16 protein-coding genes (1 of these 16 running past the window's edge) are annotated in these 57671 nt (G+C 72.5%); 7 read left to right on the top strand and 9 right to left on the bottom strand.

Annotated elements, in window-relative coordinates; translation table 11 throughout:
* From E1300_RS10935 to E1300_RS10915, 5 genes are all read left to right on the top strand, one after another.
* Positions 1-2945, top strand: partial view of a non-ribosomal peptide synthetase gene (locus E1300_RS10935; protein WP_131756778.1) — the end only. The gene continues 10084 nt to the left of window position 1, outside the view; the window shows 2945 of its 13029 coding nt (coding positions 10085-13029); the start codon falls outside the window, past its left edge; its stop codon occupies positions 2943-2945.
* Positions 2942-19147, top strand: a complete 16206-nt coding sequence (locus E1300_RS10930; RefSeq protein WP_131756777.1) for a non-ribosomal peptide synthetase — start codon at positions 2942-2944, stop codon at positions 19145-19147. Before E1300_RS10935 ends, E1300_RS10930 begins: the two co-directional genes overlap by 4 nt.
* Positions 19144-36252, top strand: coding sequence for a non-ribosomal peptide synthetase (locus E1300_RS10925; RefSeq protein WP_131756776.1), 17109 nt, complete (start codon positions 19144-19146; stop codon positions 36250-36252). Before E1300_RS10930 ends, E1300_RS10925 begins: the two co-directional genes overlap by 4 nt.
* A 328-nt stretch (positions 36253-36580) precedes the next feature.
* Positions 36581-38164: an MBL fold metallo-hydrolase gene (locus tag E1300_RS10920; RefSeq protein ID WP_165502791.1), complete on the top strand. Its 1584-nt coding sequence runs from the start codon at positions 36581-36583 to the stop codon at positions 38162-38164.
* Positions 38165-38291: 127 nt separating this feature from the next.
* Positions 38292-43319, top strand: coding sequence for a non-ribosomal peptide synthetase (locus E1300_RS10915; protein ID WP_165502790.1), 5028 nt, complete (start codon positions 38292-38294; stop codon positions 43317-43319).
* Between the two features lie 211 nt (positions 43320-43530).
* Here E1300_RS10915 and E1300_RS10910 read toward each other — a convergent pair whose 3' ends face one another.
* From E1300_RS10910 to E1300_RS49950, 9 genes are all read right to left on the bottom strand, one after another.
* Complete coding sequence (locus E1300_RS10910) at positions 43531-44895, bottom strand: sulfotransferase family protein (protein WP_165502789.1); 1365 nt, start codon at positions 44893-44895, stop codon at positions 43531-43533.
* Between the two features lie 166 nt (positions 44896-45061).
* Positions 45062-45472 (bottom strand): hypothetical protein, encoded by a 411-nt coding sequence (locus E1300_RS10905; RefSeq protein ID WP_131756773.1) that lies wholly within the window; start codon positions 45470-45472, stop codon positions 45062-45064.
* A gap of 79 nt (positions 45473-45551) precedes the next feature.
* Complete coding sequence (locus tag E1300_RS10900; RefSeq protein WP_131756790.1) at positions 45552-47471, bottom strand: ABC transporter ATP-binding protein; 1920 nt, start codon at positions 47469-47471, stop codon at positions 45552-45554.
* A gap of 7 nt (positions 47472-47478) precedes the next feature.
* On the bottom strand, positions 47479-48354 hold the full coding sequence (locus tag E1300_RS10895) for an alpha/beta fold hydrolase (protein ID WP_131756772.1): 876 nt from the start codon (positions 48352-48354) through the stop codon (positions 47479-47481).
* A 266-nt stretch (positions 48355-48620) separates the two neighbouring features.
* A complete protein-coding gene (locus E1300_RS10890) occupies positions 48621-49310 on the bottom strand; it encodes a DUF6182 family protein (RefSeq protein WP_131756771.1) in 690 nt (229 codons plus the stop codon).
* Between the two features lie 6 nt (positions 49311-49316).
* Positions 49317-50144 carry a dTMP kinase gene (locus E1300_RS10885; protein ID WP_131756770.1) on the bottom strand — a complete coding sequence of 276 codons (828 nt, stop codon included), beginning with the start codon at positions 50142-50144 and terminating at the stop codon, positions 49317-49319.
* Positions 50141-52570 carry a hydroxymethylglutaryl-coenzyme A reductase family protein gene (locus E1300_RS51470; protein ID WP_207399637.1) on the bottom strand — a complete coding sequence of 810 codons (2430 nt, stop codon included), beginning with the start codon at positions 52568-52570 and terminating at the stop codon, positions 50141-50143. The genes E1300_RS10885 and E1300_RS51470 overlap by 4 nt, the downstream gene beginning before the upstream one ends.
* Positions 52563-54260, bottom strand: a complete 1698-nt coding sequence (locus E1300_RS10875) for a GH3 family acyl-acid amido synthetase (protein WP_165502788.1) — start codon at positions 54258-54260, stop codon at positions 52563-52565. The genes E1300_RS51470 and E1300_RS10875 overlap by 8 nt, the downstream gene beginning before the upstream one ends.
* 20 nt (positions 54261-54280) lie before the next feature.
* The gene (locus E1300_RS49950) at positions 54281-55300 is read right to left on the bottom strand and encodes a hypothetical protein (RefSeq protein ID WP_165502787.1); all 1020 of its coding nucleotides are present in this window, start codon (positions 55298-55300) and stop codon (positions 54281-54283) included.
* A gap of 352 nt (positions 55301-55652) precedes the next feature.
* Here E1300_RS49950 and E1300_RS10870 point away from each other — a divergent pair, with 352 nt between their 5' ends.
* Together E1300_RS10870 and E1300_RS10865 are read left to right on the top strand one after the other, a co-directional pair.
* Positions 55653-56774: a prephenate dehydrogenase gene (locus E1300_RS10870; RefSeq protein WP_131756789.1), complete on the top strand. Its 1122-nt coding sequence runs from the start codon at positions 55653-55655 to the stop codon at positions 56772-56774.
* A 277-nt stretch (positions 56775-57051) separates the two neighbouring features.
* A partial coding sequence (locus E1300_RS10865; protein ID WP_207399636.1) for an alpha-hydroxy-acid oxidizing protein occupies positions 57052-57671 on the top strand: 620 nt, incomplete at its 3' end.

Genomic DNA, 57671 nt, shown 5'->3' with positions numbered 1-57671 from the left:
AAGTTCTGGACGTCTCCGATGGCGGGCACCTGGTCGCGGAGGCGATCGCCGCAGCGGCGTCCTATGCGTTCGACCTTTCCGGCGAGCTGCCGGTTCGCGCGTGGTTGCTCGCGGCGGGGCCGGACGAACAGGTGCTGGTGCTGGTGGTGCACCACATCGCCGGTGACGGCTGGTCGATGGGGCCGCTGGCGCGGGATCTGTCCGAGGCGTATGCCGCGCGATGTGAGGACCGGGCGCCGGCCTGGGCGGAGCTGCCGGTCCAGTACGCCGACTACGCACTATGGCAGCGCGAACTGCTCGGCGACGAGAACGACCCCGACAGCGCGCTCTCCCAGCAACTCGGCTACTGGCGGCAGGCCCTCGCCGGGATACCGGAGGAGCTGACACTGCCGGCGGATCGGCCGCGCCCGGCGGTGGCCAGCCATCGCGGCCATGGCACCAAGCTGAACCTGTCGGCGGATCTGCACGCTGAACTGCTGAGTCTCGCCAGAAGTGAAGGCGTGACGTTGTACATGGTGTTGCAGGCCTCCCTCGCGACGCTGTTGTACCGCCTGGGCGCGGGCACGGACATCCCGATCGGGTCGGGAACGGCGGGCCGTGCCGATGAGGCGCTGGACGATCTGGTCGGCTCTTTCGTCAACACGCGGGTGCTGCGTACGGACCTATCGGGTGATCCGTCGTTCAGCGAGCTGCTGGGGCGGGTCCGGGAGACGAGCCTGGATGCCTACCAGCATCAGGACGTGCCGTTCGAGCGGCTGGTGGAGGAGCTCGACCCGCATCGCAGCCTGGCCCGCCACCCCCTCTTCCAGGTGATGCTCCGCTTGCAGAACACGGCGCGCGGCATCGTGAGCATGGCGGACGTGGACGTTGAGGGATTGTCGTCCAGGGCGTCACGGGAACTGGACACGGCGGAATTCGACCTCGACGCGGAGATCAGGGAGTTCTTCGATTCCGCGGGAACTCCGTCCGGCATTCGCGGCGCGGTGACCGGGGCGGCGGACCTCTTCGACGCGCCGACAGTCGAGCAGATCACGGCGCGCTGGGTCAGGGTGCTGGAGCAGGTCGTCCAGGAGCCGGACACCCGTCTGAGCCGGATCGAGGTGCTGGCGGCGGGTGAGCGCGAGCAGGTGCTGGCCGCTGGGGTCGGCGAGGCCGTGCCCGTGCCGGACGTGTCGGTGGTGGAGCTGTTTGAGGAGTGGGTGCGGCGGTCGCCGGATGCGGTGGCGGTGGTGTCGGCTGGTGAGTCGGTGTCGTATCGGGAGTTGGACAGGCGGGCGAATCGGCTGGCTCAGTTCCTGGTGGCGCAGGGTGTGGGTGCTGAGTCGGTGGTGGCTTTGTGTTTGCCGCGTGGGGTGGATTTGGTGGTGGCGTTGTTGGCGGTGTGGAAGGCCGGTGGTGCGTATTTGCCGGTTGATCCGGCGTTGCCGGCGAGCCGGGTGGCGTTCATGCTGGCCGACGCCGGTGCGGTGCTGGTGTTGGGGACGCAGGAAGTGGTCGAGGATCTGCCCGCAGGTCGCGTCCGGACGGTCGTCCTGGACGACCCAGCCGTCATGACGACGGTCGACGCCCTTACCGATGAGCCTGTCAGTCGGCCAGGGTCCCAGGACGCTTTGGCGTATGTGATTTATACGTCGGGGTCGACGGGGCGTGCGAAGGGTGTGGGGGTGACCCATGCGGGTGCGGTGAACCTGGTCCGGGCCCAGATGGAGCGCTTCCGCGTCGAACCCGGAGCTCGTGTGTTGCAGTTCGCGTCGATCGGTTTTGATGCGGCGACGTCGGAGTGGTTGATGGCGTTGTGTGCGGGGGCGGGTCTGGTGGTGGCTCCGGCGGCCGAGCTGGTGCCGGGTGCGGGCCTGGCCGAGGTGGTCGAGCGGCATGGGGTGTCGCATGTGACGTTGCCGCCGGCGGTGCTGTCGGTCCTGGACGTGGCGGATCTGGCGTCGGTGCGGACGTTGGTGTCGGCGGGTGAGGCGATGGGGCCGGGGCTGGTGCAGCGGTGGGCTGCGGGGCGGCGGTTGATCAATGCGTATGGTCCGACGGAGACCACGGTGTGCGCGACGATGAGCCTGCCGTTGATGCCGGGGGAACAGGCGCCGATCGGCGCTCCGATCGCCAACACCCGCGTCTACGTTCTGGACGGGGAACTGGGGATAGTTCCGCCGGGGGTGACCGGTGAGTTGTATGTGTCGGGCGTCCAGGTGGCGCGCGGGTATGTGGGCCGGGCGGGGCTGACGGCGGAGCGGTTTGTGGCCTCCCCGTTCGAGCCGGGTGAGCGGATGTACCGAACCGGAGACCGGGTCCGGTGGAGTTCCGGTGGTGAGTTGGAGTTCGTCGGCCGGGCCGACGACCAGGTGAAGATCCGCGGGTTCCGGATCGAGCCGGGCGAGGTCGAGGCGGTTCTGTCCGGGCATCCCGCCATCGCTCAAGCGGCGGTGATCGTTCGTGAGGACACCTCCGGTGACCAGCGCCTGATCGCCTACATCGTTTCCGCCGACCGTGCAGCAGAGGACTTGGCGGGCCTTGCCAGGAAGGTCTGTGCGGATCGGTTGCCGGAGTACATGGTCCCCTCGGCGGTGGTGGTGCTGGACGCGCTGCCGCTCACCACCAACGGCAAGCTGGACCGCCGCACCCTCCCCGCTCCGGAGTACCGGAGGAAGGAGGGGCGGCCACCGTCCAACGAACGCGAGCGGCTGTTGTGTCAAGTCTTCGCGGAGGTCCTGAAGCTGGACCACGTCGGAGTGGATGACGACTTCTTCGAGCTGGGCGGCCATTCGTTGCTGGCGACCCGGCTGGTGAGCCGGATCCGTACGGTGCTGGGCGCCGAATTGGAGATCCGGGCAGTGTTCCAGACTCCCACGGTGGCGGAGCTGGCACGGCAGGTCGGTGATCGGAAGTCGACCCGGCCTGCGTTGCGGCCGATGCGTGAGCAGGAGGAGTCCCGATGATCCCGTTGTCGTTCGCGCAGCGACGGCTGTGGTTCCTGGCCCAGCTCGAAGGACCCGACGCCACCCAGAACATCTCGACGGCGATGAAGCTGTCCGGGCCGCTGGATCTGGACGCGCTGGCCCGGGCGTTCCGGGACGTCATCGCCAGGCACGAGATCCTGCGGACGGTGTACCCGGCGCTGGACGGTGAGCCGTACCAGCGCGTATTGAACATGGACGAGCTGGATTGGTCCCTCCAGATCGTGGACGCGACGAGCGGCGGTTCGTTGACGTCGCAGATGGCCGATGCGGTGTCGTACGCGTTCGATCTGTCGGTGGAGGTGCCGATCCGGGCACAAGTACTGGTGCTGGGGCCGGGGGAGCATGTCCTGGTGCTGGTGGTGCATCACATCGCCGGTGACGGCTGGTCGATGGGCCCCTTGGCGCGGGATCTCTCGCGGGCGTACGCGGCCCGGAGCGAAGGGCGGGCGCCGGGGTGGGCGGCTCTGCCGGTGCAGTACGCCGACTACGCGTTATGGCAGCGCGAACTGCTCGGCGACGAGGACGACCCGGACAGTGTGTTGTCCCGCCAGGTCGGGTACTGGCGGGAGGCCTTGGCCGGGATACCAGAGGAGCTGGTGCTGCCGGTCGATCGGCCGCGTCCGGCGATGGGCGGTCGGCGCGGGCATAGCGTCGACTTCCGCGTCCGGGCGGATTTGCACGCTCGACTACTGGAACTCGCCAAGGCCGAAGGCGCCACACTCTTCATGGTGGTGCAGGCGTCGCTGGCGATGCTGCTGTCGCGGCTGGGGGCGGGCACCGACATCCCGATCGGTTCGGCGATCGCGGGCCGTACCGATGAGGCGCTGGACGATCTGGTCGGCTTCTTCGTCAACACCCTCGTCCTTCGCACCGACTTATCGGGCGACCCGACTTTCGCCGAGCTGCTGGAGCGCGTCCGGGAAGCAAGCCTGGACGCCTACCAGCACCAAGACGTCCCGTTCGAGCGGCTCGTGGAGGAGCTGGACCCGCACCGCAGCCTCGCTCGGCACCCCCTCTTCCAGGTGATGCTCAGGCTCGGGAACACCTCGCGGGCAGTGGTCGAGCTGGCGGGCATCGAGGCACAGGACATGTCGGCCCGCCGATGGGCGGGTGACCTGGCGGCCAAGTTCGACCTCGATCTGGGCATGACGGAGTCTTCCGATACCGACGGTGTCCCGGCGGGCCTGCGGGGCGTGCTGACGGGTGCGGCGGATCTGTTCGAGGTCGGGACGGTGGAGCGGATCGCGGCGCGGCTGGTCCGGGTGTTGGAGCAGGTGGCCGGGGAGCCGAAGGTCCGTCTGAGTGCTGTCGAGGTGCTGACGGACGACGAGCGTGAGCGGGTGTTGGCGGCCGGGGAGGGCGCCGTGTTGCCGGTCCCGGGTGCGTCGGTGGTGGAGCTGTTTGAGGAGCAGGTGCGGCGGTCGCCGGATGCGGTGGCGGTGGTCTCGCAGGACGAGTCCGTCTCGTATCGGCAGTTGGACGAGCGGGCGACCCGGCTGGCGCGCCACCTGGCAGCACAGGGTGTGGGCACGGACTCCGTCGTGGGTGTGGTGATGGAGCGGAGTGTCGAGCTGATCGTGTCGCTGCTGGCGGTATGGAAGGCGGGGGGCGCGTACCTGCCGGTCGATTCGGCGCTGCCGGCGGAGCGCGTGGCGTTCATGCTCCGGGACGCGGGGGTGCGGTGTGGGCTGACCTCGGCGGAGTCGCTCAGGGAGCTGACTGAGGATGTGCGAGGGGCGGTGCCGTGGGTGGTTGTAGACGACCCGGCGGTGATGGCCCAGGTCGAGAGTCTCCCGACGGAGCCCTTGGACGTGAAGGCTCCGGGCGGTGGCCTGGCGTATGTCATGTACACCTCCGGATCGACAGGAGTGCCTAAGGGCGTGGGGGTGTCGCATCGGGATGTGGCGGCGCTGGTCTCGGACACTTTCTGGGGGCTGTCGACCGACTCCCGGGTGCTGTTCCATGCGCCGCACGCCTTCGATGCGTCGGTGTTCGAGGTGTGGGGTCCGCTGGCCGTAGGGGCTCGCGTGGTCGTGGCTGACGTCCGGAAGGTGGATGCGGCGTGGCTGCGAGAGCTGATCACCGAGTTCGCGTTGACGCATGTGCATGTCACGGCGGGCTTGGGGCGGGTGCTGGCGCAGGAGGATCCGGGGTGCTTCTCGGGTCTGCGGGAGGTGCTGACCGGCGGAGATGTGGTGCCGACCAGCATGGTGTCGCGGATCTTGGAGGCGTGTCCGGGGGTGTTGGTCCGGCAGTTGTATGGGCCGACCGAGGTGACGTTGTGTGCGACGCAGTTCCACACAACGGGTCCGGTGGCGGGTGTGCTGCCGATCGGTCGGGCAGTGGCCAACACGCGGGTGTTCGTGCTGGACGAGACCCTGAGTCTGGTGCCGCCGGGAGTGGCGGGCGAGCTGTATGTGGCTGGGGCAGGGGTGGCGCGCGGGTATGTGGAGCGCGCCGGTTTGACGGCGGAGCGGTTCGTGGCCGACCCGTTCGAGCCCGGTGAGCGGATGTATCGGACGGGTGATCGCGTCCGCTGGAATGCCGCCGGTGAGTTGGAGTTCGTGGGCCGGGTGGACGACCAGGTCAAGATTCGGGGTTTCCGGATCGAGCCGGCCGAGGTGGAGGCGGTCTTGGCCGGGCACCCCGCGGTCGCCCAGGCCGCGGTGATCGCCCGCGAGGACATCCCAGGCGATCAGCGCCTGGTCGCCTACGTCGTTCCCTCGGACGGCACTACCGGCCAGGATCGCGAGCACTTGGCGTCCTCGGTAGAAGAGCTGGCCGGGGACAAGCTGCCCGCCTACATGGTTCCGTCCGCGGTAGTGGTGTTGGACGCGCTGCCGCTGACCGTGAACGGCAAGCTAGACCGCCGCGCGCTCCCGGCGCCGGAGTACCGGGTGACCGCGGGCCGTGCCCCGTCCAATGCGCGCGAGGAACTGCTGTGCCAGGTGTTCGCCGACGTCCTGGGTCTGGACCGGGTGGGCGTAGACGACGACTTCTTCGCTCTGGGCGGTCACTCGTTGCTGGCGACGAGGCTGGTCAGCCGGATCCGCAAGGTCCTGGGCGCCGAGGTGGAGATCCGGACGGTCTTCCAGGCACCCACCGTGGCCGGGCTCGCGGCGGGTCTTGTCACGAACTCGGAGGGAGCGGCGGCGCGCCCGGTCCTCGCGGTGCGGGAGCGATCCGAACGGCCGCCGTTGTCGTTCGCGCAGCGGCGGTTGTGGTTCCTGGCCCAGTTGGAAGGCCCGAGCACCACCTACAACATCCCGGTCGCGCTGCGACTGACCGGCGCCCTGGACCGCGAGGCGCTGGCCCACGCCCTTCGTGACGTGATCGCCAGGCACGAGGTGCTCCGCACGGTGTATCCGGCCGTGGACGGTGAGCCGTACCAGCGGGTCCTGGGCATGGACGAGCTGGACTGGCGCCTGGAGGTCACGGAGGCGTGGGACCCTGGCACCTCACTGCCGGCGCTCGTCGCGGACAGCGTCTCTTGTGCGTTCGATCTGTCGGCTGAGGTGCCGGTCCGGGCACGGCTGCTGGTGCTGGGGCCGGATGAGCACGTGCTGGTACTGGTGGTGCATCACATCGCCGGTGATGGCTGGTCGATGGGGCCTTTGGCGCGGGACGTGTCCGAGGCCTATTCGGCACGCTGCCACGACCGGACCCCGGGGTGGGCGGCTCTGCCGGTGCAGTACGCCGACTACGCGTTATGGCAGAGCGAACTGCTCGGCGATGAGAACGACCCCGACAGCGTCCTGTCCCGGCAGGTCGGGTACTGGCGAAAAGCGCTGACGGAGATACCCGAGGAGCTGGCCCTACCGGTGGACCGACCGCGCCCGGCGGCGGCCAGTCACCGAGGCCACAGCATCGACCTTCGAGTTCCGGCGGACGTCCACGCCCGGTTGGTGAAACTGGCCCGGGCCGAGGGCGTGACGCTGTTCATGGTGCTGCAAGCCTCCCTAGCGGCCCTTCTCTCGCGTTTGGGAGCAGGCGCCGACATCCCGATCGGTTCGACGATCGCAGGCCGTACCGATGAGGCGCTGGACGATCTGGTCGGCTTCTTCGTCAACACCCTCGTCCTTCGCACCGACTTATCGGGCGACCCGACTTTCGCCGAATTGCTGGAGCGCGTCCGGGAAACGAGTCTGGACGCCTACCAGAATCAGGATGTGCCGTTCGAGCGGCTGGTGGAGGAGCTCGACCCGCACCGCAGCCTCGCCCGCCACCCCCTCTTCCAAGTGATGCTCAACCTCCAGAACAACGTGCGCGAAGGGCTGAACCTGGAGGCGGTCGAGGCTGGCGGGCTGTCGGCGGATGCCGCTGTCCCGCTCTCGGCCGGACTGTCGGCGGCGAAGTTCGACCTCGATCTGGCGATGGAGGAGCGCTTCGATCACCAGGGCGTCCCGGCGGGCCTGCGGGGCGTGCTGACGGGTGCGGCGGATCTGTTCGAGGTCGGCACGGTGGAGCGGATCGCGGCGCGGCTGGTCCGGGTGTTGGAGCAGGTGGCCGGGGAGCCGAAGGTCCGTCTGAGTGCTGTCGAGGTGCTGACGGACGACGAGCGTGAGCGGGTGTTGGCGGCCGGGGAGGGCGCCGTGTTGCCCGTTCCGGGTGCGTCGGTGGTGGAGCTGTTTGAGGAGCAGGTGCGGCGGTCGCCGGATGCGGTGGCGGTGGTCTCGCAGGACGAGTCCGTCTCGTATCGGCAGTTGGACGAGCGGGCGACCCGGCTGGCGCGCCACTTGGCAGCACAGGGTGTGGGTGCGGAGTCGGTTGTTGGTGTGTGCCTGCCGCGCGGTGTGGAGTTGATCGTGGCGTTGCTGGCGGTGTGGAAGGCCGGTGGCGCCTACCTTCCGATCGATTCGGCGCTGCCGGCGGAGCGCGTGGCGTTCATGCTCCGGGACGCGGGTGTGCGATGCGGCCTGACCACGGCGGAGTCGCTCACGGAGCTGGCCGAGGAGGCGCGTGGGACGGTCCCGTGGGTGGTAGCAGACGACCCGGCGGTGATGGCCCAGGTCGGAGGTCTCCCGGCAGAACCTCTGGACGTGATGGCGCCGGGCGGTGGTCTGGCGTATGTCATGTACACCTCGGGGTCGACAGGAGTGCCCAAGGGCGTGGGGGTGTCGCATCGGGATGTGGCGGCGCTGGTCTCGGACACCTTCTGGGGCCTGTCGTCCGACTCGCGGGTGCTGTTCCACGCTCCGCACGCTTTTGATGCGTCGGTGTATGAGGTGTGGGGTCCGCTGGCGGCGGGGGCGTCGGTGGTCGTGGCGCCGGCGCGTGAGGTGGATGCGGCGTGGCTGCGTGAGCTGATCGCCGCGTTCGGGTTGACGCACGTGCATGTCACGGCGGGGCTGGGGCGGGTGCTGGCCCAAGAGGATCCGGGCTGCTTCGCGGGCTTGCGGGAGGTGCTGACCGGCGGAGATGTGGTGCCGGCGGGCATGGTGGCGCGGATTTTGGCAGCCTGCCCTGGGATCTCGTTGCGGCAGTTGTATGGCCCGACCGAGGTGACGTTGTGCGCGACGCAGTTCCGCACAACGGGTCCGGTGGCGGATGTGCTGCCGATCGGCCGGGCGGTCGCCAACACGCGGGTGTTCGTGCTGGACGAGACCTTCAGTCTGGTGCCGCCGGGTGTGGCAGGCGAACTGTATGTGGCTGGTGCCGGGGTGGCGCGCGGCTATGTGGGGCGCGCCGGTCTGACGGCCGAGCGGTTCGTGGCCGATCCCTTCCAGCCCGGCGAGCGGATGTACCGGACCGGAGACCGCGTCCGCTGGAACGCCACCGGTGAGCTGGAGTTCGTGGGCCGGGTGGACGACCAGGTCAAGATCCGGGGGTTCCGGATCGAGCCGGCCGAGGTGGAGGCGGTCTTGGCCGGGCATCCCGCGGTCGCCCAGGCCGCGGTGGTGGCTCGCGAGGACACCCCCGGCGACCAGCGCCTGGTCGCCTACGTCGTCTCCGTAGAAGGCGCCACCGATCAAGGCCGTGGGCACTTGGCGTCCTCGGTACAGAAGCTGGCCGGGGACAAGCTGCCCGCCTACATGGTGCCGTCCGCGGTCGTGGTCCTGGACGCCCTCCCGCTCACCGCCAACGGCAAGTTGGACCGCCGTGCGCTACCCGCACCGGACTACCAGGTGCAACAGGGCCGCGAGCCTTCCAATGAACGCGAAGAGCTGCTGTGCCAGGTGTTCGCCGACGTCCTGGGTCTGGATCGGCTGGGCGTGGACGACGACTTCTTCGCCCTGGGCGGTCATTCGTTGCTGGCGACGAGGCTGGTCAGCCGGATCCGCAAGGTGCTGGGCGCCGAGGTGGAGATCCGGACGGTCTTCCAGACACCCACCGTGGCCGGGCTCGCGGCGAGTCTGGCGGCTGGGCCAGAGGACGCGGAAACGCGACCGGCCTTGGTGGTGCAGGCGCGTCCCGCACGGGTGCCGTTGTCGTTCGCGCAGCGCCGGTTATGGTTCCTGAGCCAGATCGAAGGCCCGGGCGCCGCGCGCAACCTCTCGACGACCATGAGGCTGTCCGGGCCGCTGGACCGGGACGCGCTGGTCCAGGCGTTCAGCGACGTCGCTGCCCGGCACGAGGTGCTGCGGACCCTGTGTCCGGCCGTGGACGGTGAGCCGTATCAGTGGGTCCTCCCGGCTGACGAGCCGGGCTGGAGCCTTCAGATTACGGACCTTCAGGACGACGGGCCGGTCTCGCCGGAGCGGGTGGCCGAGCGGATCGCCGAGACCGTGTCGTACACGTTCGATCTCACGACAGAGGTACCGGTCCGCGCGTCGTTGCTGGTGGTGGCGCCGGACGAGCACGTCCTCGTGCTGGTGGTGCACCACATCGCCGCTGACGGCTGGTCGATGGGACCGCTGGCGCGGGACGTCTCCGAGGCTTATGCCGCGCGGTGCGAGCGCCGGGCGCCGGTGTGGGCGGAGCTGCCGGTGCAGTACGCCGACTACGCGCTGTGGCAGCGCGAACTGCTCGGCGACGAGGATGACCCCGACAGCGTCCTGTCCCGGCAGCTCGCGTACTGGCGGGAGGCCCTCGCCGGTATCCCCGAGGAGCTCGCGTTGCCAGCGGACCGGCCGCGGCCGGCGGTGGCCGGTCACCAGGGGCACAGCACCGACCTGGCGGTCCCGGCGAGACTGCACGCCCGGCTGAGGAGGCTCGCCCAGGCCGAGGGCGTGACGCTGTTCATGGTGATGCAGGCGTCGCTGACGACGCTGCTGTCCCGGCTGGGCGCGGGCACGGACATCCCGATCGGCTCGGGAACCGCGGGCCGTACCGATGAGGCGCTGGACGAGCTCGTCGGCTGCTTCGTCAACACGCGGGTGCTGCGTACCGACCTGTCGGGCGATCCGTCGTTCAGTGAGCTGCTGAAGCGGATTCGGGAGACGAGCCTGGACGCCTACCAGCACCAGGACGTCCCGTTCGAGCGGCTGGTGGAGGAGCTCGACCCGCACCGCAGCCTCGCCCGCCACCCCCTCTTCCAAGTGCTGCTCACTCTGCAGAACAACGTACGGGGCACTGTGGACCTGCCCGGCGTCCAGGCCGTGGGCATGGGTTCGCGGACGGCGACGGTGACGTCCGATCTCGATCTGGGGCTGGAGGAGCGCTTCGATCCGGCGGGTGCACCCGCCGGAATGGGGGGCGTGCTGACCGGTGCGGTGGACCTGTTCGACAAGCCGACGGTCGAGCGGATCGCGGCGCGGTTGATGCTCGTCCTGGAGCAGGTCGTCGAGGAGCCGGGTACTCGTCTGAGCCGGATCGAGGTGCTGGCGGCGGGTGAGCGTGAGCGGGTGCTCGCCGCCGGGGTCGGCGAGGCCGTGCCCGTGCCGGACGTCTCGGCGGTGGGGCTGTTCGAGGAGTGGGTGCGGTGGTCGCCGGATGCGGTGGCGGTGGTGTCGCAGGAGGAGTCCGTCTCGTACCGGGAGCTGGATGCGCGGGCGAATCGGTTGGCTCGATTCCTGGTGGCGCAGGGTGTGGGTGCGGAATCGGTGGTGGGGTTGTGCATGCCGCGCGGCGTGGAGCTGATCGTGTCGCTGCTGGCGGTGGGCAAGGCCGGTGGTGCGTATCTGCCGATCGATCCGGCCTTACCGGCGAGCCGGGTGGCGTTCATGCTGGCCGATGCCGGTGCGGTGCTGGTTCTGGGCATGCAGGAGGTGGCCGAGGATCTGCCCGCCGGTCGGGTGCGGATCGTCGCGCTGGACGACCCGGCGGTGTCGGCGCTGGTCGACAGCTTGCCTGATGAACCGCTCAGGCTGCGGACGTCCCGGGACGGGCTGGCGTATGTGATCTACACGTCGGGGTCGACGGGGCGTGCGAAGGGCGTGGGGCTGTCGCATGCGGGTGCGGTGAACCTGGCGACCGCTCAGATGGAGCACTTCTGCGTTGAGCCGGACGCGCGGGTGTTGCAGTTCGCCTCGATCGGTTTCGACGCCGCGACCTGGGAGTGGTTGATGGCGTTGTGTGCGGGGGCGGGTCTGGTGGTGGCTCCGGCGACCGAACTGGTGCCGGGTGCGGGATTGGCGGACGTGGTCGAGCGGCATGGCGTGTCGCATGTGACGTTGCCGCCGGCGGTGCTGTCGGTCCTGGACGGCGGGGACTTGGCGTCGGTGCGGACGTTGGTGTCGGCGGGTGAGGCGATGGGTCCGGGGCTGGTGCAGCGGTGGGCTCCGGGACGGCGGCTGGTGAACGCCTACGGGCCGACCGAGACCACGGTGTGCGCGACGATGAGCATGCCGCTGGCACCTGGCGAGCACGCCCACATCGGCGGGCCGATCGCCAACACGCGCGTGTACGTGCTGGACGAGGCCCTGGGTGTGGTGCCGCCGGGAGTGGCAGGGGAGCTGTATGTGTCGGGTGCCCAGCTCGCGCGCGGGTACATGGGCCGGGCTGCGCTGACGGCGGAGCGTTTCGTGGCCGACCCCTTCCGGTCGGGCGAGCGGATGTACCGGACCGGAGACCGCGTCCGCTGGAACGCCGCCGGTGAGCTGGAGTTCGTCGGCCGGGTGGACGACCAGGTGAAGATCCGCGGATTCCGGATCGAGCCGGGCGAGGTGCAGGCGGTCCTGTCCGAGCACCCCGCCATCGCCCAAGCGGCGGTGATCGCCCGCGAGGACACCCCGGGTGAGCCCCGTCTGGTCGCCTACATCGTCCCCGGCGACGGCGCAGCGGAGCGGGAGAACGAGGACCTCGCGCACCTCGCTGCGAAGCTCTGCGCCGACAAGCTGCCGGAGTACATGGTGCCGTCGGCGGTGGTGGTGCTGGAGGCCCTGCCTCTCACGGTGAGGGGGAAGCTGGACCGCCGCGCGCTCCCGGCGCCGGAGTACCGCACGAGGCGAGGGCGGGGCCCGGGCGACGCGCGGGAAGAGCTGCTGTGCCAGGTGTTCGCCGACGTCCTGGGGCTCGATCGAGTGGGTGTGGACGACGACTTCTTCGAGCTGGGCGGGCATTCCCTGCTGGCTACGCGGCTGGTGAGCCGGATCCGTAGCGCGCTGGGGGCGGAGGTGGCGATCCGGACGGTGTTCCAGAGCCCCACCGTGGCCGGACTCGCGGTGGCGATCGTGTCGGAGCACGCTCCTGCGGTGGCCGGACGGTCGGCACTGGTGGCACGGGAGCGTCCCGAGCGGGTGCCGTTGTCGTTCGCGCAGCGCCGCCTGTGGTTCCTGGCGCAGTTGGAGGGGCCGAGCGCGACGTACAACAGCCCGGTGGTGCTGCGGCTGACCGGCGACCTCGACCGGGACGCGCTGGCCGCGGGCCTGCGGGACGTGCTGGAACGCCATGAGGTGCTGCGGACGGTGTATCCGGCGCTGGACGGTGAGCCGTACCAGCGGGTCCTGGGGATGGACGAGCTGGACTGGTCCCTGCGGATCGTGGACCTGGCCAGTGACGGACGGGAAGGGCGATCCGGCGACCGGCCGATCGACCTGACGGTGGTGGCCGAGGCATCCGGTGGTGATGATCGGTCTGCGCACCGGCCGCCGACGGTGGTGCCGGTCCAGGTGGCCGAGCAGGTCGCCGCGGCGGTGTCGTACAGGTTCGATCTGTCGGCTGAGGTGCCGGTCCAGGCGTGGCTGCTGGAGTCCGGCCCGGACGAGCACGTGCTGGTGCTGGTGGTGCATCACATCGCCGGTGACGGCTGGTCGATGCGTCCGCTGGCGCGGGACGTCTCGCAGGCGTACGCGGCGCGGTGCGAGGGCCGCGCGCCGGGGTGGGGGGACCTGCCGGTGCAGTACGCCGACTACGCGATGTGGCAGCGCGAGCTGCTCGGCGACGAGAACGACCCCGGTAGCGCGCTGTCCCGGCAGATCGGCTACTGGCGGCAGGCGCTGGCCGGGATACCAGAGGAGCTCGCGCTGCCGGCGGACCGATCGCGCCCGGCCGTGGCCGGCCATCGCGGCCACAACGTCCGGCTGGAGATCCCGGCACCCTTGCACGCCCGGTTGACGGAGTTGGCGCGGGCCGAGGGCGTGACGCTGTTCATGGTGGTGCAGGCCTCCCTCGCGGCGCTGCTGTCCCGGCTGGGTGCGGGGTCGGACATCCCGATCGGGGCGGCGATCGCGGGCCGTACCGATGAGGCGCTGGACGATCTGGTCGGCTTCTTCGTCAACACGCTCGTGATGCGCACCGACCTGTCGGGGAATCCGTCGTTCGCCGAGCTGCTGGGGCGGGTCCGAGAGACCAGCCTGGACGCCTACCAGCATCAGGACGTCCCGTTCGAGCGCCTCGTGGAGGAGCTGGACCCGCATCGCAGCCTGGCCCGTCACCCGCTGTTCCAGGTGATGATCACCCTCCAGAACACCGCGCGGGCGGGATTGGACCTGGCGGCGGTCCGGGCAGGCGGGCTGCCGGCCGAAGCGATCGCGCAGTCGTCGGCCGGACTGGCGACGGCGAAGTTCGACCTCGACCTGAGTCTGGCCGAGTCCTTTGAAGCCACGGGTGCGCCCGCGGGACTGCGGGGTGTGCTGACGGGCACCGCCGATCTGTTCGACGCGGGGACGGTCGAGCGGACCGCTGCGCGGTTCGTCCAGGTGCTGGAGCAGGTGGCCCGGGAACCGCGGACGCGCCTGAACGCGGTCGAGGTGCTGTCGCCGGGCGAGCGGGAGCGGCTGCTGTTCGCCGGCGAGGGCGCCGTATTGCCGGTCCCGGGTGCGTCGGTGGTGGAGCTGTTCGAGGAGCGGGTGCGGCGGTCGCCGGATGCGGTGGCGGTGGTGTCGGATCAGCAGGAAGTGACCTACGGGGAGCTGGACGGGCGGGCGACCCGGCTCGCTCGGTATCTGATCGCCCAGGGTGTGGGCGTCGAGTCGGTTGTTGGTGTGTGCCTGCCGCGCGGCGTGGAGTTGATCGTGTCGCTGCTGGCGGTGTGGAAGGCGGGTGGCGCGTACCTGCCGATCGATTCGGCGCTGCCGGCGGAGCGCGTGACGTTCATGCTCCGGGACGCGGGTGTGCGATGCGGGCTGACCTCGGTGAAGTCGCTCACGGAGCTGTCCGAGGAGGCGCGAGGGTCAGTGCCGTGGGTGGCTGTGAACGACCCGGCGGTGACGGCCCAGGTCGGAAGTCTCCCGACGGAGCCCCTGGACGTGATGGCACCGGGCGGTGGTCTGGCGTACGTCATGTACACCTCCGGATCGACAGGGGTGCCCAAGGGCGTCGGTTTGTCGCATCAGGACGTGGCGGCACTGGCCTCCGACGACTTCTGGGGGCTGTCGTCCGACTCCCGGGTGCTGTTCCACGCCCCGCACGCCTTCGACGCGTCGGTATATGAGGTGTGGGGTTCGCTGGCAGCAGGGGCGTCGGTGGTCGTGGCACCCGCGCGTGAGGTGGACGCGGCGTGGCTGCGTGAGCTGATCACCGAGTTCGCGTTGACGCACGTGCATGTCACGGCGGGGTTGGGGCGGGTGCTGGCCCAGGAGGATCCGGAGTGCTTCGCGGGTCTGCGCGAGGTGCTGACCGGCGGAGACGTGGTGCCGGCGGGCATGGTGACGCGGATCTTGGCAGCCTGCCCCGGAATCTCGGTGCGGCAGTTGTATGGCCCGACTGAGGTGACGTTGTGCGCGACGCAGTTCCAGACGGCTGGTCCGGTGGCGGATGTGCTGCCGATCGGCCGGGCGGTCGCCAACACGCGGGTGTTCGTGCTGGACGAGACCCTGAGTCTGGTGCCGCCGGGAGTGGCAGGCGAACTGTATGTGGCCGGGGCCGGGGTGGCGCGTGGGTATGTGGGACGCGCCGGTCTGACGGCGGAGCGGTTCGTCGCCGACCCCTTCCACCCCGGCGAGCGGATGTACCGGACCGGAGACCGCGTCCGCTGGAACGCCGCCGGTGACCTGGAGTTCGTCGGCCGGGTGGACGACCAGGTCAAAATCCGGGGATTCCGGATCGAGCCGGCCGAGGTTGAGGCGGTCTTGGCCGGGCACCCCGCCGTCGCCCAGGCCGCGGTGATCGCCCGCGAGGAAACCCCAGGCGACCAGCGCCTGGTCGCCTACATCGTCCCCGCCGACGGCGCGACGGACCGGGACGGCCACGAGCTGGCGACGTCGGTCCGTGCCGCCGCCGCGGAGCGGCTGCCGGAGTACATGGTGCCGTCGGCAGTGGTGCTGCTGGACGCCCTGCCTCTCACCACCAATGGCAAGCTCGACCGCCGCGTCCTCCCGGCGCCGGAGTACCGTGCGGGGCGGAGCCGCGGCCCGTCCGATGAACGCGAAGAGCTGCTGTGCCAGGTGTTCGCCGACGTCCTGGGTCTGGATCGGGTGGGCGTGGACGACGACTTCTTCGCTCTGGGCGGTCACTCGTTGCTGGCGACAAAACTGGTCAGCCGGATCCGCAAGGTCTTGGGCGCCGAGGTGGAGATCCGGACGGTCTTCCAGGCACCCACCGTGGCCGGGCTCGCGGCGGATCTGGCGGCCGCGGACGAGGGCGCTGGAACACGTCCCGTCCTGGCCGCGCGAGAGCATCCCGAGCGGGTGCCGTTGTCGTTCGCGCAGCGCCGCCTGTGGTTCCTGGCGCAGTTGGAGGGGCCGAGCGCGACCTACAACAGTCCGGTGGTGCTGCGGCTGACCGGCGACCTCGACCGGGATGCGCTGGCCGCGGGGCTGCGGGACGTGCTGGAGCGGCACGAGGTGCTGCGGACGATCTACCCGGCGGTGGACGGCGAGCCGTACCAGCGCGTCCTGAGCATGGACGAGCTCGACTGGGACCTGCGGATCGTGGACGCGCCGGACACCGCATCGATGACCGCGCACATGGCGGACGCGGCATCGTCCGTCTTCGATCTGGCGACGGACCTGCCGATCCGGGCATGGTTGCTGGCACTGGGGCCGGACGAGCACGTCCTGGTGCTGGTGATGCACCACATCGCCGGTGACGGATGGTCGACGAGTCCCCTCGCCCGGGACGTCTCGCAGGCTTATGCGGCACGCTGCCTGGATCGGACCCCGGCGTGGACGCACCTTCCGGTGCAGTACGCCGACTACGCCTTATGGCAGCGGGAACTGCTCGGTGAGGAGAACGACCCGGACAGTGTGCTGTCGCGGCAGATCGCGTACTGGCGCCGGACGCTGGCCGGGATACCCGAAGAACTCGCGTTGCTGGCGGATCGGCCGCGCCCGGCGGTGGCTGGCCACCGCGGCCACGCTGCCGAACTCCAGGTTCCCGCGGGCCTGCACGCCCGGTTGACGGAGTTGGCGCGGGCCGAGGGCGTGACGCTGTTCATGGTGGTGCAGGCGTCTCTGGCGGTCCTGCTGTCGCGGTTGGGCGCGGGGTCGGACATTCCGATCGGGGCGGCGATCGCGGGCCGTACCGATGAGGCGTTGGACGATCTGGTCGGCTTCTTTGTCAACACCCTGGTCCTGCGCACCGACCTGTCGGGCGATCCGTCGTTCGCCGAACTGCTGGGGCGGGTCCGGGAGACGAGCCTGGACGCCTACCAGCACCAGGACGTGCCGTTCGAGCGGCTGGTGGAGGAGCTCGACCCGCATCGCAGCCTGGCCCGCCACCCCCTGTTCCAGGTGATGATCACTCTCCAGAACAACGCGCGGGCCGCGCTGGATCTGGCGGCGGTCGAGATCGGAGGACTCTCGGCGGAAGCGGTCGCCGAGATGTCGGCCGGGCTCTCCGCTGCGCGAGTCGACCTCGACCTGAAGGTGGAGGAGCGCTTCGACTCCATGGGCGCGCCCGCGGGGCTGCGAGGTGCGCTGGCAGGTACGGCGGATCTGTTCGACGAGTCGACGGTGGCCGGGCTGGTCGAGCGTTGGGTGCGGGTGCTGGAGCAGATCGCCGAGCGGCCGCGGACGCCGCTGAGCAGTGTCGAGGTGGTGACGCCGGACGAGCGGGAGCGGGTGCTGACCGCCGGAACCGGCGACGTGGTGCCGGGACCGGGCGTGCCGGTGCTCGAACTGTTCGAGGAGCAGGTCCGGCGGTCGCCGGATGCGGCGGCGGTGGTGTCGGGTGCCGAGAGCGTCACGTATCGGGAGGTGGACGAGCGGGCGAACCGGCTCGCTCGGTATCTGATCGCCCAGGGGGTGGGCGCGGAGTCGGTCGTGGGCCTGTGCCTGCCGCGCGGCGTGGAGATGATCGTGGCGTTGCTGGCGGTGTGGAAGGCCGGCGGCGCGTATGTACCGGTCGACCCGGCATCACCGGCGAACCGGGTGGCGTTCATGCTCGCCGACGCGGGCGCGGTCCTTCTCCTGGGGACGCGGGAGGTCCTGGACGATCTGCCTGCGGGCCGGGTTCGGACGGTGGCCCTGGACGACCCGGCGGTGGCGGTGATGGCGGGCGGCCTCCCGGACGCGCGGATCGAGGCCGGGACGTCCGGGAGCGGTCTGGCGTACGTGATGTTCACCTCGGGCTCGACGGGTCGTCCGAAGGGCGTGGGGGTGACGCATGAGGGGTTGGCCAACTATGTGAGGTGGGCGGCGGCGGCCTACGGGATGGCGGACGGCGGGAGTGGGGCTCCGCTGCATTCGTCGTTGGCTTTCGATCTGACGGTGACGAGCGTGCTGGTGCCGTTGGTGTCGGGGTCGGCGGTCGTGGTGAGTGCGGAGGGCGGCGCTGAGGGGTTGGCGCGGCTGGTGGCCGATGGCGGTGGGTTCGGTCTGGTGAAGGTGGTGCCGGGGCATCTGCCGTTGCTGGCGGAGCTGCTCTCCGACGATCAGGCAGTGAACGCGGCGCGGTGTCTGGTGGTCGGTGGGGAGGCGTTGCCGGGGGCGGTGGCGCGCTCGTGGTTGGAGCGGGTGCCGGACGCCGTGATCGTCAATGAGTACGGGCCGACCGAGACGGTGGTGGGGTGCTGTGTCTTCGAGGTGAGGGCCGGTGTCGAGGTCGGCGACGCGGTGCCGATCGGCCGCCCGGTGGCCAACACCCGGTTGTACGTCCTGGACGAGTCTCTGAGTGTGGTCTCGCCCGGTGTAGCGGGTGAACTGTACGTCGCCGGCGCCGGGGTGGCCCGCGGATACGTCAACCGCGCGGGTCTGACCGCCGAGCGGTTCCTCGCCGACCCCCTGCGTCCGGGCGAGCGCATGTACCGGACGGGTGACCGGGTCCGCTGGAACACCGCCGGTGAGCTGGAGTTCCTGGGCCGGGCGGACGACCAGGTCAAGATCCGGGGCTTCCGGATCGAGCCGGGCGAGGTGGAGGCGGTCCTGACCGGGCACCCCGCCGTCGCCCAGGCCGCCGTGATCGCCCGCGAGGACACGCCGGGCGACCGGCGCCTGGTCGGCTACATCGTCCCCGCCGGCGGCGCGGTGGACGGGGACGGTGAGGCGTTGGCGTCCGCGGTCAGGCAGCGGTGCTCCGGCAGGTTGCCGGAGTACATGGTCCCCTCGGCGGTGGTGGTGCTGGACGCGCTGCCCCTCACCACCAACGGCAAGCTGGACCGCCGCGCCCTCCCGGCGCCGGAGTACCGGGCGGGAAGAAGCCGTCCTCCGGCCAATGAACGCGAAGAGCTGCTGTGCCAGGTGTTCGCCGAGGTCCTGAGGCTTGACCAGGTGGGCGTGGACGACGACTTCTTCGTCCTGGGCGGCCATTCGCTGCTGGCCACCCGGTTGGTGAGCCGGATCCGCACGGTGCTGGGCGCCGAGGTGGAGATCCGGACGGTGTTCCAGAGCCCCACGGTGGCGGAGCTGGCGCGGCAGGTCGGTGATCGGAAGTCGAGCCGGCCTGCGTTGCGGCCGATGCGTGAGCAGGAGGAGTCCCGATGATCCCGTTGTCGTTCGCCCAGCGCCGGCTGTGGTTCCTGGCCCGGTTCGAAGAGACGGGTGCGGTCTACAACGTCCCGTTCGTGTTGCGGCTGCGAGGGGAACTGGACCGGAAGGCGCTGGCGGCGGGCCTGCGGGACGTGCTGGAACGCCACGAGGTGCTCCGGACGGTCTATCCGATGGCGGACGGTGAGCCGTACCAGCACGTCCTGGACATGGACGAGCTGGACTGGGACCTGCGGATCGAAGAGGTCCAGGACCCGGACGCCGCGACGTCGGCACTGGTCGCGGACGCCGTCTCGTATGCGTTCGACCTGTCGGCCGAGGTGCCGGTCCGGGCGCGGCTGCTGGTGCTCGGGCCGGACGAGCACGTGCTGGTGCTCGTGCTGCACCACATCGCCAGCGACGGCTGGTCGATGGGGCCTCTGGCGCGCGATGTCTCCCGGGCCTACGTGGCACGGTGCGAAGGCCGCGCCCCTGGATGGACGGCCCTCCCGGTGCAGTACGCCGACTACGCCTTATGGCAACGCGAACTGCTCGGCGACGAGGACGACCCCGAGAGCATGCTGTCCCGGCAGGTCGGCTACTGGCGGGAGGCGCTGGCCGGGATCCCCGAGGAGCTCGCCCTTCCCGCCGATCGACCGCGCCCGGCGTCGCCAGGTCACCAAGGCCACATCGCCGCCCTGGAGATCCCGGCGGATCTGCACGCTCGGCTGATGGCGGTCGCCCAGGCCGAGGGCGCGACGCTGTTCATGGTGTTACAGGCGTCCCTGGCGATGCTGCTGTCGAGGTTGGGCGCGGGCACCGACATCCCGATCGGTTCGGCGATCGCGGGCCGTACCGATGAGGCGCTGGACGATCTGGTCGGATGCTTCGTCAACACGCTCGTGCTGCGCACCGACCTGTCGGGCGACCCGTCCTTCACCGAGCTGCTGGGCCGGGTCCGGGAGACGAGCCTGAACGCCTACCAGCATCAGGACGTGCCGTTCGAGCGGCTGGTGGAGGAGCTCGACCCGCATCGCAGCCTCGCCCGCCACCCTCTCTTCCAAGTGATGCTCAACGTGCAGAACAACGCGCGGGCAGCACTGGACCTGCCGGCGTCCGGCACCGGGAAGCTGGCCGTGGAAGCGATCGCGCACGCCTCGGGCGAGCTGTCGACGGCCAAGTTCGACCTCGACCTGACCGTGGAGGAACGCTTCGATCCGCAGGGCGCTCCCGGGGGGCTGCGGGGGGCCCTGATGGGCGCCGCCGACCTGTTCGACGTGGCGACGGTCGAGCGGATCGCGGCACGGCTGGTGCGCGTGCTGGAGCAGGTGGGCCGGGAGCCGGGGACCCGTCTGAGCGACGTCCGGGTGCTGTCGGCGGACGAGCGGGATCACGTCCTGTCCGCCGGGACCGGCGCCGCGCTGCCGCTGCCGCGGGCATCGGCGGCGGAGCTGTTCGAGGAGCGTGCGCGGCGGTCGCCGGAAGCGCCGGCGGTGGTGTCGGGGGACACGCGCTTCTCCTACCGGGACCTGGACGAGCGCTCGAACCGGCTGGCCCGCTACCTCGCGGCGCAGGGCGTGGGCGCGGGGTCGGTCGTGGGCGTGGTGATGGAGCGGGGCGTCGACCTGGTGGTGGCGCTGCTCGCGGTGTGGAAGGCCGGCGGCGCGTACCTGCCCGTCGATCCGGACCTGCCGTCCGGCCGCGCCGCGTTCATGCTGGCCGATGCGGGCGCGATCGGCGTACTGACCACCGAAGATCTGGCCGGGGAACTGCCCGGAGTGGTCACGTGGACCGTGGACGCCCCGGCGGTGGCGGCGTCGGTCAACGCGCTCTCGAACTCCCCTCTCCGGCTGGGGGCCTCGGGTGGTGACGCGGCATATGTGATGTACACGTCCGGCTCGACGGGCGAGCCGAAGGGCGTCGTGGTGTCGCATGAGGGAGTCCTGAACCGGCTCCTGTGGATGGGTTCGCGTTTCGCGGTCGCGGAGGACGAGCGAGTCCTGCACAAGACCCCCTTCGGCTTCGACGTCTCGGTGTGGGAGCTGTTCTGGCCGCTGCTCGAAGGCGCGGTGCTGGTGATGGCCCGGCCGGGCGGCCACCGGGATCCCGCCTATATCGCATCGGTGATCACTGAGCGGCGGGTGACGACGGTGCACTTCGTGCCGTCATTGCTGGAGATGTTCCTCAGGGAACCGGCGGCGGGGCAGTGCGCGAGCCTGCGGCGGGTCGTCTCGTCCGGTGAGGCGCTGCCGCCGGGCGTCGTCGAGCGCTTCGCCGAGGTGTTCGGCGGCGATGTGGAACTGCACAACCTGTACGGCCCCGCCGAGGCGCCGACCGGAGCGGCCGCGTCCGGGATCGAAGCGCGCGGATCCTCGGGTGAGCGAGCGCCCGGTCAGGTGCCGATCGGCACGCCGATCACCAACACGCGGGCGTTCGTGCTGGACGAGGGCCTCACCCTCGTGCCTCCGGGCGTGGTGGGAGAACTGTACTTGTCGGGCGTCCAGCTCGCGCGAGGCTACCTGGGCCGGACGAGCCTGACAGCGCAGCGGTTCGTGGCCTCCCCGTTCGGGTCGGGCGAGCGGATGTACCGGACGGGCGACCGGGTCCGGTGGAACGCCGCCGGTGAGCTGGAGTTCGTCGGCCGGGTGGACGACCAGGTGAAGATCCGGGGATTCCGGGTCGAGCCGGGCGAGGTGGAAGCCGTCCTCGACGGGCACCCCGCGGTCGCGCAGGCGAAGGTGATCGCTCGTGAGGACACCCCGGGCGACCAGCGCCTGGTCGCCTACATCGTTCCCGTCGACGGCGCAACGGATCAGGACGGCGAGGAACTGGCGTCGGCCGTCAGGCAGCGGTGTGCGGACCGGCTGCCGGAGTACATGGTGCCGTCGGCGGTGGTGGTGCTGGACGCGTTGCCCCTCACCACTAACGGCAAGCTGGACCGCAGCGCCCTCCCCGCTCCGGAGTACCGCACTCGGCTGGGCCGGGGTCCGGCCGATGCCCACGAAGAGTTGTTATGCCAGGTGTTCGCCGAGGTCCTGGGGCTCGACCAGGTGGGCGTGGATGACGACTTCTTCGCGTTGGGTGGTCATTCACTGCTGGCGGTGTCGTTGGTGGAGCGGTTGCGGGTCCGTGGAGTGTCGATCTCGGTGCGGGCGTTGTTCCAGACGCCGACGGTGGCGGGCCTGGCAGCGGTGGCAGGACCTGAACCCGTCGTCGTCCCGCCCAACCTGATTCCCGAGGACGCCGAGCAGATCACCCCGGAGATGTTGCCGCTGGTGGAGCTCACCGAGGCCGAGGTAGAGCGTGTGGTGGCGGCGGTGGAGGGTGGTGCGTCCAACATCGCCGACGTCTACCCCCTGGCGCCACTCCAGGAGGGCATCTTCTTCCACCACCTTATGGAAGCGGGCGAGGGTAACGACACGTACGTGCTTCCGCTGGTGCTGGAGTTCGACGGCCGTGAGCGTCTGGACGCGTTCGTGGACGCGTTGCAGCAGGTGGTGAACCGTCACGACGTGTTCCGCACTGGTGTGGTGTGGGAGGGGTTGCGCGAGCCGGTGCAGGTGGTCTGGCGTGAAGCCGAGCTGCCCGTGCGCGAGGTCGTCCTCGATCCGGGAACCGAGGACCCGGTAGCGGAGCTAGTCTCCGCCGGTGGCCTGGTCATGGACCTGCGCCGCGCACCCCTGATGGACGTGCACATCGCTCGGTTCCCAACTTCCGATCGCTGGCTGGCTCTGATCCGGCACCACCACCTGATCCAGGACCACACGGCAATGGACGTCCTGGTGGATGAGGTGCGGGCGCTCATGGCGGGCCGGGGCGATGAGCTGGCTGAGCCGCCGTCGTATCGGGAGTTCGTGGCGCAGGCCAGGGGCGGGATCTCGATCGCTGAGCATGAGCGGTTCTTCGCGGAGATGCTGGCGGAGGTGAGCGAGCCGACGCTTCCGTTCGGGGTGGCGGAGATCCGTGGCGACGGTTCTGACGTGGTCCGCGCCGCACAGCTTCTGGATCAGGAGCTGGCGGGGCGGTTGCGTGAGGTGGCGCGGCGGCTGGGCGTGAGCCCGGCGACGGTGATGCATGTGGCGTACGCGCGGATGCTGGCGGTGGTATCCGGGCGTGACGACGTGGTGTTCGGGACGGTGCTGTTCGGCCGGATGCAGGCCGGCGCCGGAGCCGACCGCGCGGCCGGACTGTTCATCAACACCCTGCCCGCCCGCGTCCAGGTCGGCGGCGCCGGGATCCTGCAAGCCATCACGGCCACGCGGAAGCTACTCGCCGGGCTGCTGGAGCACGAGCACGCCCCGCTCGCCGTCGCCCAGCGCGCCAGCTCGGTACCGGCCGACACCCCCCTGTTCGCCTCGATCTTCAACTACCGCTACAACCAGGTCGCCTCCGCGTCCGATGCCGGTGCCTCGTCCGAAACCGTGCCCGAAGGCATGACCGGCGGCGGCATGAAGAGGATCTTCAGCCGGGAGCGCAGCAACTACCCGCTCGCGGTCGCGGTCGGTGACCGCGGTGACGGCTTCGACCTGGTGGTCGATGCGGTCGCTCCGGTGGACGCCGAGTTGGTGTGCGGGTTGCTGCACACCACGATCGCCCATCTCGTGGACGCCCTCGACACGCTGCTCGACACCGATGGCGACACGTTGCTCAGCCAGGTCGAGGTGCTGCCGGCGAGCGAGCGGGAACGCGCGCTCCGAGCGGGGGACGGCGCCGCGTTGCCGGTGCCCGGCGCGTCGATGGTGGAGCTGTTCCAGCGGCGGGTCCGGCGCTCACCGGACGCGGTGGCGGTGGTGGCGCAGGACGGGCGTCTCTCGTACCGGGACCTGGACGAGCGGACGAACCGGCTGGCCCGCTACCTGGTCAGGCGGGGTGTGGGCGCGGAGTCGGTCGTGGGCGTGGTGATGGAGCGGAGCGCCGATCTGGTGGTGGCGCTGCTGGCGGTCTGGAAGGCCGGCGGCGCCTACGTGCCGATCGATGCGGGGCTCCCGCCGGGCCGGATGGCGTTCATGCTGGCCGACGCGGGCGCGGTGTGCGCGCTGACCTCGACGGACCTCGCCGTGGACCTGCGGAGCCGGGTGTCCGAGGACCTGGACGGGGCGATCTCATGGCTCGTCGTCGACGATCCGGCGATGGCCGGCGAGGTGGCGTGCCTGCCAGATGAACCGCTGGACGTGGACGTGCCGGGCGGCGGCCTGGCCTATGTGATGTACACCTCGGGGTCCACCGGGCAGCCGAAGGGCGTCGCGGTGTCGCACCGGGACGTGGCGGCACTGGCCTCCGACGACTTCTGGGGTCTGGCGGACGACTCGCGGGTGCTGTTCCACGCCCCGCACGCCTTCGACGCGTCGGTGTACGAGATGTGGGCTCCGCTCGCCACGGGAGCGTCCGTGGTCGTGGCGCCCGCCCAGGAGATGGACGCGGCGACGCTCCGGACCCTGGTGGCCGGGGCCGGGCTGACGCATGTGCATGTCACGGCGGGACTGTGCCGCGTGCTGGCGCAGGAGGATCCGGCCTGCTTCACCGGAGTGGAGGAGGTACTGACGGGCGGGGACGTGGTGCCCGCCGAAACGGTCGCGCGCGTACTGGACGCGTGCCCTGGCGTCCGCGTGCGGCACTTGTACGGGCCGACCGAGGTCACGTTGTGCGCCACCCAGTTCGAGACGTCGGCCCCGGTGGATGGGGTACTGCCGATCGGCCGCGCGGTGGCGAACGCCCATGTTCTCGTGCTGGACGAGGACCTGAGGTTGGTGCCGTCCGGTGTGGCGGGGGAGCTGTACGTGGCCGGTGCCGGCGTGGCGCGCGGGTACATGGGACGGACGGCTCTGACGGCTGAGCGGTTCGTGGCCGACCCGTTCCGTCCGGGCGAGCGGATGTACCGGACGGGCGACCGCGTCCGCTGGAACCCCGCCGGTGACCTGGAGTTCGTCGGCCGGGCCGACGACCAGGTCAAGATCCGGGGTTTCCGCGTCGAGCCGGGCGAGGTGGAAGCGGTCCTTGCCGATCACCCCGCCGTGGCCCAGGCCGCGGTGGTCGTGCGTGACGAGAGCCCCGGCGACCGGCGCCTGGTCGGCTATATCGTTCCCATCGCCGACGATGGTGATCAGGGCGCGCTGGCCGACCTCGTTCGTGCCGCTACCGCGGAGCGGTTACCGGAGTACATGGTGCCCTCGGCCGTGATGGTCCTGGACGCGCTGCCGCTGACGGCCAACGGGAAGCTGGACCGTCGCGCCCTTCCGACCCCGGAGTACCGCACCAAGCAGGGGCGGGGGCCAGCGGATGCGCACGAAGAGCTGCTGTGTGAGGTTTTCGCCGAGGTCCTTGGTTTGGACCGAGTGGGTGTGGACGACGACTTCTTCGCCTTGGGGGGTCACTCCTTATTGGCGGTGTCGTTGGTGGAGCGGTTGCGGGTGCGCGGGGTGTCGGTCTCGGTGCGGGCGTTGTTCCAGACGCCGACGGTGGCGGGCCTGGCGGCGGTGGCCGGTCCCGAGCCGGTCGTGGTCCCGCCCAACCTGATCCCCGAGGGCGCCGAGCGGATCACCCCGGAGATGTTGCCGCTGGTGGAGCTTACCGAGGCTGAGGTGGGGCGTGTGGTGGCGGCGGTGGAGGGTGGTGCGTCCAACGTCGCCGACGTCTATCCTCTGGCGCCACTCCAGGAGGGCATCTTCTTCCACCACCTCATGGAAGCGGGCGAGGGCAACGACACGTACGTGCTTCCACTGGTGCTGGAGTTCGACGGCCGTGAGCGCCTGGACGCGTTCGTGGACGCGTTGCAGCAGGTAGTGAACCGTCACGACGTGTTCCGCACCGGTGTGGTGTGGGAGGGGCTGCACGAGCCGGTGCAGGTGGTCTGGCGTGCAGCCGAGCTGCCCGTACGCGAAATCGTCCTCGATCCGGGAACCGAGGACCCGGTAGCGGCGCTGGTGTCCGCCGGTGGCCTGGTCATGGACCTGCGCCGCGCACCCCTCACGGACATGCACATCGCCCAACGTCCCGACTCAGACCAGTGGCTGGCCCTGATCCGGCAGCACCACCTGGTTCAAGACCACACCGCGAAGGACGTCCTGCTGGACGAGATCCGAGCCTTCTTGACCGGACGAGGTGGAGAACTGCCCGAGCCGCCGCCCTACCGGGACTTCGTCGCCCAGGCCAGGGGCGGGATCTCGGCCGCTGAGCATGAGCGGTTCTTCGCGGAGATGCTCGCGGAGGTGAGCGAGCCGACGCTGCCGTTCGGAGTGTCGGACGTACGTGGCGACGGCTCTGGCGCGATACGGGCGGAACGCGCTCTGGAGCAGGAATCGTCCGAGCGGTTGCGTGAGGTGGCGCGGCGGCTGGGCGTGAGCCCGGCGACGGTGATGCATGTGGCATACGCGCGCACGCTGGCGGCGATCTCGGGCCGGGACGACGTGGTGTTCGGGACGGTGCTGTTCGGCCGGATGCAGGCCGGCGCCGGAGCCGACCGCGCGGCCGGACTGTTCATCAACACGCTGCCCGCCCGCGTCCAGGTCGGCGGAACCGGCGTCCTCCAAGCCATCACCGCCACCCGCCGACTGCTCGCCGGACTGCTGGAGCACGAGCACGCCCCGCTCGCCGTCGCCCAGCGCGCCAGCTCGGTACCGGCCGACACGCCCCTCTTCACGTCCATCTTCAACTACACCTACGCCCGCACCGCCGCCGCCACTCCCGCCCCTGCGTCGCGTGCCGGCGGTGGCGGTGGCGGTGCCATCCGGCCGGTGTTCAGCCAAGACCGCCATAACTACCCGCTCGCGGTCGCGGTGCGCGACCGCGGCACCGGATTCGACCTGCTCGTCGACGCTGTCGCGCCAGTGGACGCGGACATGGTGTGCGATCTGCTGCACACCACGGTCGCCAACCTGCTCGACACCCTGGCCGCGCTGCTGGACGGCGGCATCGAAGGCGACGCCTCCTTGAGCGGAATCCAGGTGATGCCGCAGAGCGAGCGGCAGCGGGTGCTGGCCGCCGGGACCGGTCCGATCGTCCCGGAGATCGATGCGTCGGTGGTGGAGCTGTTTGAGGAGTGGGTGCGGCGGTCGCCGGATGCGGTGGCGGTGGTGTCGGCTGATGAGTCGGTGTCGTACCGGGAGTTGGACGGGCGGGTGAATCGGCTGGCTCAGTTCCTGGTGGCGCAGGGTGTGGGTGCCGAATCGGTGGTGGCTTTGTGTTTGCCGCGTGGGGTGGATTTGGTGGTGGCGTTGTTGGCGGTGTGGAAGGCCGGTGGTGCGTATTTGCCGGTCGATCCGGCGTTGCCGGCGAGCCGGGTGGCGTTCATGCTCGCTGACGCCGGTGCGGTGCTGGTGTTGGGGACACAGGAAGTGGCCGAGGAACTGCCCGCCGGTCGCGTCCGGATCGTGGCACTGGATGATCCGGCGGTCGCGGCTCTGGTGGATGGCCTCCCGGAAGACCGCCCCGGTGTGGAGGTGGCCGCTGGCGCCTTGGCGTATGTGATTTATACGTCGGGGTCGACGGGGCGTGCGAAGGGTGTGGGGGTGACGCATGCGGGTGCGGTGAATCTGGTGCGGGCTCAGGTGGAGCGGTTCGGGGTGGAGCCCGGAGCGCGGGTGTTGCAGTTCGCCTCGATTGGTTTTGATGCGGCGACGTCGGAGTGGTTGATGGCGTTGTGTGCGGGTGCGGGTCTGGTGGTGGCTCCGGCGACCGAACTGGTGCCGGGTGCGGGCCTGGCTGAGGTGGTTGGGCGGTATGGGGTGTCGCATGTGACGTTGCCGCCGGCGGTGCTGTCGGTCCTGGACGTCAACGATCTGGGGTCGGTGCGGACGTTGGTGTCGGCGGGTGAGGCGATGGGTCCGGGGCTGGTGGAGCGGTGGGCTGCGGGGCGGCGGTTGATCAATGCGTATGGTCCGACGGAGACGACGGTGTGCGCGACGATGAGCCTGCCGTTGGTGCCGGGGGAGCAGGCGCCGATCGGTGCTCCGATCGCCAACACTCGCGTCTATGTCCTGGACGGGGAACTGGGGATAGTTCCGCCGGGGGTGACCGGTGAGTTGTATGTGTCGGGCGTCCAGCTCGCGCGCGGGTATGTGGGCCGGGCCGGGTTGACGGCCGAGCGGTTCGTGGCCGACCCCTTCCAGCCCGGTGAGCGGATGTACCGGACCGGTGACCGCGTCCGCTGGAATGCCTCCGGTGAGTTGGAGTTTGTGGGCCGGGCGGACGACCAGGTGAAGATCCGCGGGTTCCGGATCGAGCCGGGCGAGGTGGAGGCGGTTCTGTCCGGGCATCCGGCCGTCGCTCAGGCGGCGGTGATCGTCCGTGAGGACACCCCCGGTGACCAGCGCCTGATCGCCTACATCGTCCCTGCCGACAGTGCGGCAGAGGACTTGGCGGGCCTTGCCAGGAAGGTCTGCGCGGATCGGTTGCCGGAGTACATGGTCCCCTCGGCGGTGGTGGTGCTGGACGCGCTGCCGCTCACCACCAACGGCAAGCTGGACCGCCGCGCCCTCCCCGCTCCGGAGTATCGCACCAGGCAGGGCCGGGGTCCGGCCGATGCACGCGAGGAACTGCTCTGCCAAGTCTTCGCCGAGGTCCTGGGGCTCGACCAGGTGGGCGTCGATGACGACTTCTTCGCCTTGGGCGGTCACTCCTTATTGGCGGTGTCGTTGGTGGAGCGGTTGCGGGTGCGTGGGGTGTCGGTGTCGGTGCGGGCGTTGTTCCAGACGCCGACGGTGGCGGGCCTGGCAGCGGTGGCCGGTCCCAAGCCGGTCGTGGTCCCGCCCAACCTGATCCCCGAGGGCGCCGAGCGGATCACTCCGGAGATGTTGCCGCTGGTGGAGCTCACCGAGGCCGAGGTGGAGCGTGTGGTGGCGGCGGTGGAGGGTGGTGCGTCCAACGTCGCCGACGTCTACCCCCTGGCGCCACTCCAGGAAGGGATCTTCTTCCACCACCTTCTGGAGACCCAAGGCGGTGATGACGTCTACGTCCAGCCGACCGTTGCGGAGTTCGAGGGACGGGAGGCCCTCGACGGTTTCGTGGGCGCGTTGCAGCAGGTCGTGGACCGTTATGACGTGTTCCGCACCGGTGTGGTGTGGGAGGGGCTGCGCGAGCCGGTGCAGGTGGTCTGGCGCTCGGCCCGGATGCCGGTCCACGAGCTGATCCTTGAACCGGGGACCGAGGATCCCGTGGCGGACCTGGTGGCCGCGGGCGGCCTGAGGATGGATCTGGGACGGGCTCCGCTGCTCGATGTGCACATCGCCCGGCGTCCGGGCACGGACACGTGGCTGGCTCTGATCCGGCAGCATCACCTGGTCCAGGACCACACCGCGAAGGACGTCCTGCTGGACGAGGTCCGGGCGTTCATGGCCGGGCGGGGCGCGGACCTGCCGGAGCCGTCCTCCTACCGGGAGTTCGTGGCGCAGGCCCGGGGCGGTGTCCCGGTGGCCGAGCATGAGCGGTTCTTCGCGGACATGCTGGCGGAAGTGAGCGAGCCGACGCTGCCGTTCGGGGTGGCGGACGTGCGTGGCGACGGCTCCGGTGCGGTGCGCACGGTCCGGCACCTGGACGAGCGGCTGGCGAGCCGGTTGCGGGAGGTCGCGCGGCGGCTCGGTGTGAGCCCGGCGACGCTGATGCATGTGGCGTACGCGCGGATGCTGGCGGCGATCTCGGGCCGGGACGACGTGGTGTTCGGGACGGTCTTGTTCGGCCGGATGCAGGCCGGTGCCGGAGCCGACCGCGCGGCCGGGCTGTTCATCAACACGCTGCCCGTCCGCATCCGGGTCGGTGGCGCCGGGGTGCTGGAGGCCGTGACGGCGACGCGGGAGGTGCTGGCCGGGTTGCTGGAGCACGAGCACGCCCCGCTCGCCGTCGCCCAGCGCGCCAGCTCGGTACCGGCCGACAGGCCCCTCTTCGCCTCGCTCTTCAACTACACCTACGCCTACAGGGCGGACGGGATCGCCTCCGGCGGCGAGCCTCGTCGCCGCGGCGGCATCAGGAGGGTCTTCTCGCAGACGCGCAACAACTACCCGCTGACCGTCGGGATCGAAGACCTCCGTGACGGGTTCGGCCTGGTGGTCGACGCGGTCGCGCCGATGGACGCGGACGCGGTGGCCGGGCTGTTGCAGACCGCGATCGACTCCATGGTCGGCGCCCTCGACGTCCTGCTGGACGGCGGCACCGCGAACGATCTCCCGCTGAGCGCGGTCGCCGTCCTGCCCGAGGACGAGGAGCGGCGGATCCTGGCGGCGGGAACCGGTGACGCCGCGGCGAAGCCGGACGCGCCGGTGGTCGCTCTGTTCGAGGAGCAGGTGCTGCGGTCGCCGGACGCGGTGGCGGTGGTCTCGCAGGACGAGTCCGTCACGTACCGGGAGGTGGACGAGCGGGCGAACCGGCTCGCTCGGTATCTGATCGCCCAGGGGGTGGGCGCGGAGTCCGTCGTGGGCCTGTGCCTGCCGCGCGGCGCCGAGATGATCGTGGCGTTGCTGGCGGTGTGGAAGGCCGGTGGCGCGTACCTGCCCATCGACCCGGCGCTGCCGGCGGGGCGGGTCGCGTTCATGCTCGCCGACGCGGGCGCGGTGCTGGTGCTGGGCACGCAGGAGGTCGTGGAAGACCTGCCCGCGGGCCGGGTTCGGGTGGTGGCCCTGGACGATCCGGTGGTCTCCGTTCTCGTGAACGGCCTTCCGGACGGCCCGCTCGGAGTCGGGATACCGGGCGGCGCTCTGGCGTACGTGATGTACACCTCGGGGTCGACGGGCCGTCCCAAGGGGGTGGGAGTCACTCAGGAAGGGCTGGCCACCTATGTGACATCGGTACCGCCGGTCGTGGGTTTCGGAGCCGATGGCGGATCGGGCCGGTACGGGCTGTTGCAGGCGCCGTTCACGGATCTGGGGAACACGGTGGTGTTCTCCAGCCTGGTGAGCGGTGGTGAACTGCATGTGCTGCCGACGGAGATGGTCACCGATGCGAGCGCGGTAGCGGAGTACCTGGACCGGAACGGGATCGATTTCGTGAAGGCAGTCCCGTCGCACTGGGCGGCACTGTCGGCCGGGGCGACCGGCCCGGCCGGGCGTGACGGACGGGCCGGGACGCTGCCCGCGCGGTCGCTGGTCCTCGGTGGCGAGGCGGCCGCGGCGGGCTGGCTGGAGGACCTCCTCGCGGCGGCCGGGGACGCGGGCTGCGCGGTGTTCAACCACTACGGGCCGACGGAGACCACGATCGGCGTGGCGACCACGCGCCTGGCTCGGGGCGGTCTCGCCGGCGGGGCGGCGCCGATCGGCGGCGCGGTCGCCGGCACACGGCTGTACGTGCTGGATGACGCCCTGGGCGTGGTGCCGTCGGGTGTGGCCGGTGAACTGTACGTTTCGGGTGCGCAGCTCGCGCGCGGATACCTGGGCCGGGCCGCTCTGACGGCGGAGCGGTTCGTGGCCGATCCGTTCGCGGCGGGCGAGCGCATGTACCGGACGGGCGACCGGGTCCGCTGGAACGCCGCCGGTGAGCTGGAGTTCGTGGGCCGGGTCGACGACCAGGTGAAGGTGCGCGGATTCCGGATCGAGCCGGGCGAGGTGGAGGCGGTCCTGGCCGGCCATCCCGCGGTCGCGCGGGCCGCGGTCATCGCGCGCGAGGACACCCCTGGTGACCGGCGTCTGATCGGCTACGTCGTTCCGGCGGACGGTACGGCGGGCCAGGACGGCGAGGAGCTGGCGTCCGCGGTCAGGCGGATGTGCGCGGAGCGGTTGCCGGAGTACATGGTGCCGTCGGCGGTGGTGGTGCTGGACGCGCTGCCTCTGACCGGCAACGGCAAGCTGGACCGCCGTGCACTCCCAGCGCCGGAGTACCGGATGAAGGAGAGCCGCGGCCCGGCCGGTGCGCGCGAGGAGCTGCTGTGCCAGGTGTTCGCCGAGGTCCTGGGCCTGGATCGGGTCGGGGTGGAGGACGACTTCTTCGCTTTGGGCGGCCACTCGTTGCTGGCGACGCGGCTGGTGAGCCGTATCCGCACGGTTCTGGGTGCCGAGGTGGAGATCCGGACGGTGTTCCAGACGCCCACGGTCGCGGGTCTGGCGGCCGGGTTGGCGTCCGGGACGGACGACGGGGTGGTGCGTCCGGCGCTGACGGCGCGGGAGCGTCCCGAGCGGGTGCCGTTGTCGTTCGCGCAGCGCCGCCTGTGGTTCCTGGCGCAGTTGGAGGGGCCGAGCGCGACCTACAACAGCCCGGTGGTGCTGCGGCTGACCGGTGACCTCGACCGGGATGCGCTGGCCGCGGGGCTGCGGGACGTGCTGGAGCGGCACGAGGTGCTGCGGACGATCTACCCGGCGGTGGACGGCGAGCCGTACCAGCGCGTCCTGGACATGGACGAGCTCGACTGGTCTCTGCGCATCCTCGACGTGCACGACTCCGGCGCGACGGCGACGGCGACGGCACCGGCGGAACCTGCGGGGGCACCGATACCGGCCGCGGTGGCCGGGCAGGTGGAGGCGGCGGTGTCGTCCGCGTTCGATCTGTCGGCGGAGGTGCCGGTCCGGGCGTGGCTGCTGAGGGCCGGCCCCGATGAGCACGTGCTGGTGCTGGTGGTGCATCACATCGCCGGTGATGGCTGGTCGATGCGTCCGCTCGCGCGGGACGTGTCCGAGGCGTACCGGGCCCGGACCGAGGGGCGTGTGCCGAAGTGGGCGGCTCTCCCGGTGCAGTACGCCGACTACGCGCTGTGGCAGCGCGAGCTGCTCGGCGATGAGAACGACCCGGACAGCGTGTCGTCCCGGCAGATCGGCTACTGGCGGCAGGCGCTGGCCGGGATCCCGGAAGAGCTCGCGCTGCCGGCGGACCGGCCGCGTCCGGCGGCGCCCGGTTACCGCGGGCACCGGGCGGGGCTGGAGATCCCGGCGGGCGTGCACGCCGAGCTGACGCGGCTGGCCAGGGCCGAGGGCGTGACGCTGTTCATGGTGTTGCAGGCGTCCCTGGCGGTCCTGCTGTCGCGGCTGGGCGCGGGGCGGGACATCCCGATCGGGTCGGCGGTCGCGGGCCGCGCGGACGAGGCGCTGGACGATCTGGTCGGCTTCTTCGTCAACACCCTGGTCCTGCGCACCGACCTGTCGGCCGACCCCGCCTTCACGGAGGTCCTGGCCCGCGTCCGGGAGACGAGCCTGGACGCCTACCAGCACCAGGACGTGCCGTTCGAGCGGCTCGTCGAGGAGCTCGACCCGCATCGCAGCCTGGCCCGCCACCCCCTGTTCCAGGTGATGTTCACGCTCCAGAACAACGCGCGGGCCGTCCTGGACCTGGGGACGGTCACCGCCGGGAGGCTCCCGGGCGAGACGGGCGGCAAGGACGAGACGGACGAGACGGGCGACCGGACGCCGGGCGGGCCGGCGACGGCGAAGTTCGACCTGGACGTCGTGGTCAGCGAAGCGTTCGACCGGGACGGGGCGCCCGCGGGCATCAGGGGGTCGCTCGTCGGGACGGCGGACCTGTTCGAACGCGGAACCGTCGAGGATCTGGCGGACCGCTGGATCCGTGTCCTCGGGCTGGTGGCCGCCGAACCGGCGACGCGGGTCAGCCAGGTCGAGGTGCTCAGCGAGCAGGAGCGCCGGTGGATCCTGGCGGACGTGAACGGCACGTCAGTCGAGCCGGCGGGGGAGTCGGTCGTGGAGTTGCTCGCGGCGCACGCCGCGCGGACTCCCGGCGCGCCCGCCCTGATCTCCGATGACGCCTGCGTCTCGTACGGGGAGCTGGAGCGCCGGACGAACCGGCTGGCGCACTACCTGACGAGCCGGGGAGCGGGCCCCGAGGTTCCCGTGGCCGTCGCCATGGACCGCGGTGTCGACCTGATCGTGGCGCTGCTCGCCGTGGTGAAGGCGGGGAGCGCGTACCTGCCGATCGACCCCGCCGTCCCGGCCGAGCGGATCGCCTACATGCTGGCCGACAGCGGGACGCGCCTCGTGGTGAGCCGCCGGGACGTGCCGGGGAACGTGGCCGGCGCCGTCGAGGACGGGCACGTCGTCTGGCTCGACGACCCGGACGTCGCGGAGCGGGTCGCTTCGTCGCCGGAGACCGGCCCCGGCGCGGCCATGCCCGGTGACGGGCTGGCCTACGTGATCTACACCTCCGGGTCGACCGGGCGGCCGAAGGGAGTGGCCGTCACGCACGCGGGCGCGGTGAACCTGGCGACGGCGCAGCTGGAGCGCCTCGCGGCCGGACCGGGCGCCCGGGTCCTCCAGTTCGCCTCGCCGGGCTTCGACGCCGCGACCTGGGAATGGCTGATGGCGCTGTGCGCGGGTGCGGGGCTGGTCGTGGCGCCGGCGGCGGAGCTCCTGCCGGGAGCGGGCCTGGCGGAGGTGGTCCGGCGGCACGGGGTGACGCACGCGACGCTGCCGCCGGCGGTGCTGTCGGTGCTCGGGGTCGAGGATCTGGCGCCGGTGCGCACCCTCGTGTCCGCCGGTGAGGCGATCGGGCCGGACCAGGTGCGCCGGTGGGCGCCGGACCGGGACCTCGTCAACGCCTACGGGCCGACGGAGACCACCGTGTGCGCGACGATGACCGCGCCGTTGGCGCCGGAGGAGCGCCCGCACATCGGCGCACCGGTGGCCAACGCGCAGGTGTACGTGCTCGACGAGCGGCTCGGCGCGGTCCCGCGGGGCGTCGCCGGGGAGCTGTACGTGGCCGGCGCGGGTGTGGCGCGCGGGTACGTGAACCACGCCGCCCTGACCGCCGAGCGGTTCGTCGCCCATCCGTTCCGGCCGGGCGAGCGGATGTACCGCACCGGCGACCGGGCGCGCTGGAACGCCCGGGGCGAGTTGGAGTTCCTCGGCCGGGCGGACGACCAGGTCAAGATCCGCGGGTTCCGGATCGAGCCGGGCGAGGTGGAGGCGGTCCTCGCCGGGCATCCCGCCGTCGCGCAGGCCGCCGTGATCGTCCGCGAGGACGTCCCCGGTGAGCGGCGGCTGACCGCCTACCTCGTCCCCGCGGACGGCGCGGCGGACCGGGACCGCGAGGACCTGGCGCGCTCGGCCGGGCGGCGGTGCGCGGACAGGCTGCCGGAGTACATGGTGCCATCGGCGGTGGTGGTGCTGGACGCGCTGCCCCTGTCGGTGAACGGGAAGGTGGACCGCCGGGCGCTGCCGGCGCCCGCGGCCGCCGCTCCGCGCGCGGCGAGCCGGGGACGGGTCACCGCGCTGGAGGACGTCCTGTGCGCCGCGTTCGCCGAGGTCCTGGGGCTGGACGCGGTGGGCGTGGACGACGACTTCTTCGCCTCGGGCGGCCATTCCCTGCTCGCGGCGAAGCTGGCCGCGCGCCTGGCGGAGCGGGGGGTGGCGGTCTCGGTGCGGGACCTCCTCATGGGACGGACGGTCGGCGGCCTGATGGCCCGGATGGACCTCGCGTCCGTCCACGACGCCCTCGACGTCCTGCTGCCCATCCGGACGAGCGGGGACGGGACGCCGATCTTCTGCGTCCACCCGGGGAGCGGGATGAGCTGGTGCTACATGCCGATGGCCCGGCACGTCCCGGACGGGTTCCGGATCTACGGGCTCCAGGCCCGCGGGCTCGACGGGACCACCGGGCTCTCCGGGTCCGTCCGCGAGATGGCGGCGGACTACGCGGCGCAGATCCGGTCGGTGCAGGAGACCGGTCCCTACCACCTCCTGGGATGGTCCTTCGGGGGCGTCCCGGCGCACGAGATCGCCGTCCAGTTGCAGGCCGCCGGGGAGGAGGTCGCGGCCCTGGTCATCATGGACACCTATCCGCCGGCCCCGGGCGGCCGCCCGGACTCCGCGGCCGGAGGGCGGCGGGACGAGCCGGTGAGGGACGGCGCCGCCGGCGACGAAGAAGGTGTTCTGGAGCACCTGATGGAGCGGATGCGCAGGGAGGCCGGCCACATCCTCGGGGCCATCTCGGACGACGAGTACCGGACCCTCGCGCGCGTCTTCCGCACCAACATGACCATCCGGGGCGCCCACGAGTTCGGCCGCTTCGACGGGAACGCGCTGCTGCTCGTGGCGGACGAGGGGCGGGACGAGGGTGAGGCCATGGCCGGCCGGTGGGCTCCGTACATCTCCGGGGAGATCTCCGAGGTCCGCCTTCCCTGCAAGCACTCGGACATGATCCGTCCGGACATGCTCGCCCGGGCCTGGGCCGCGATGGAGGCATGGCTCGGCACGACCCGGCGGTGAGGGAAACGGAATTGCGGTGCGGTCACGGCCAATAAGCCATTGAGCCATTCGGCGGCGACAGGGGCGGCGACAGGACGGTGACAGGGCGGCGACAGGGCCGGCGCCGTCCGGCCGCGCGGTGGCCAACTGCGGCATGCGGACAGTTGAACAGCACTGTGTTTTCCGGGCCCGCCGAGTACGATGCGAATGCACTCGGCGGAGATATTTCCCGCCCGGGCTCCGGTCCCTGAGATCTCCGTCGCCGGACACGCCGCCCTCCCATTCGGCGCGGCCGGACGAGAAAACGGACCGCCGCCATTCTTATTTGCGCTCCGGAGGTATGCCGCAGATGGCCGAAGAACAGCTCTTCCTCAAATCGAAGGTCATCGTCGAGCCGCTGGTGGACCGGTTCTTCGCCTGGCCGCACACGATCGCGCCCGTGCAGTCGGCGATGAACCTCGCCTTCCTCCAGGTCCCGCTGCTGGAGTCCTACCTCCAGTCGCCGCAGGTGCACGTCACGGCGAGCGGCAACCCGGAGCTGCGCGGCGGCTACTTCATCAACATCCCCGAGGAGCGCGCCGGCGAGGTCCGCGACCTGCTGGCCGAGATCAAGCGGGAGCGGGCGCACATCCTGCGGTTCGCCGAGGCGATCGCGGAAGGGCAGGAACTGCTCCGGACCAGCGCGACCGGATTCGACCTGACCCCCCTCTACCCGAAGCTGCCCGCCGAGCTCGGAGGCCTGGTCGAGGTCGCCTACGACACCGACAACAACGCGCAGATGCGCTTCATCGAGCCGCTCGTCTACACCAGCGACTACTACCAGGCGTCGCGCCAGTCGGTGCAATTGTCGTTCGAGACGGGAATCGAGCGGCCGTTCATCATGAGCACCCCCCGGCTGCCCTCCCTGGACGTCCTGGAACTCGGCATACCGTTCAATCACCCGGGCCTGGAGGAGCTCTTCAAGGCCCGGGTGCGGCCCACGACCCTGGCCCGCCTGCGTGAGGCGCTGGAGCTGGACGACGCCCAGGCCGCGATGCTCGCCGGCATGCTCAGCGCCGAACCGGCCCTCGCACCGGACCGGCACATCGACGCCGGCGGCCGGATCCGCTACTTCGGGCACGCCTGCCTGGTGCTGCAGAGCCCGGAGGCGGCCATCGTCGTCGACCCGTTCATCAGCGCCGACAGCACCGCCGGCGACCGCTACACCCTGGACGACCTGCCCGACTTCATCGACCTGGTCCTCATCACCCACGGGCACCAGGACCACATCGTGCTGGAGACGCTGCTCCAGCTGCGCGGCCGGGTCGGCAGCGTCGTGGTGCCGCGCGCCTCCCGCGGCAACCTCCCCGACCCCTCGCTGGCGCTGATGCTCCGGCACCAGGGCTTCCCCGTCACCGAGGTCGACGACTTCGACGAGCTCGACGTCCCCGGCGGGAAGGTCACCGCCACGCCGTTCCTCGGCGAGCACTGCGACCTCGACATCCGCGCCAAGTCGACCTACTGGGCGGAACTGGCCGGCAAGAAGATCTTCATCGGCGCCGACTCGTCCGGGATCGACCCCGCGCTCTACCGCTACGTCAAACGGCACCTCGGCACCGCCGACATGGCGTTCCTCGGCATGGAGTGCGACGGCGCGCCGCTGACCTGGCTCTACCAGGCGCTGCTGACCGTCCCGGTCACCAAGAAGATGAGCGACTCGCGCAAGCTGTCGGGCTCCAACGCCGAGCAGGCCGCCGCCATCATGACCGAGCTCGGCGCCGGCGAGGCGTACGTGTACGCCATGGGCGAGGAGCCCTGGCTCGGCCACGTCATGGCGACCACGTACAACGAGGACACCTACCAGATCAAGCAGATCGAGGAGTTCATGGCCTGGTGCAAGGAGCGGCACGTCCCCGCCGAGCACCTGTACGGCCGGCGGGAGTGGCGCTGGTAGCCGGCGCTCCCGTCAGCGGCGGCCGCGCCGCCCGGCGTCCGCCCCGCCGGGCGGCGCGGCGTCCGTATCGGCGATGCCCGCGAACGGCAGGTTCGCTCGCATGGACACCTTCGAGGATGGGGCGGGAATGACTGCTCACGGTGAACTCCACGACCTGATGGCCGGCCAGCTCGGTATCTGGCAGGCCCAGCAGTTCGCGCCGGACAATCCGGTCTACAACATCGCCGAGTACCTGGAGATCCGCGGCGGCTTCGACACCGGGATCTTCGTGCGGGCGCTGCGGCGGGCCCTGGACGAGGCCGACACCTACCGGCTGCGCTTCCAGGTCGTGGACGGAGTCCCCAAGCAGTACGTCGTCCCGCCGTACGACTACGAGATCCACGTGCTCGACCTCAGCGGCGGGCCCGATCCGCGGGCCGCGGCCGAGGCGTGGATGCGGGCGGACGTGCGGACACCGGCCGAACTGATCCGCGGGCAGGGGTTCACCCAGGCCGTCTTCACGCTCGGCCCGGACCACCACCTCTGGTACAACCGCGCCCACCACCTCCTCATGGACGGTTTCTCCGCGCTGACCTTCGTCAGCCGCATCGCCGACGTCTACGCCGAGCTCCTCGCCGGCCGGCCCGGCGCGGACGGGGCGCTGGAGCCGCTGTCCGCGCTGCTGGAGGCGGAGAGCGCCTACCGGTGCTCGCCCGACTTCGGCCGGGACCGGGCGTACTGGCGGGACGCCCTCGCGGGGGTCTCCCCGGCGGCCGTTCCGCGCGCCGGCGACCCGCGGCCGCTGCCGTCCGCGCTGGCGCGGCACACCGAGGAACTCGGCACCGCGGCGACCGCGGCGCTGAAGGCGACCGCGCGCGGGCTGAAGACCCACCTGGCCGGGCTGATGATCACCGCCGCCGCCGTCCTGCGGTACCGCACCGCCGGCGAGCGGGACGTCGTCATCGGCCTGCCGGTGAACGGCCTGCCGGAGCGCGGGCGGGTGTTCGGCCCCGGCATGACCGCCAACATCCTGCCGATCCGGGTCCGGATCGACCGCGGCACCACCGTCGGCGAGCTGGTGGGGCAGGTGAACGCCGCCGTCCGGGAGGCGCTCCGGCACCGGCGCTACCGCTACGAGGACATGCTCCGGGACCTGCGGCTCGTCCGGGGCACGCCGCTGTGCGGCCTGTACGTCAACGTGATGTCGTTCGGCTACCCGGAGATGTTCGGCGGCTGCGCCGTCACCGGCGGGAACCTGTCCACCGGCGCGATCGACTCCGCGCGCGTCGACGTCCACGACCGGCCCGGCGAGGCGCGGATCCGGCTGGACGTCGACGTCAACGTGGACGTCCACGAGCCCGCCGACGGCCGGGAGATCGCCCGGCACCTGCGGCGGATCGTGGACCGGCTCGCGGCGGCCGCGCCCGGCGACCCGGCCGGCGGCGTGGACCTCCTGGACGGCGACGAACGGCGCCGGGTCCTCGGGACGTTCGCCGACGGCGGGGCCCGGGCCGTGGAGCCGGCGACGCTCCCGGCGCTGTTCGAGGCGCAGGTGAAGCGGCGACCGGACGCCCCCGCGGTGGTGTTCGAGGGGCGGACGCTCAGCTACGCGGAGGTGAACGCGGCGGCCAACCGGCTGGCGCGGCGCCTGGTCGAGCAGGGCGGCGGACCCGAGCAGCGGGTGGCGCTGATGATGCCGCGGTCGCCGGAGCTGGTGATCGCGGTGCTGGCGGTCGTCAAGGCCGGGGCGGCGTACGTGCCGATCGACGCGAGCCATCCCGACGACCGGATCGCCCGGATGCTGGAGGACGCCGACCCGGCGCTGCTCATCACGGCCGAGGACGTCCCGGCCCCCGGATACGGCGACACCGACCTCGGCGTGCCGGTCTCGCCCGCCCACCCCGCCTACGTGATCTACACGTCCGGGTCGACGGGCCGCCCCAAGGGCGTGATCGTGTCGCACGCCTCGATCGTGAACCGCCTGCTGTGGATGCAGGACCGCTACCGGCTCGACGCGTCCGACCGCGTGCTGCAGAAGACCCCGGCCGGGTTCGACGTGTCGGTGTGGGAGTTCTTCTGGCCGCTGATCACCGGCGCCGTCCTGGTGGTGGCGCGTCCCGGCGGCCACCGCGATCCCGCCTACCTGGTCGAGACGATCGAGCGCGAGCGCGTCACGACGGCGCACTTCGTCCCGTCGATGCTCGGCGCGTTCCTGCCCGAGGCGGCGCCGGGGCGCTGCCGGTCCCTGCGGCGCGTCGTGTGCAGCGGCGAGGCGCTGACCGGCGACCTGGTCGCGGAGTTCCACCGGCGCCTGCCCGGCGGGCTGCACAACCTGTACGGGCCGACCGAGACCGCGGTGGACGTGACGTACCGGCCCTGCCCCGCCGGCGAGGACGGCGCCGTGGTCCCGATCGGCCGCCCCGTCTGGAACACCCGGGCCTACGTCCTGGACGAGGACCTGCGGCCCGTCCCCGCCGGGACGGCGGGCGAGCTGTACGTCGCCGGCGTCCAGCTCGCGCGGGGGTACCTCGGCCGGTCCGACCTGACGGCGCAGCGCTTCGTGGCGTGCCCCTTCGAACCGGGCGAGCGGATGTACCGGACCGGCGACCTGGTCCGCTGGACGCCCGGCGGCGAGCTGGTCTTCCTCGGCCGGAGCGACGACCAGGTCAAGGTCCGGGGCGTCCGGATCGAGCCCGGGGAGATCGAGACCGTGCTCGCCGCGCACGAGTCCGTCGGCCGGGTCGCGGTGACCGTGCGCGACGACCGCCTGGTCGCCTACGTCGTCCCCGCCGACCCGGCCGCCGCGTCCGAGGCCGCCGCGTCCGCGTCCGAGGCCGCCGGGTCCGCGGGACTCGGCGCCGCGGTCCGGGAGCTGGCGGCGCGGCGGCTGCCCGAGTACATGGTGCCCGCCGCGGTCGTCGTCCTGGACGCGCTGCCGCTCACGGTGAACGGGAAGCTCGACCGCGCCGCGCTGCCCGCCCCCGAGTACACCGCGGGCGCCGGGCGCGCACCCGCGACGGTGCGGGAGGCCACCCTGTGCGCCGCGTTCGCCGAGGTTCTCGGAGTGCCGGGGGTCGGGGTCGGCGACGACTTCTTCGAGCTGGGCGGCCACTCCCTCCAGGCGACCCGCCTGGTCGGCAGGGTGCGCGCCCTGCTGGGCGCCGAGCTGCGCATCACCGACGTGTTCGAGGCCCCCACCGTCGCCGCGCTCGCCGCCCGGATCGGGAACGGCGGGCCCGCCCGCCCCCCGCTCCGCGTCCGGGAGCGCCCGGACCGCGTCCCGCTGTCGGCCGCCCAGCGGGGGCTGTGGCTGATCGGCCAGATCGAGGGTCCCAGCCCGACCTACAACGCGCCGATCGTCCTCGGCCTCTCCGGCGACCTTGACCGGGAGGCCCTCAGGGAGGCGCTGAGAGACGTCCTCGAACGGCACGAGGCGCTGCGGACGGTGTTCCCGGCCGAGGACGGCGAGCCCTGGCAGCGGATCCTGGGCATGGACGAGCTCTCCTGGGACCTGCCCGTCGTCGACGTCGTCAAGAGGCCCGGCTGGCGCGCCCGGCTGCGGCGGCCGGACGACCCGCCCGCGTCCGCGCCGCGGCCGGACGGCGGCCCGCCCGACCTCGCCGCCGCGGTAGCGGAGACGGCGCGGCACACCTTCGACCTGTCCGCCGAGGCGCCGGTCCTGGCCCGGCTGCTCAGGGCGGGACCCCGCGAGCATGTCCTGGTCGTCGTCGTGCACCACATCGCCGGCGACGGCTGGTCGATGGGCCCGCTGGCCCGCGACGTGTCGCTGGCGTACGCGGCGCGGTGCGCGGGCCGCGTGCCCGGGTGGACGCCGCTGCCGGTGCAGTACGCCGACTACGCGCTCTGGCAGCGGGAGCTGCTCGGCGACGACGGCGACCCGCGGAGCCTGGTGGCACGGCAGGTCGCGTACTGGCGCGCGGCGCTCGCCGGAGCGCCCGAGGAGCTGGCGCTGCCGTTCGACCGGCGCCGTCCGGAGGCGTCCAGCCACCGCGGCTTCACGGCCGAGTTCACGGTGCCGGGCGCGGTGCACGAGCGGCTGCGGGACGTCGCGCGCACCGCCGGCGTCACCGTCTTCATGGTGCTCCAGGCGGGCCTCGCGGTGACGCTGTCGCGGCTCGGCGCGGGCACCGACGTCCCGATCGGCTCGGCGGTGGCGGGCCGGACCGACGAGGCGCTCGACGGCCTGGTCGGCTGCTTCGTCAACACGCTCGTGATCCGCGGCGACCTCGCCGGGGACCCGACGTTCGCCGAGCTGCTGGGCCGGGTCCGGGAGGCGGGCCTGGGCGCGTACGCGCACCAGGACGTCCCGTTCGAGCGTCTCGTGGAGGAGCTCGCGCCGGCCCGCTCCCTGGCGCGGCATCCGCTGTTCCAGGTGGTCCTCACCAAGCTGAACACCGATTCCTCGGCGGGCGAGGAGGCGTCCTCGGCGCCGGTCCCCGAGCTGCCCGGACTGGCCGTGGAACTGCTGCCGACGGCCCGTCCGGCGGCCAAGTTCGACCTGGACGTGATAGTCGAGGAGGCCTTCGGCGACGGAGGCGCGCCCCGCGGCGTCCACGGGACGGTGACGGTGGCCGCCGACCTCTTCGACGAGCCGGCGGCCGAGCGGATCGCCCGGTACTGGGCCCGTGTCCTCGCGGCGGTCTCGGCGGACCCGTCGCTGCGCGTCGGCGCGGTCGAGCTGCTGGACGAGGCCGAGCGCCGCACCATCCTGGCCGAGTGGAACGGCGTCCCCGCCGCGCCGCCGCGGCCGTCCGCGCCGGAGCTGTTCGCCGACCGGGCCGCGCGCACCCCGGACGCCGTCGCGGCCGAGGGACTCACCTACCGGGAGCTGGACGCGCGGGCGGACCGGCTGGCGCGGTGGCTGCGCGGCCGGGGCGTGGGCACGGGATCGGTCGTGGACGTGCGCCTGCCGCGCGGCGCCGGGCTGATCGCGGCGGTCGTGGGGACGTGGCGGACCGGCGCGGCCTACGCGTGGAGCGACCCGGCACGGTCCGCGGACACGATTCCCTCCACCGCGCCGGAGGGCGAGCCGGTCGCCACGCTGACCATCGGGGACTCGCTCCGCGTCAGGTCGGCCACCGGGCTCCACCGGACGGTGATCGACACCGAGCCGGCGACCGCGCCCCCCGAGACCCCGCTGACCAACACCCCCTGACCCACCGCCGCCCACCGGCCCCGCGCCCGCCGCTGCCCCACGCCACCAGCTCCCGACCGTCTGGGTCGCGCGGTCCGGACCGCGACGTCTGGGCCGCGACGTCTGGGCCGCGCCGTCTGGGCCGCCTCCGTTCGGAGTTCGTCCGTCGCGCGCGTCAAGGCGCCGCACGATCCCGTCCAAGCGGGCGTGCGGCGCCTTGTCCTCGCGGTTCTCAGTTCTTCGCGGCGGTGTCCTTGGCTCGTTCCCGGCCTGCGGGGACGGGCGCCAAGCCCAGCAGGGCGGACACGGCGTGGATCTCGTCCCAGCGGGTGACGGCGGCTCCGCGGGCCGGTATCCGCTGGAAGTGGCGGAGGCGGCCGGCCTTGCGCTCGACGTCCACGTTCGCCGTGCCGGACATCAGCGCGTCCCAGGTCGCCGGGTCCGCGGCGAGCGTGATCGGGTCGGCGCGCCGGTCCGCCGGCGCGGGCGCCGCGGGCAGGCGCTGTAGCGCGGCCTCCGTCCCGGCGGGGGAGAACCTCCAGGCGAGCGACTGCGACCGGCCGGCCGGGTCGTCGACGACGATCCGCACGACCTGCCCGGCGAGGAAGGGCCACCGCTCCCGGATCGCGTGCAGGTCGCCCGGGGACAGGGCGCCCAGCCTGCCGTCGATCTCGCGGACGGGCGAGGACGGATCGTCGCCGCCGCCGCCGTCCGCGCCGGGACGGCTCGGGGCGGCCCGGTCCGCCCGCGGGTCCGTGCGGCCGACCGCCTCGTTCCACGCCCGGTCCACCGGCCGGTAGCCGAGCATCTCCAGCAGCCGGTTGACGTCCCGGCGCATCGGCGCGGGCAGGAAGGACGCAGGGATGCGGACGCCGCGGCCGAGCGAGTCCGCCGACACCCGGTCGGTGAGCCAGATCTTCTTGTCGCCGGGGCCCTGCCGTGCGTGCTCGACGCGGAAGCACTCCTCGGTGATGCCGGGGACCTGCTTGACGCCGAGGAACGAGAAAATTCTGGCGGCGGTCGGCTCCGGCGCGGTAGCCAGGTCCTCGTACCGGATCCGGAGGCAGCGGTCCGGATGCATCGCCTCGAAGGCCAGCATCCGCTCGACGTGCGCCTGCCAGTACGCGCCGGCCGTCGCCACCATGTTGCCGGGGTACTGCGCGGCGAGGTGCTGGTGCCGGGCGGCGAGCCCGTCGCCCAGGCCGAACGGGTGGCTCTCGACCAGCGACGCGATGACGTCCATCGGATGGCGGTACAGGCTGATGAAGCGCGCCCGGGGGTAGAGCTCGGGGAGGATCTCCGCGTCCCAGACGGAGTCCGGTGACTTGTCGCACCACCGCTTCTTGCCGACGCTCCGCAGGTACTCGGCGAAAGCCTCGTCGACGGGTCGCCGCACCGCCGCGGCGATGTGCTCCGGAAGGCCGGCCGAGGGTCCCTGCCCTCCGGTGCCGGTCCTCGCCTCCTCCAGGATCGTCCGCATCCGCAGGAGATGCCGGAAGGCCAGCGCGACATCGCTCTCCGGCGGGCAGGCCAGCACGGGATGGCTGTCCAGGATGAACCTGAGGAGGGTCGAACCCGACCGGGCCGTTGACAGCACGAATACAGGGGACTCGCATAAGGTGTCGTCGCCGTTGGCGGCAGGATGCATGGCCGGATCCTCTTCAGGTGCTGGGTGGCGGTTCCAGATAGGGCGTGACGCGCCGAGGGTGCCGCCGGCGGCCGCGACGCGGCCCCCGGCCGGCACCCTCGGCCCCGGTTCGGCGTCAGTACCAGGAGCGTCCGAGGGTGGCCCTCGTCAGCGGGTACTGGGGCTTCAGCACCTCGTCGACCTGGAGCTTCGTCTTGTGGTCGAAATGCGGGCAGACCGAGATGGAGTGCGTCTCGTACTGCGTCGCCGAGAAGTAGTCCCACTCGACGCAGGCGCCGTCCGGTCCGGTGAACGCGCCGTCCCCGGGTAACAGGTCCTCGATCCAGCCGGTGGCGCGGTAGGTGCCGCCGCCGTTGGGGCAGACGGTGACCTCGCCGCGGCCGAAGTCGCGGGTCTCCGCGGCGCTGAAACAGCCTCCGGCGGCCGGGGGAGCGGCGTTGGAGGCCGCGGCGGTCAGGGGCAGCGCCGCGAACGCGATGCCCGCGGCGGCCAGGGCGCGGACGCCGATACGGGAGCGGGTTCTCATGATGTGCCTTCCTTCCGGTGGAACGGACAGGTCGTGCGGGAGGCGCTCTGGCGCGGCTCCGGCGGCCGGCGGCCGGCGGCTAGAAGCCGTCCGGCCGGGCGGCCTGGTGGGCGAACTGGCTGTGGTAGAGGTCGGCGTACAGGCCGTCCAGGGCGAGCAGTTCCTCGTGGGTGCCGCTCTCGCGGATCCGGCCGGCGTCGACGACCAGGATCTGGTCGGCCTCGCGGATGGTGGACAGGCGGTGCGCGATCACCAGGGAGGTGCGGCCCGCCAGCGCGGTCCGGAGGGCGCGCTGGATCGCGGCCTCCGACTCGGAGTCCAGGTGGGCGGTGGCCTCGTCGAGCACGACGACGGGCGGCGCCTTCAGCAGCAGGCGGGCCAGCGCGAGCCGCTGCTTCTCCCCGCCGGAGAAGCGGTGGCCGCGCTCGCCGACGACGGTGTCGAGCCCCTCGGGCAGCGCGCGGACGGTGTCCCAGATCAGCGCCGCCTCGCAGGCCTCGATCAGCTCCCGCTCCGCCGCCCCGGGACGGGCGTAGCCGAGGTTGGCGCGCACCGTCTCGTGGAAGAGGTAGGCGTCCTGGGTCACCACCCCGATGTTCTCGCGCAGCGACGCTAGCGTCAGGTCGCGGACGTCGTGCCCGCCGACGCGCACGGTCCCGGAGGTCGCGTCGTACAGGCGGGGGACCAGGTGGGTGATGGTGGTCTTGCCCGCGCCGGACGGGCCGACCAGGGCGGTGAGCTTCCCCGGCGGCGCGTGGAAGCTCAGGTCGTGCAGGACCGGCGCGCCGCCGCCCGTCCGCGCGGACTCCTTCACGGCGGCCGGTTCCAGCGACGCCAGCGACACCTCCCCGGCGGCCGGGTACCGGAAGGACACGTTCTCGAAGCGGACGTCCGGCACGGCCGCGGGCCCGTGGCCGTTGGACGCCGGGACGGCCAGCGGGCGGGCGCCGGGCCGGTCCGCGATGAGCGGCTCCAGGTCGAGCACCTCGAAGACCCGGTCGAAGCTCACCAGGGCGATCATGGCGGACGACTGGAGGGTGGAGAGCTGGTTGATGGGGCCGTACACCCGCAGCAGCAGCGCCACCATGGCGACCAGGGTCCCGAACTCGACGGTGCCGTCGACGACGAGGGCACCGCCGAGCCCGTAGACGAGGGCCGTGGTGAACGAGGTGAGCACCACGACGACGACCGGGAGCATCCGGCCCCAGACGAGGGTGCTGGCGGAGGTGTCGCGGACCCGCGCGGCGCGGCGCGCGAACTCGTCCCGCTCGTCCGGTACGCGCCCGTAGAGCTTGGAGAGCATCGCGCCCGAGACGTTGAGCCGCTCGCTCATCATCGACGTCATCTCGGCGTCGTGCTCCATCATCCTCCGGGTGAGCCGCTGCATCCGGCGGCCGATGAGCCGAGCGGGCAGCAGGAACAGCGGCACCATCAGCATGGCCGCCACGGTGATCTGCCAGGACAGGTAGAACATCGCGCCGAGCACCAGCAGGAGCGTCAGGACGGCGGAGACCGCCTGCGTCAGCAGCGTCGTCACGGCCTGCCGCGCGCCGATGATGTCGGTGTTGAGGCGGCTGAGCAGCTTGCCGGTCTGCGCGCGGGTGAAGAACGCGAGCGGCTGCCGCTGCACGTGCGTGAACACCTCGGTGCGCAGCTCGTAGACGAGTCCCTCGCCGACGCGGGACGAGCAGCGGTTCTGGAGGTAGGCGGTCCCGGCCTCCACGAGGGCCAGGCCGGCCAGCCCGAGGCTGAGCCCGACGACGACGCCGAGGTCCCGGGGCATGATGCCGTGATCGATGATCAGCTTGAGGAACAGGGGGTTCGCGGCCGCGATGCACGCGCCGAGCGCCGTGGCCGCCACGAGCAGCACGATGTGGCGCCGGTACGGCCGCGCGTACGGCATGATCCGCCGGATCGTCCGGCGGCCGACCCGCCGGCCCTTCAGCAGCTCGTCGCGCGGTTCGGCTCGGAGCTGGCCCACGGGCGGGCCGCCTATCATCGTCACGTCAGATCCCGTTTCCCGCCGGGGCCGGCGCCGGGTCCGGGAGAATCCCGGCACCCGCGCCCGCCGCGACCTTGTCGCGATTTCCGATGAGGAAATCGATGATGGTGGAGTTGACTTCTTCGGGCCGTTCCAGGTAGCCGAGATGACCGCAGTCGGGAAGCTCCAGGAATTCGCATCCGGGAATGGCGTCCGCCACTTCGGCGACGAGGTGCGGCGGGCAGATCCGGTCGTCGGCGAACGCGACGGCGAGGCACGGCACGGAAACTCCGCGCAGCGCCGCGCGCCGGTCGCCGAGGCCGTCGGCCGCCGCCGCCTGGCCGTCGGCGGCGCCGCCGCCGGCGAGCTCGAACAGCTCCAGCCAGGCCGAGACGGCGCGGTCGTCGTTCAGTGTCGCGGGCGCGAGCATCTCGGTCGCCGTCGTGACGGCGCGGTACCGGGGCGGCAGCCGGACGCCGCTCGCGCGCAGCTCCCGGTCGGCGGCCGACTGCGCGCGCCGCAGGGCGTCCGACCGCGCCCGCGTCGCCATCAGGACCGCCGACCGGACCAGGTCCGGGCGGGCGAGGGCCAGCTCCTGCGCGATCAGCGCGCCCAGCGACACCCCGACCAGGTGGCACGGGCCGAGTTCCAGGGCCTCGATCAGCCCGGCGGTGTCGGCGACCAGGTCGGCGAGGCGGTAGTCGCCCTCCGGGCGGTCCGACGGCGGCATGCCCCGGTTGTCGAACGTCACCGTCGCGAAGCCCGCCCGGCGCAGCGCCGGCGTCTGGTGCACGTCCCACGTGCGCGCGGCGGCGGAGGAGCCCATGACGAGCACGACCGGCTCGCCCGCGCCCGCGCGCTGGTACGAGAGCCGGACACCGTTGGTCACGACGAAGGGCATGAAAGGCTCCTCGTTTCTCGCTGGGGGCTTATGGCGCTGAGCGGCGTGCGAGCCGCCGCGCGACCGAGAAAAGGGCCGGGCCCACCATGTCATCGTCCGCGGCGGCCGATCAATAGCGCCGGGATCGGTCGGCTGCACAACATTCCGGTTCCCGCGAATTACCCGGTGTCCGGGACGTCCAACTGCCGCGCGGGCACGGTTGGACATCGCTTCGATATGCCGAACGCCGGGGTATTGCCCGGCCGCTCGGGCACTTCCCTGGGACGTCATCCGACGCGGAGGCAGGCGTGCGCGCGGAGCCTTCCCGGGGTCCGCGGGTCGGCGGTCACCCGGATCCGGTCGTACCCGGCGGGCGGGTCGGGCTCGTGGGCGACGTGGCGGATCAGCAACCGGCCGGTGCCGTCGAGCAGACCGTCCAGCACCGCCTCCGCGAGCAGGTGGTTGACGTTGACCAGGTAGTCCTCCACCGGCAGCCCCGCCGCGGACACCTCCAGCAGCGCGAGGCCGCTCCCGGCCGCCTCCCCGCCGTCGAGGGGGATCTCCTGGACGAACGGGACCGCGACGCCGAGCGGACCCTGGAACGGCCGCAGCAGCCGCCGTAGCGCGCCGTGGTCCGCGAGCGGCCCGGGGCCGTACCAGGCGATGTCCCCGTCCGGGTCGAGATGCCGGCAGGGATGGCGTTCGAGCAGGTTGCGCGGATCCCCGGCGAGGAAGATCGTCCTGGTGAAGCCCGCGTACCAGGCCGCCGCCCAGTCCCCGCGCGTCCCTCGCATCCCTCGTGTCCCGCGGGCCTCGCGGGCGAACGCCACCGCCGACCGCGCGAACGTCCCCGGGGAGAAGTCCCGCAGCACGGCGACCGCGCCGACGCGGCCGGCGTCGCGCGGGTCCGGCGGCATCCGGCCGGCGCGCACGACCCGCTCCTCGAAGCGTGCGCGCAGCTCGTCCTGCGAGAGCATCCCGGTTCACCCGCCGATGAGCCGCGCGACCTCGGCGGCGAGGTCCTCGGGCGGCCGCCCGGCGGGCAGCCGGTGGACGCGGGCCGTCCCGGACGCCGCGAGCGCCCGGTCGTAGCTCTCGCGGACCCGGGCGAGGTCGCCGGCGCGCTCGTGCAGTTCGGGCCGGCCGCCCCGGGCAGCCACCCGTCCGAGCGCGGTGTCCACGTCGATGTCGAGCAGCACGGCGACGTCCGGGGCGGTGACCCCGAGCCTGGCGGACAGCTCGGCGGCGCACTGGCCGGGAGGCAGCTCCGCCAGCCCGGCCAGCTCGGCGCCCAGCGTGTCGAGCCGGACCTCCCGCCCGCCCGGCCGCCCGCTGAGCACCCGGCACCAGTCGAGCGCGGCCTCGGCGGCGGGCGGGGGCAGGCCGGCGAGCTGCTCGCGGAGGACGGCCGGGCGGCCCGGGCCGTCGACCCGCCGGACGGCCCGCCGGTAGAGCGGCAGGTAGGCGAGCGCGTCGATGAGGGGATGGCGTTCGGTGATGACGACCCGTACTCCGAGCTCCCGCACGAAGAAGCGTTCCACGACGCCGTAGGTGCACATCTGGAGGTACAGGACGGCGAGCTTCAGGTCGGGGCTGTCGAGCCGGTCGGCCTCCTTCGACAGCGTGTCCAGGTGGCGGGAGAGGTCCTGCAAGGGGGCGTCGGGGTTCTCGTGGGCGCGCAGGCACGACAGGACGGCCCGGCGCCCGGCGTCCCGCGGCCGATCCGCGAGCAGCCGCGCCACGGTGCTCTTGCCGGAACCGTCGATCCCGATCAGGGCCGCCCGCAGCGCCGGCGGACCGGCGGCCGTCACCGGTCCGCCCCGCCGGCCGCGCCGTCCTCGATCGCGATCAGGCGCAGGGTCGTGGCGGTCAGGCGGCCGAGGAACGGCAGCGCGCGGTGGGTGTGCACCATCAGGTACATCAGCAGGCGCGTGACGGCGAAGTCCCACAGCGCCAGGCGATGCCCCTCGCGCCACGTGGCGGGATCGATCCCGCCGCCGACGGCCTCCCGGTGGAGGTCGAGGAACGCGGTGACGTCCGGGCCGGCGACGTCCGGAGGCAGGACGAAGGCCAGGAACTCGGCGACGTCCCGCTGGGGCACGTGCAGCGTGGCGAGTTCCCAGTCGTAGGCGACGAGGCTCAGGTCCGCGGCCCGCAGGGCGGCGTTGCGCGGGTTGAAGTCGTTGTGGACGAGGGTGCGCGGCATGGCCTCCAGCCGTCCCCACCAGCCGGGGATCCCGTCGATGATCCGGCGCAGCCTGCGCGTCCCCGCCTCGTCCAGCAGCCCGGGGTGCTCGGCCGCGGCGTGGTCCAGCAGGGCCGACCACAGCTCCCGCATGGCCGTCATCCGCTCCGCGGTCTGCGTCGCGCCCAGCCAGCCCTCGCCGCGCAGCTCGGCCTCGCGGCCCAGCCAGGCGCGGTGCACGCCCGCGATGCCGCGGACGGCCGCCGCGATGTGCGCCTCCCGCCACTCGCCCGGCGCGTCGGCGGCGTCCTTGAGGATCACGTTGGCGCCGAGCCGCTCCATCACGATCACGTAGGCCTCGCGGGCGGGGTCCTCGAACGTCCCGAAGGCGGCGGGGAGCACGGCGCGCAGCGCGGGCTCCGCCGACCGGTACACGGCGGGCTCGCGCGTGTGGACGCCTTGGAAGCCCGTCCAGTCCCGCCAGCGCGGGTAGACGTCGGCGAGCGCGCCGCCGCACAGCGAGGCCAGCTTCGCGGCCTCGATGATCACTTCCCGGTCGAGGGGCTTGGCCTTGACGACCACGTCGGTCTGCTTCGGGTCGTCCCCGTCCCGCCGGACCCACGTGACGCGCAGCGGCACGACCCCGACGGTCTTGCGCCGCTCGCCGCGCGCGGTGAGCTCGGTGATGAGGCTCGACCCGGCGGCGTCCGCGATCGGGGCGACGCCGGTGACGCGCAGGGCGGGGGCGTCCATCGCGGCGGCCAGCATCGGCCGGAGCAGCGGCGCGCCGAGGTCGGCCGGGCGCAGCCAGTCGACCGCCCGCGCCCGGCCGAGCCGCTCGTGCGCGTCGGCGAACTGCCCGCCCGCGATGGCGGCGATCGTCGACAGGTCGAGCGCCAGCGCGAACGCGCAGATGATCTCCGCGAACCGGGCGGCCGACCCGTCGCCGGAGCAGCCGAGCGCCGCCAGGTAGTCGCGCTGCTGCCGCAGGCGCGTGCCGCCGCCGACCGCGCCCGTGACGAGGTTCGGCAGGACGAGCGTCGCGCGCAGCCCGCCGGCGGCGTCCCCGGAGAAGGGGTCCACGGAGAAGAACCCGGCCCCGGACTCGTACACACTGGCGATGTCCTGCCCGGTCGCGGTGAAGATGGCCGCGATGACGTTGGCGGCGTCGATGTCGTGCCCGGCCATCCCGGCCTGCTGCGCGGCGACGACGCTGATCCGGTACAGCCGGTCGATCGCCTCCGGGGTCGTCTTGAGCACGCGGCGGATCACCGCGCGGTCCAGCTCGCACTCGGCCATGACGCGGGTGCCGCGCCCGCCGATCGTGTTGATGTGCGCGAACTTCTTGTCGCCGCTGAGGTTCCCCTCGACCGCGGACCAGACCGGCAGCGGCCGCGCCGCCGCCGCCAGCCGGTCGTGGATCCACCGGCAGGCCCGCCAGGTCGCCGCGGTCGTCATGTTCTGCCCGCTGGCGTCGGCGGTCTCGTACACGAAGCGCAGGTGGACGACCCGTCCGAGCTGCACGGGGTCGAGCTCCACGAGCCGCGAGTGCCGGGAGACCTCCGTGACCTGCCGGGCGAGCTCGCCCTCCTGGCCGGCGACCCAGCGCGCGAACTCCGCCGCCGTCCCGAGGGCGTCGAACTCGAACACCGGCACCCGCGTCATCCGCTGCCGGACGACGCGGGTCACGGCCCCGCCGGCCAGCGTGATCGCCTTCGCGCCGCGCGCCACCGAGGCGACCATCGCGCCCTCGGTGGTCGCGAGCGGCGCCGTGATGAGCCCCCGGACGTGGTCGCCGCGGACGAGCAGCGGGCCTGCCAGCCCGACCGGGATCTCGATGCCGCCGACGACGTTCTCCGCGTTCCCGGGCAGCGAGCGCTGATCGATCGACGAGTGCTCCAGCGAGCGCAGCGGGGCGCCCGACGTCCGGCGCAGCCACTCCAGCCTGGCCCTTCTCGCCTGCTCCGTGTACTCCCCGCGGCCCGGGATGACCGGGTACTCGCCGCCGGAGGCCTCCGGCGCGCCGGCCTGGTCCTCGATCCCCTCAGGCATGGCGCGCGTCCGATCCGCTCGCGTGGACGGGTGTCGGCGCGGGCGCCGTCAGCCTCGCCCAGACGCCGGGATCGTCCTGGAAGACCCTGTCCTTCACCCGCGGCGGGCGCTCGCCCGCTTCCACCCGGCGCTGCCACTCCCGGAAGAACGCGTCGGGAGGGACCTGCCGGACCACGGGCGCGGCGAGGGAGCCCGCCCGGCGGGCACGGGCGTAGGCGGGCGCCTCCCGGGACAGCGCCGCGTCGAGGGCGTCGCCGAACGCCTCCAGCTCCCGTCCGGGACGCGGTTCGCCGAAGGCGACGGCCGCCTCGTGACCGGGAATGCCGCCTCCGCCGGGCCGCGCGCGGTAGGCGAGGTTGCGGATCGTCCCGCCGGCCGCGGCCCGCGCGTCCGCCATCGCGCGCAGCACGTGGGACTCGCGCAGCCGTTCGCCCGCCACGGAGACCAGGCCCGCGCGGCAGGAGTACTCGACGACGGGGGTCGCCGCCGCGGAGCCGACCACCCGGACGACGTCGCGCAGCGCGCACCGGTACAGGCCCCCGAGATGGGTGAGGATCACGTGGTACTCCTGTCCTTCCTCCAGCTCGTGGGCGAGGAGGGTGGCGCCGCGGGGATCGATCTCCTCGTCGGCCGGGACGAACTCGTAGAAGCAGCTCGCCACGGCCAGCGGACCGCCGGCCGACGCGCCGGCCGCCGGGATGGCCAGCGGCCCCTCCGAGGAGCCGATCGGGGCCGGGCGGATCCGGACCCCCTCCCCGTACTCCTCGCGCAGCTCCGGCAGGTAGAGCCGGGCGACGTAGGTGTTCCAGGTCAGGAGCAGCTCCAGCCGCGGCCACACGGCCTCCGGGGCCGGCCGCCCGCGGCGCTCGGCGCGGCGCTCCAGCGCGTCCGCGCGCTCGGGCGCGGGCGGCCGGAACGGCGCGCCGCCGAGCGTCCCGTCCCTGATCTCCTGGACCAGCCGTGGCCACCAGAGGCGGAGCTGGTGGGGGAGGGCGGCCGCGATGGCGGGATTCACCGCGATGACTCCGCGCACGTCGTGCTCGGCGGCGAGCCGGAGGCGGAGGTAGGTCCGCTCCCACGGCCCGGCGTCGCCGGACCGGTCCGGCAGCCGGCTCCACGGCGCCCGGTTGCCGAGGCCCACGGCTAGCTCCTCGCCGACCTCGCCGTAGTCGAGCTGGCTCGGCCCGAGGTGCGGCCGGCCGCCGCTCGTCCGGCCGGTGGGGGAGTGCGGGTCCTGCCAGAGGTTGAGGACGGCGTCGTCGCGTCCGGGCAGGTCCGGATGGTGCTCGACCAGCGCGGCGAAGCCCGCGAAGTAGAACGGCAGGAAGCAGCGGCGCAGGAAGCCGCCGGTCACCGGGATGGTCTTCTCGGCCCCGGTGGTGCCGCTGCTGGCGAAGAACGCGAGGGGATCCTCGGAGGTCAGGACGCCCTTCTCCCCGCGGTGGATCCGGTCCAGCCACGGCCCGAACTCCTCGTGGCCGCGCACCGGCACCGCGCGGCGGAAGCCGGCGGCGTCGCGCACGGAGCCCAGCCCGTGCTCGCGGCCGAACGCGGTGCCGGCGCCGGCGGCGAGGACCTCGCCGAGCACCGCCGCCTGCGCGCCGCGCGGATCGCCGAGGCGGGCGAGGAACGCCCGGCTCTCCCGGTGGACCCTGCGCCGGTAGGCATCGGCACGCTCGTCGGCGGACATCGCTTCTCCTCGGGTACCGATCACAGGAAGACCGCGTCGAGCAGCCCCCGGGACGCCGGGCGGGAGCGGCGGGCGAACAGGCCGTCGGTGAGCCGGTACGGATCGACCCACCCGGACGGCGTGACGCACGCGCCCGCCCGCTCGGACGGCGGCCCGTCGCGGCGCGCGTCCCGCACCATCCCCTCGGCGCGCCTCAGGGCCCGGCGGAGCAGGTCCAGCCGGAACGGCTCGCCGGACGTGCGCTTCAGCATCGCGATGAAGTACAGGCGCATCCCCAGCCGGTACGCCGCGGCGTCGAACTCCCCGCGGCACAGCTCGGAGAGCCGGTCGATGGTCACGTCGTCCCATCCGCCGAACCGGCTCGTGCGGACGGCTCCGCCCACCGGCACCCGGCCCAGCGGGAGGCGCGCCGGCCGCGCCCCCAGGGCGCCGGTGACCCGGCTGAGGAGGGCGTAGTCGGGGGAGAGGTCGTCGTCGTAGACGAAGAGGACGCGGCGTCCCGGCCTCAGGCGCGGGAGCAGGTCCCGCAGGATCACCAGCAGGTAGTTGGCGTGCCCGTCCGCGCCGATGACCTTCCGCAAGGGCATGCCCCACCGCGTCCCGTCCAGGTAGACGGGGCCGCCGTGCCGGCGGGTGTCCAGGCACAGCCGCAGGCTCGCGAGCCGGGCGACGACCTCGTCGGCCGGCATCCCCAGCGGCCGGTCCCGCCGCAGGCCGGGGTCGCGGACGCCCAGCAGGTCCAGGTGCCGTTTCCAGTGGCGGGTCATGCGGCGCGTGGCCGGATGGACCCAGCCGTCCCGCTCCACCCTGGCGGCGTAGTGGCGCAGCGTGTCCAGCGGGAGCGCGTCGCCCGACGCGTGGAACCGCACGTAGAGCCGCCCGAGGTCGTCGGGGGAGACGCCCTCGTAGTCGAGGTCCCCGTGCCGGCGGTCGAGGTAGTCCCAGAACTGGATCGTCTGCCCGGTCAGATTCGGGGTGCGCGGATTCCAATGGTATTCCGGATCCGCGACCAGGCAGGTGCCGCGGAAAAGGGCGTCCACCCACAGAAAGCCTTTTACATGCGTCGGAAGCAGGGGTTTCGTGGCCGTTATCGTGACCGGCGCGAGAAGCGGCCGCCCCGCCGATACGGGTGACGCCTCCCGTGCGCTCAACGGAATTCCCCCGTCCATGAATCCGATATCGCGGATCCTTCTTCAGCCCTGTGGAGGTGTCAAGGGCGACGGCACGGTGCGCGCCATGGGGAATCGGTGATTCGATACCCGCTCGCCCGCTGTTCGCACGGCGGCGCGGCATGTCCAAGTGCGGCGCCCGCCCGGTTGAACGGCACGCCCGGTGATCATCGCCGGCGGCGCCGGGCGATATTCCGTACCGAAGGGACGGCGCGTGGACAGCATCCTTTCCGAGCACGCCGGAGAACCCGCCGCGCGGCGGGACCGGCTCGCGCTCAAGCGGGTCACGGTCATCGGGACCGGGCTGATCGGGACGTCGGTCGCGCTGGCGATGCGGCGCGCCGGGGCCGAGGTCCTGCTGATCGACCGGGACCCGGCGGTCGCGCGGCTCGCCGCGGACCTGGGGGCCGGGACGCCGTGGTCCGGGGAGTCCGCCGACGTCGCCGTGCTGGCCGTCCCGCCGTCGGCGGTCGCGGCCACCCTCCTGGACGCCCAGGAGCGCGGCCTGGCGGCGGCGTACACCGACGTGGCGAGCGTCAAGGGACCGCCCCTGGCGGAGGCGGCCCGGATCGGCTGCGACCTGCGGGTCTTCGTCGGCGGGCACCCGCTCGGGGGGAGCGAGCGCTCCGGCCCGCTCGCCGCCCGCCCCGGCCTCTTCGACGGCCGCCCGTGGGTGCTGTGCCCCGCCGAGGCCGCCGACCCGCTGGTCGTGGACGGCGTCACCGGGCTCGTCACCGGCTGCGGCGCCACCCCCGTCGTCATGGACGCCGCCGCGCACGACAAGGCGATGGCCCTCGTCTCGCACGCGCCGCACGTGGTGTCCGCGGCGATGGCGGCCCGCTTCGCCGACGCGCCGGACGGCATGGTCGGCCTCACCGGGCAGGGCGCCCGCGACGTCACCCGCATCGCCGGCGGGGCGCCGTCCCTCTGGCGGGAGATCCTGGCGGCCAACGCCCACCCGGTCGCCGACGTGATCGAGGCGGTGGCGGACGACCTGGCCCGGGCCGCCGCGGCGCTCCGGGCGCACGCCGGCCCGCCGGCGCCGGTCACCGACCTGCTGGAGCGGGGCGTCGCCGGGCACGACCGGATCCCCGTCAAGCGCGGCGCGCCCGCCGCCCGCCTCGCGACCGTCACGGTCATCGTCGCCGACCGTCCCGGCGAGCTCGCCCTGATCCTCCAGGCCGCCGGGGTCGCCGGCATCAACATCGAGGACATCGCGATCGAGCATCTGCAGGGACGCCCGGTCGGCGTGGCCGAGCTGTCGGTGGCGCCGGAATCGGCCCCGGACCTGATCGCCGAGCTCCGCACCCGCGGCTGGTCGCTCCCCGATCCGCCGGAGCGGTGAGGACGGCGGCGCGCCGTTCCCGAAAGGACACGGCGCGTGCCGCGCATTACACCGCCGGCGCGCGCGGCGCGACGTTCCGGCGCCCTGTTCAAGTGCGCCCGGGCCGCGGTTGGCCAGGAGGATCACCGATCGCCGATCATCGTTCGGCGGACCGTTCCGGCGAGCGCGAACATCGGCATGGTGGACGCTTCCCGGCGGTGCCAGAATCCGCCGGAAGCGAATACCGCCGCAATCGAAGTCGCCGCCGTGCGCGCTCCCCGTACTGGAGGTCGGGTAAATGGAATTGACCCTGAGCGATTTCGCGCGGCTGGCCCAGGCGCGCGTGCCGTCCGGCACGTGGAGCCTTTTCGAGAGCGCCGCCGGCGCGGACCGGGCGCTCGACGCCGACCCGGACGCCCTCGGCCGCGTCCGGCTGCGTTCCCCGGCCGCGCCCGGACCGGAGCGCCCGGAGACCGCCACCACGATCCTCGGCCGGGTCTGGGACGCGCCGATGGCCATCGCGCCGCTCGCCCACCAGGCGCTCGCCCACCCGTCCGGGGAGCTCGCGACGCTCCGGGGCACGGCGGCCGCGGCCGGCGTGCCCGTCGTGATCAGCGCCCGCACCGAGCACCCCGTCGAGGCCCTCGCCGCCGAGAGCGCCGCGCCCCTCTGGCTCCAGGTGTCCGGGCCCCCGGACCGGGCGCTGGCCGAGCGCGCGGAACGGGCCGGCGTCGAGGCGTTCGTCCTCGCCGCCGAGCCCCGGACGGCCGGGTCCGCACCCGGCCCCGGCTGGGCGCGGCTGGACCGGATGCGCTCGCTGACGCCGCTGCCGATCCTCGTGCAGGGCGTCTCGACCGGCCGGGACGTGCTGCGCGCGCTCGGCGCGGGCGCGGACGGCCTCGTCGTCGCCCCTCCCGG

The organism is Actinomadura fibrosa, assembly GCF_900659615.1.
Lineage (GTDB): Bacteria > Actinomycetota > Actinomycetes > Streptosporangiales > Streptosporangiaceae > Spirillospora > Spirillospora fibrosa.
This window is presented reverse-complemented; position numbering and strand designations above follow the sequence as displayed.

What these genes read in the sequence shown, in the direction of transcription:
- E1300_RS10930 (WP_131756777.1), top strand. Translation starts at nt 2,942, where the DNA reads ATGATCCCGTTGTCGTTCGCGCAGCGACGGCTGTGGTTCCTGGCCCAG.
- E1300_RS10925 (WP_131756776.1), top strand. Translation starts at nt 19,144, where the DNA reads ATGATCCCGTTGTCGTTCGCCCAGCGCCGGCTGTGGTTCCTGGCCCGG.
- E1300_RS10920 (WP_165502791.1), top strand. Translation starts at nt 36,581, where the DNA reads ATGGCCGAAGAACAGCTCTTCCTCAAATCGAAGGTCATCGTCGAGCCG.
- E1300_RS10915 (WP_165502790.1), top strand. Translation starts at nt 38,292, where the DNA reads ATGACTGCTCACGGTGAACTCCACGACCTGATGGCCGGCCAGCTCGGT.
- E1300_RS10905 (WP_131756773.1), bottom strand. Translation starts at nt 45,472, where the DNA reads ATGAGAACCCGCTCCCGTATCGGCGTCCGCGCCCTGGCCGCCGCGGGC.
- E1300_RS10900 (WP_131756790.1), bottom strand. Translation starts at nt 47,471, where the DNA reads ATGATAGGCGGCCCGCCCGTGGGCCAGCTCCGAGCCGAACCGCGCGAC.
- E1300_RS10895 (WP_131756772.1), bottom strand. Translation starts at nt 48,354, where the DNA reads ATGCCCTTCGTCGTGACCAACGGTGTCCGGCTCTCGTACCAGCGCGCG.
- E1300_RS10890 (WP_131756771.1), bottom strand. Translation starts at nt 49,310, where the DNA reads ATGCTCTCGCAGGACGAGCTGCGCGCACGCTTCGAGGAGCGGGTCGTG.
- E1300_RS51470 (WP_207399637.1), bottom strand. Translation starts at nt 52,570, where the DNA reads ATGCCTGAGGGGATCGAGGACCAGGCCGGCGCGCCGGAGGCCTCCGGC.
- E1300_RS10875 (WP_165502788.1), bottom strand. Translation starts at nt 54,260, where the DNA reads ATGTCCGCCGACGAGCGTGCCGATGCCTACCGGCGCAGGGTCCACCGG.